Annotated in this window: 52 protein-coding genes; 33 read left to right on the forward strand and 19 right to left on the reverse strand. The window is 67.6% G+C overall.

The features are described 5' to 3' along the window. The 9 genes from QTI33_RS33910 to QTI33_RS33950 all read left to right on the forward strand — a co-directional run. Positions 1-637, forward strand: a 637-nt coding sequence (locus tag QTI33_RS33910) for an RHS repeat domain-containing protein (RefSeq protein ID WP_286510993.1), incomplete at its 5' end; no start/stop codon positions are given. A 3-nt stretch (positions 638-640) separates the two neighbouring features. After that, positions 641-1027 carry a hypothetical protein gene (locus tag QTI33_RS33915; RefSeq protein WP_286510994.1) on the forward strand — a complete coding sequence of 129 codons (387 nt, stop codon included), beginning with the start codon at positions 641-643 and terminating at the stop codon, positions 1025-1027. A 507-nt stretch (positions 1028-1534) separates the two neighbouring features. Then, positions 1535-1930 carry a hypothetical protein gene (locus QTI33_RS33920; protein WP_286510995.1) on the forward strand — a complete coding sequence of 132 codons (396 nt, stop codon included), beginning with the start codon at positions 1535-1537 and terminating at the stop codon, positions 1928-1930. A gap of 130 nt (positions 1931-2060) precedes the next feature. After that, on the forward strand, positions 2061-3263 hold the full coding sequence (locus QTI33_RS33925) for an RHS repeat domain-containing protein (RefSeq protein ID WP_286510996.1): 1203 nt from the start codon (positions 2061-2063) through the stop codon (positions 3261-3263). After that, positions 3260-3751 (forward strand): hypothetical protein, encoded by a 492-nt coding sequence (locus QTI33_RS33930; RefSeq protein WP_286510997.1) that lies wholly within the window; start codon positions 3260-3262, stop codon positions 3749-3751. Before QTI33_RS33925 ends, QTI33_RS33930 begins: the two co-directional genes overlap by 4 nt. Before the next feature lie 99 nt (positions 3752-3850). Beyond that, positions 3851-4444 (forward strand): hypothetical protein, encoded by a 594-nt coding sequence (locus QTI33_RS33935; RefSeq protein WP_286510998.1) that lies wholly within the window; start codon positions 3851-3853, stop codon positions 4442-4444. Positions 4445-4517: 73 nt separating this feature from the next. Beyond that, on the forward strand, positions 4518-5174 hold the full coding sequence (locus QTI33_RS33940) for a hypothetical protein (RefSeq protein ID WP_286510999.1): 657 nt from the start codon (positions 4518-4520) through the stop codon (positions 5172-5174). Positions 5175-5391: 217 nt separating this feature from the next. After that, positions 5392-6195 carry a peptidoglycan-binding protein gene (locus QTI33_RS33945; protein WP_286511000.1) on the forward strand — a complete coding sequence of 268 codons (804 nt, stop codon included), beginning with the start codon at positions 5392-5394 and terminating at the stop codon, positions 6193-6195. Between the two features lie 14 nt (positions 6196-6209). Further along, positions 6210-6932 (forward strand): hypothetical protein, encoded by a 723-nt coding sequence (locus QTI33_RS33950; protein WP_286511001.1) that lies wholly within the window; start codon positions 6210-6212, stop codon positions 6930-6932. A 24-nt stretch (positions 6933-6956) separates the two neighbouring features. On the opposite strand, the gene QTI33_RS33955 is transcribed toward QTI33_RS33950, so the two are convergent. Both QTI33_RS33955 and QTI33_RS33960 read right to left on the reverse strand, forming a co-directional pair. After that, entirely contained in the window at positions 6957-7568 is a 612-nt protein-coding gene (locus tag QTI33_RS33955; RefSeq protein WP_286511002.1) for a D-alanyl-D-alanine carboxypeptidase family protein, read from the reverse strand. A 120-nt stretch (positions 7569-7688) separates the two neighbouring features. Further along, the gene (locus tag QTI33_RS33960) at positions 7689-9026 is read right to left on the reverse strand and encodes an acyltransferase family protein (RefSeq protein ID WP_353506374.1); all 1338 of its coding nucleotides are present in this window, start codon (positions 9024-9026) and stop codon (positions 7689-7691) included. Positions 9027-9131: 105 nt separating this feature from the next. Here QTI33_RS33960 and QTI33_RS33965 point away from each other — a divergent pair, with 105 nt between their 5' ends. From QTI33_RS33965 to QTI33_RS33980, 4 genes are all read left to right on the forward strand, one after another. Then, positions 9132-9623 carry a hypothetical protein gene (locus tag QTI33_RS33965; protein ID WP_286511004.1) on the forward strand — a complete coding sequence of 164 codons (492 nt, stop codon included), beginning with the start codon at positions 9132-9134 and terminating at the stop codon, positions 9621-9623. Between the two features lie 16 nt (positions 9624-9639). Then, positions 9640-10086, forward strand: a complete 447-nt coding sequence (locus QTI33_RS33970; protein ID WP_286511005.1) for a phasin family protein — start codon at positions 9640-9642, stop codon at positions 10084-10086. A 34-nt stretch (positions 10087-10120) separates the two neighbouring features. Continuing rightward, positions 10121-10753, forward strand: a complete 633-nt coding sequence (locus tag QTI33_RS33975; RefSeq protein ID WP_286511006.1) for a TetR/AcrR family transcriptional regulator — start codon at positions 10121-10123, stop codon at positions 10751-10753. A 114-nt stretch (positions 10754-10867) separates the two neighbouring features. Then, positions 10868-12301 (forward strand): toll/interleukin-1 receptor domain-containing protein, encoded by a 1434-nt coding sequence (locus QTI33_RS33980; protein ID WP_286511007.1) that lies wholly within the window; start codon positions 10868-10870, stop codon positions 12299-12301. Here QTI33_RS33980 and QTI33_RS33985 read toward each other — a convergent pair. After that, the gene (locus QTI33_RS33985; RefSeq protein ID WP_286511008.1) at positions 12222-13055 is read right to left on the reverse strand and encodes an alpha/beta hydrolase; all 834 of its coding nucleotides are present in this window, start codon (positions 13053-13055) and stop codon (positions 12222-12224) included. The genes QTI33_RS33980 and QTI33_RS33985 overlap by 80 nt on opposite strands. A gap of 11 nt (positions 13056-13066) precedes the next feature. After that, positions 13067-13858 carry an SDR family NAD(P)-dependent oxidoreductase gene (locus tag QTI33_RS33990; RefSeq protein ID WP_286511010.1) on the reverse strand — a complete coding sequence of 264 codons (792 nt, stop codon included), beginning with the start codon at positions 13856-13858 and terminating at the stop codon, positions 13067-13069. A 101-nt stretch (positions 13859-13959) separates the two neighbouring features. On the opposite strand from QTI33_RS33990, the gene QTI33_RS33995 reads away from it, so the two are divergent. Then, positions 13960-14535 carry a flavin reductase family protein gene (locus QTI33_RS33995; RefSeq protein WP_286511012.1) on the forward strand — a complete coding sequence of 192 codons (576 nt, stop codon included), beginning with the start codon at positions 13960-13962 and terminating at the stop codon, positions 14533-14535. On the opposite strand, the gene ocd is transcribed toward QTI33_RS33995, so the two are convergent. Beyond that, a complete protein-coding gene (gene ocd, locus QTI33_RS34000) occupies positions 14475-15599 on the reverse strand; it encodes an ornithine cyclodeaminase (RefSeq protein ID WP_286511013.1) in 1125 nt (374 codons plus the stop codon). The two genes, QTI33_RS33995 and ocd, sit on opposite strands and share 61 nt — an antisense overlap. Positions 15600-15832: 233 nt before the next feature. On the opposite strand from ocd, the gene QTI33_RS34005 reads away from it, so the two are divergent. Further along, positions 15833-16924, forward strand: coding sequence for a lactonase family protein (locus tag QTI33_RS34005; protein ID WP_286511014.1), 1092 nt, complete (start codon positions 15833-15835; stop codon positions 16922-16924). A gap of 30 nt (positions 16925-16954) precedes the next feature. Here the strand turns inward: QTI33_RS34005 and QTI33_RS34010 are convergent, their stop codons facing one another. From QTI33_RS34010 to QTI33_RS34020, 3 genes are read right to left on the reverse strand one after another with little or no spacing between them, the layout of a single operon-like run. Next, complete coding sequence (locus tag QTI33_RS34010; RefSeq protein WP_286511015.1) at positions 16955-17563, reverse strand: DUF4337 domain-containing protein; 609 nt, start codon at positions 17561-17563, stop codon at positions 16955-16957. Positions 17564-17620: 57 nt separating this feature from the next. Next, positions 17621-19384: a SulP family inorganic anion transporter gene (locus tag QTI33_RS34015; RefSeq protein WP_286511016.1), complete on the reverse strand. Its 1764-nt coding sequence runs from the start codon at positions 19382-19384 to the stop codon at positions 17621-17623. Then, positions 19381-20358, reverse strand: coding sequence for a LysR family transcriptional regulator (locus QTI33_RS34020; RefSeq protein WP_286511017.1), 978 nt, complete (start codon positions 20356-20358; stop codon positions 19381-19383). The genes QTI33_RS34015 and QTI33_RS34020 overlap by 4 nt, the downstream gene beginning before the upstream one ends. Positions 20359-20455: 97 nt before the next feature. On the opposite strand from QTI33_RS34020, the gene QTI33_RS34025 reads away from it, so the two are divergent. After that, positions 20456-21712: an MFS transporter gene (locus tag QTI33_RS34025; RefSeq protein ID WP_286511018.1), complete on the forward strand. Its 1257-nt coding sequence runs from the start codon at positions 20456-20458 to the stop codon at positions 21710-21712. Here the strand turns inward: QTI33_RS34025 and QTI33_RS34030 are convergent. The 6 genes from QTI33_RS34030 to QTI33_RS34055 are packed head-to-tail and all read right to left on the reverse strand — an operon-like array spanning position 21666 to position 28625. Next, positions 21666-22958: a flavin-dependent oxidoreductase gene (locus tag QTI33_RS34030; RefSeq protein ID WP_286511019.1), complete on the reverse strand. Its 1293-nt coding sequence runs from the start codon at positions 22956-22958 to the stop codon at positions 21666-21668. The two genes, QTI33_RS34025 and QTI33_RS34030, sit on opposite strands and share 47 nt — an antisense overlap. Before the next feature lie 11 nt (positions 22959-22969). Further along, positions 22970-23827: an ABC transporter substrate-binding protein gene (locus QTI33_RS34035; RefSeq protein ID WP_286511020.1), complete on the reverse strand. Its 858-nt coding sequence runs from the start codon at positions 23825-23827 to the stop codon at positions 22970-22972. Then, positions 23811-25469 carry a carboxylesterase/lipase family protein gene (locus QTI33_RS34040; protein ID WP_286511021.1) on the reverse strand — a complete coding sequence of 553 codons (1659 nt, stop codon included), beginning with the start codon at positions 25467-25469 and terminating at the stop codon, positions 23811-23813. The genes QTI33_RS34035 and QTI33_RS34040 overlap by 17 nt, the downstream gene beginning before the upstream one ends. A gap of 38 nt (positions 25470-25507) precedes the next feature. Next, positions 25508-26878 carry an MmgE/PrpD family protein gene (locus tag QTI33_RS34045; RefSeq protein ID WP_286511023.1) on the reverse strand — a complete coding sequence of 457 codons (1371 nt, stop codon included), beginning with the start codon at positions 26876-26878 and terminating at the stop codon, positions 25508-25510. A gap of 49 nt (positions 26879-26927) precedes the next feature. Then, positions 26928-27899, reverse strand: coding sequence for a Bug family tripartite tricarboxylate transporter substrate binding protein (locus tag QTI33_RS34050; protein ID WP_286511024.1), 972 nt, complete (start codon positions 27897-27899; stop codon positions 26928-26930). A gap of 33 nt (positions 27900-27932) precedes the next feature. Then, the gene (locus tag QTI33_RS34055; RefSeq protein WP_286511025.1) at positions 27933-28625 is read right to left on the reverse strand and encodes a GntR family transcriptional regulator; all 693 of its coding nucleotides are present in this window, start codon (positions 28623-28625) and stop codon (positions 27933-27935) included. Positions 28626-28760: 135 nt separating this feature from the next. Between QTI33_RS34055 and QTI33_RS34060 the strand changes: the two genes are divergently transcribed. Genes QTI33_RS34060 through ydiK form a run of 10 tightly spaced genes read left to right on the forward strand, consistent with a single transcriptional unit; the run spans position 28761 to position 37825 of the window. After that, positions 28761-29951 carry a CaiB/BaiF CoA transferase family protein gene (locus QTI33_RS34060; RefSeq protein ID WP_286511026.1) on the forward strand — a complete coding sequence of 397 codons (1191 nt, stop codon included), beginning with the start codon at positions 28761-28763 and terminating at the stop codon, positions 29949-29951. Between the two features lies 1 nt (position 29952). After that, positions 29953-30762 carry an enoyl-CoA hydratase gene (locus QTI33_RS34065; protein WP_286511027.1) on the forward strand — a complete coding sequence of 270 codons (810 nt, stop codon included), beginning with the start codon at positions 29953-29955 and terminating at the stop codon, positions 30760-30762. 26 nt (positions 30763-30788) lie between these two features. Next, positions 30789-31775, forward strand: coding sequence for a quinone oxidoreductase family protein (locus QTI33_RS34070; protein ID WP_286511028.1), 987 nt, complete (start codon positions 30789-30791; stop codon positions 31773-31775). A gap of 29 nt (positions 31776-31804) precedes the next feature. Further along, complete coding sequence (locus QTI33_RS34075) at positions 31805-32776, forward strand: tripartite tricarboxylate transporter substrate binding protein (RefSeq protein ID WP_286511029.1); 972 nt, start codon at positions 31805-31807, stop codon at positions 32774-32776. A 30-nt stretch (positions 32777-32806) separates the two neighbouring features. After that, positions 32807-33484 (forward strand): GntR family transcriptional regulator, encoded by a 678-nt coding sequence (locus tag QTI33_RS34080; protein WP_286511030.1) that lies wholly within the window; start codon positions 32807-32809, stop codon positions 33482-33484. A 34-nt stretch (positions 33485-33518) separates the two neighbouring features. Then, on the forward strand, positions 33519-34499 hold the full coding sequence (locus QTI33_RS34085; RefSeq protein ID WP_286511031.1) for a Bug family tripartite tricarboxylate transporter substrate binding protein: 981 nt from the start codon (positions 33519-33521) through the stop codon (positions 34497-34499). 14 nt (positions 34500-34513) lie between these two features. Further along, positions 34514-35512 carry a Bug family tripartite tricarboxylate transporter substrate binding protein gene (locus QTI33_RS34090; RefSeq protein ID WP_286511032.1) on the forward strand — a complete coding sequence of 333 codons (999 nt, stop codon included), beginning with the start codon at positions 34514-34516 and terminating at the stop codon, positions 35510-35512. Positions 35513-35543: 31 nt separating this feature from the next. Beyond that, the gene (locus QTI33_RS34095) at positions 35544-36368 is read left to right on the forward strand and encodes a metal-dependent hydrolase (protein WP_444814926.1); all 825 of its coding nucleotides are present in this window, start codon (positions 35544-35546) and stop codon (positions 36366-36368) included. Positions 36369-36410: 42 nt separating this feature from the next. Further along, positions 36411-36638 (forward strand): hypothetical protein, encoded by a 228-nt coding sequence (locus QTI33_RS34100; protein WP_286511034.1) that lies wholly within the window; start codon positions 36411-36413, stop codon positions 36636-36638. A 59-nt stretch (positions 36639-36697) separates the two neighbouring features. Continuing rightward, complete coding sequence (ydiK, locus tag QTI33_RS34105) at positions 36698-37825, forward strand: AI-2E family transporter YdiK (RefSeq protein WP_286511035.1); 1128 nt, start codon at positions 36698-36700, stop codon at positions 37823-37825. Here ydiK and QTI33_RS34110 read toward each other — a convergent pair. Then, positions 37813-38817: a MipA/OmpV family protein gene (locus QTI33_RS34110; protein ID WP_286511036.1), complete on the reverse strand. Its 1005-nt coding sequence runs from the start codon at positions 38815-38817 to the stop codon at positions 37813-37815. The two genes, ydiK and QTI33_RS34110, sit on opposite strands and share 13 nt — an antisense overlap. Positions 38818-38951: 134 nt before the next feature. Continuing rightward, positions 38952-39185 (reverse strand): hypothetical protein, encoded by a 234-nt coding sequence (locus tag QTI33_RS34115; RefSeq protein WP_286511037.1) that lies wholly within the window; start codon positions 39183-39185, stop codon positions 38952-38954. Between the two features lie 56 nt (positions 39186-39241). Between QTI33_RS34115 and QTI33_RS34120 the strand changes: the two genes are divergently transcribed. Next, positions 39242-42013, forward strand: coding sequence for an MGH1-like glycoside hydrolase domain-containing protein (locus tag QTI33_RS34120; RefSeq protein WP_286511038.1), 2772 nt, complete (start codon positions 39242-39244; stop codon positions 42011-42013). 5 nt (positions 42014-42018) lie between these two features. After that, complete coding sequence (locus tag QTI33_RS34125; RefSeq protein ID WP_286511040.1) at positions 42019-43500, forward strand: alpha-amylase family glycosyl hydrolase; 1482 nt, start codon at positions 42019-42021, stop codon at positions 43498-43500. Between the two features lie 7 nt (positions 43501-43507). On the opposite strand, the gene QTI33_RS34130 is transcribed toward QTI33_RS34125, so the two are convergent. Both QTI33_RS34130 and QTI33_RS34135 read right to left on the reverse strand, forming a co-directional pair. Further along, the gene (locus QTI33_RS34130; protein WP_286511041.1) at positions 43508-43786 is read right to left on the reverse strand and encodes a hypothetical protein; all 279 of its coding nucleotides are present in this window, start codon (positions 43784-43786) and stop codon (positions 43508-43510) included. Next, positions 43783-44094 (reverse strand): hypothetical protein, encoded by a 312-nt coding sequence (locus tag QTI33_RS34135; protein WP_286511042.1) that lies wholly within the window; start codon positions 44092-44094, stop codon positions 43783-43785. The genes QTI33_RS34130 and QTI33_RS34135 overlap by 4 nt, the downstream gene beginning before the upstream one ends. A gap of 129 nt (positions 44095-44223) precedes the next feature. On the opposite strand from QTI33_RS34135, the gene QTI33_RS34145 reads away from it, so the two are divergent. The 4 genes from QTI33_RS34145 (at position 44224) to QTI33_RS34160 (ending at position 46300) form a co-directional block, all read left to right on the forward strand. Then, on the forward strand, positions 44224-44382 hold the full coding sequence (locus tag QTI33_RS34145; RefSeq protein ID WP_286511043.1) for an AMP-binding enzyme: 159 nt from the start codon (positions 44224-44226) through the stop codon (positions 44380-44382). Then, complete coding sequence (locus tag QTI33_RS34150; RefSeq protein WP_286511045.1) at positions 44370-44507, forward strand: hypothetical protein; 138 nt, start codon at positions 44370-44372, stop codon at positions 44505-44507. The genes QTI33_RS34145 and QTI33_RS34150 overlap by 13 nt, the downstream gene beginning before the upstream one ends. 79 nt (positions 44508-44586) lie before the next feature. Further along, positions 44587-44724, forward strand: coding sequence for a hypothetical protein (locus QTI33_RS34155; protein ID WP_286511046.1), 138 nt, complete (start codon positions 44587-44589; stop codon positions 44722-44724). A gap of 124 nt (positions 44725-44848) precedes the next feature. Next, a complete protein-coding gene (locus tag QTI33_RS34160) occupies positions 44849-46300 on the forward strand; it encodes a patatin-like phospholipase family protein (protein WP_286511047.1) in 1452 nt (483 codons plus the stop codon). Positions 46301-46367: 67 nt separating this feature from the next. Here QTI33_RS34160 and QTI33_RS34165 read toward each other — a convergent pair whose 3' ends face one another. Beyond that, positions 46368-47255, reverse strand: coding sequence for an SMP-30/gluconolactonase/LRE family protein (locus QTI33_RS34165; protein ID WP_286511048.1), 888 nt, complete (start codon positions 47253-47255; stop codon positions 46368-46370). Positions 47256-47488: 233 nt separating this feature from the next. On the opposite strand from QTI33_RS34165, the gene QTI33_RS34170 reads away from it, so the two are divergent. Further along, positions 47489-48355: MCP four helix bundle domain-containing protein (locus QTI33_RS34170; RefSeq protein WP_286511049.1), on the forward strand; the 867-nt coding region annotated here is incomplete at its 3' end.

Genomic DNA, 48355 nt, shown 5'->3' on the forward strand with positions numbered 1-48355 from the left:
CAAGGGAAAGATCGTCTGGGAGGGGGACTACAAGGCCTTCGGCAAAGCAAAAGCGACGAGCTTCGATGGCTTCACGAACAACATCCGGTTCCAGGGGCAGTACTTCGATGAGGAGACGGGGTTGCACTACAACCGGTATCGGTATTACGACCCGATCGCCGGGAGATATGTCTCGAAGGACCCGATTGGGCTGAAGGGAGGCCTCAATACCTTCGGCTACCTAAACAACCCGACTCAGGGCGTGGATCGATTGGGGTTGGCTGGCGCGATTCCAAAGAATTTTGGAAAAGGAAAGCCAATTAATCCACTGCCAAATCCTGTTGAATCGGCGAAGGCAAGTCAGAGCATGACTCAAGATCTTGTGGATGCAGTAAAGGGGCTTTTTGGGTTTAATACAAAAATATACTTGCCCGACGACACTTTTTCATGTGTCGTCGCAGATTGCTATCCCGGCAAGACATGCACAAAAGAACCAGGGGTGGCGACAAAATACACGGGGCCCAATAAGATCGACAAGCCAATTGGCGGCGAGCCTTTTGTCTGGCCACCGACTCCGTTGGATATGCCCGAAGGCTGTGTCTGCACCAAAGAGGAGATTAGAAAAGACATGTCAGGACTTAAGCCGCCAGGGCTGTAAACCATGAAAAATAAAAGATTCGTAGGAACTGTCGTCGCGGCAGCCATTCTCACCGTTTGTTCATACTTGGCGGGTGTCCAGGTATCTCGATCCACCGGAAATGAGGCGTATAAAATTGCCACCAATAGAGCGATCAACATTAACAATTCATATGGCTACAAGAAGTTGAAAAATGTTGCACTCCTATTGGCCTCGGGTGACTCAGAAAAGGCAATGTGCACGGTGACTCAGGAGGCCGAGCATATTTTTGATTCGCTGAAAGAGTGTGCAATCGATCCGAGGTGTGGTCCAGAACTTATCCGAGCCAATTCTTTTGGTAATGAAGGGGAAATTTCTACGGGCGAATTTCCCTCTGAGTTGTTGAAGATTAAGCGTTTGTGCGGATTTTAGACACTATTTTATTTATCTTCCTGCGTCAAAATGCTAGTCCGCAGCCACATCGGCGCATTGAATTGAACGACCTCCGATTGGTGATGGGGTACGCGCTATGCGCCCGCTTGCTCGCCCACATCGATCCCCTGGCGCGCAAGACCGAGTCCGCTACAACCAGGCGGGCATGATCGATCAGCGCATCCAGGGCGAGGTAACAAGAAGTTCGAAGCCTGGTGCCGATGGCCCCTATTCGGGAATGGTCACAGAATGCCCGCGAGGAAAGTTGGGTGATGCATACGGGACTGCAAAAATGAGAACTACCGATCCTCGCTAACGATGGATTCATGGCGGCGGAACTCGTCTACCTTACCCTTGCGCTGACAAGCAAGGATGGAAACCAACAGAAGGCTGTACTCGAGCTCAAAATGTGGACATCAATGCCTTGTGCGACAAAATTTCAGAATGGCGCAAAAAGAATCCAGGTCGAGAAATAATGTATCGGCGCGATCGATAGAGTTAGTACTCATGCACTCTGAAAGCAGAATTGTGCGACTGGTAATTGCCACGATTTTTTTGATCTCAGGCGGGGCAGCCGTCAGATGTCAGCTTCCTTCCCCAGACGATAGCAAGGGCGCCAGTTCTGCGAATTTGCATGGCTCAATCACTGAAGTGAATCTTCCGAGCATTTCTATTCGAATAAAATCAAATGGCAGAAAAATTCAGGTGGAATTGCCTCCAAATCTTCCAATTTTCACAGTTTTTGGAGGGGATGGGGTGCAAGATAAATTGCTTGTCGGTCAAGAAGTTTGGATTTGGTTTGAGAATTGCAAACGAGGTCGAGCAAAAACTCCAGTTGCGGCATATTTTCAGATTTATTCAGCGGATCCAGATGACCGATCGAGCTCAACGCAAAAGCAATGACTAGCTTTGTGAAGCCCCATGTAGGGCCTGGTGCTCGACGGAGAGAGATTGGTGAGCCCCAAGCTCGACAAGCTGCACCGAGAGACCGCCGCACCCTGCTGGGTCAGCACAACGCGTGGCCGAGGGCTTGGTGAAGGCCCAAGCCCAGGAGTGGGGCCTGCTGCGCACCGTGCCCACGCCGACCTCCTCGCTGCTGGACAACCTGCTGCGCCGCTTCGGTGATACCCGCTACGAGCATGACGAGCGTGGCAACCTGCACCAGGCGCACATCCCAGGCCAGCGCAGCCAGGTCTTCGAGTGGGATGGCTTTGGCCGCCTGCGGCGCTTCGAGACCCTGCACGACTCCGAGGTGCGCTACTTCTACGATCCGCTGGGCCGGCGCATCGGCAAGAAGAGCGGCGCGGTGGTGCTGCCGAACTCGTCGGCGGGCTCGGGCTGGCGCCCGGCAGAGATTGCGCGCATCAACTCCGAGCGCGGCTACGGCATGACCACCTTCGGCTGGGACGGCGATGCGCTGGCCTGGGAGCGCAGCGCAGGCAAGTTGATTCATTACCTGTACGAGCCCGGGGCGAGCTTCGTGCCGATGGTGCAGCTGCGGCGCGAGGCGCAGGGGAATCAATGGGGGCCGCAGCGCTTGGCCTGGTACCAGTGCGACCACCTGGGCACGCCCATGGAACTCACCGATGACAAGGGAAAGATCGTCTGGGAGGGGGACTACAAGGCCTTCGGCAAAGCAAAAGCGACGAGCTTCGATGGCTTCACGAACAACATCCGGTTCCAGGGGCAGTACTTCGATGAGGAGACGGGGCTGCATTACAACCGGTATCGGTATTACGACCCGATTGGGGGGAGGTATGTCTCGAAGGACCCAATTGGATTGGCAGGAGGCCTAGACAAGTACTTATTCGCAGATGGGAATCCAACGAAAAATATCGATCCGCGCGGACTGATGACATTCATGTGTACTCAACCACTTCATGCACTCGGAACAGTGGGTGAATGGGTCTACGCGCCCAAGTCCAACCCGTTGCATCACAAATTCATCGCCATCATCCAGCCCAACGGCTCTGTGGTAACTGGCGGTCAGGATCGTGTAGGAAAACCGTGGAGCGAAGGGAAGCCAAGCGAGGGCGATGGGACACACGGCAATCAGCAATGCGAAAAAGTCGAAGAAGACAATCAATGTTTGGAGCAGTGCTTGTTGCCAAAAATGTTTTCGACTACTCGCCCAAAATACGCTTTGATTCCAGGCACATTCAACGGGGGCGAGAATTGCCAATCTTGGGCTGATCAAACGGTAGAAGAATGTCGCAAAGTATGCAACACACGATGACCGCGCCAAGCCGACATCGGCGCTACGCTGTCGTGGTGACCTATGCTGCCACAGCCATTTTTGCAGTTGCCATTGATCAATTCACTGATCAATCAGGTGGCGCACTTTTTTTGGCGACGCTACTGATTGCCTTCGCAAGTGCTTTTTGCTTTTTCGTTGGCCAATTTACAAGATCGGGCAATTGGAAATGGCTTTACGTGAGTTGGCTTTTTGGCGCCATCTTGGTGTTATTGGGATTTATTATTTTTTCAACCAGAGGAACGGACGCACCGAAGACGGGAGAGGTGATTTTCACCTACGCAATGTTGATAATTGCACCGCCCGCATCATTTGCTCTCCCATTGATCCCTTCAAGCACTATCGGCCATGAATTTTTTGATGTAATCTTCAGATCAATACTGGCGTGGGCATTTTGCATGATCGCAGGAACGATTCAGTGGCTGATGGTGCGTGCACTGGTATTGCATATTCGAAATTCCCGTTCGTGATCGAGAGAATTTTAATTTCCCTATCACGCCCCGAGGCCGAGATCTTAAAAATTACACTCCATCCGACGGATAAAAAATTTCATTGATTTAGAAATTCAGTTGATTGAAAAATCTGAGAGCGAGTTATTCACCGAAATAAAAGTCGAGATCGTCATGACGAAGCCGTCAACCCCGCTAGACCGCGAAACACATGACTTGCTGATCCGAATACTGAAGCGCATGTCGAGTGAAGGCCAAACTCTCGTTCCCATCATCCGCCATGGCACGATCGAAGAAGGCAAACAACTGATCATCAGTTCGCACCACATCAAGCCCGGTGATCCCCCTGAGATCACGGTGACGCGCATCGGCATCATCGTGGCCGACCATCAGGGCGTGGCCATCCACCGCCTCGACGGCAGCATCACGACGGCCAGTGGCGGCGCTATCGAAATGACCCAGCCTGCCGTCAGCCGCATCGAAGTGCACGATCTCCGGTTGGTGACGGGCCATGCCATCACGACCGTCCATGAGACCGTTTCTCACCACCTCCAGTTTGCGGGCGGCGGCAGCTTCACCTTCATGATGGACGGCAACGACAAGGTCCTCGAAACCGTCAGTCGGGACGTGCTCATGCACAGTGACGGTGGAGGCGTGATCCGCCTTCTCGGGACCGCGCCTGACGAAGACGACAGGGCCCCCGGCCACGACTGACGCAGAGCACTCCCCAACCGTCCCGACGCCGCGCGGCAAACACAGCCTCCGTCTTCGTCGAAAGATCGCTTCCATGCCCACCCCCATCCTCCAACTCAAACCCGAATACAAACGCCTGCTCGAAGGCGGCGCCTCGGCCATGACCATTGCCAATGCAGACATGTCAGGCGCCAGCTTCACGGGCGTCTGGGAAAACCTCAGCTTCACGGGCTGCAACTTCGCCGGCGCCAAGAACATCCAACTCAGCGCGATGCGCAACTGCCGCTTCGTCGATTGCAGCTTCCTCGCGCCCGACCACGACTTCGGCAAGATGACGAACGTCAGCTTCACGCAGTGCAAGTCGGTGGGCCGCTCGATCTTCGGCGGCACCGATGGCAGCACGGCTGTGCTGTTCGAAGGGTGCAGTTTCTCCGGCGGCGCTGCTGCGCCTCGATCCTTCGAGGGCATCGGCTGCACGGGCGAAGTCACGTTCCGGGGATGCACCGGCCAAGGCGAAGTCCTGGTGTCGGGCACCCGGTTGACCGTGGAGAACTGCCAGTTCGGCAGCATGACCTTCGTCGTCGGACGGCCGCGCAAGCGGGGCGCGCCCCTGTCGGCGACGGTGCTGTTCGACAGTTGCCAGGGAACCGGCGTCTGGCGCATGGCCGATGGCCGCATGCAGGACAGCGAGATCCGCAACAGCCGCTTCGAGGAAATCGTCTACGACGGCATGGAAGGCGGCAACGAGTGAGGAGCCGAGGCGCGATGCTCGGCCGCTTTGTGCGTACCACCAGATCAACACGCTGGCCCGCGCGCTGATACGGTGGTGGGATGCATCGAGGGGGCGTCCAGGCGCACCTCCTCAACAATGGGGTTGCCACCCGGCCTTCCGACTCGTCGAGCCTTGACACCCGCCCCGGTTGCCACCGACACTTTTTCGCCGACAGCTGTCGCGAGGAGATGCAACCATGAGGCTCAAGCTCGTTTATGGCGACGAAGGCCCCGACGTCACCGCGCTTCAGCAGGCCCTGCTGGCTGCGGGCTTCAACCCAGGCGCCATCGATGGCGACTTCGGCACCGGCACCTTCAACGCGCTGTCCGCCTTCCAGCAAGGCCAGGGGCTGCTGGCCGACGGCATCGCGGGGCCTCGCACGCTCCATGCCCTGGGCCTGGCCGAATCCGCGGACCTGCCCGACGCCACCGGCGACATGAGCGTCCAGGTCGCGTCCCTGATGCTGCCCGGCGCGCCGCTCGCGAACATCAAGACCCATCTGCCGATCATCCTGGCATCGCTGCGCGCCTTCGAGATCCCGGACCGGACCATGGTGCTCATGGCCATCGCCACCATCCGTGCCGAGACGGCCGGCTGCGCGCCGATCAGCGAGGGCATCAGCGCCTTCAACACCTCGCCCGCCGGCCATCCCTTCGATCTCTACGACCACCGCGGCGACCTCGGCAACCAGGGGCCGCCTGACGGCGCGCTGTTCAAGGGGCGTGGCTTCGTGCAGCTCACGGGACGCGCCAACTACCGGCGCTATGGTCCGCGGCTGCCCACCCCCGCAGACCTGGTGAAGAACCCCGACCTAGCGAACACGGCCGCCGTCGCCGCCGATTTGCTGAGCCTGTTCCTGGCCGACCGGGAGCTGCAGATCAAGGACGCGATCCTGCACGGCAACTTCCAGGCCGCGCGGCGCCTGGTCAACGGCGGGCTGCACGGCTGGGAGCAGTTCGAGACCTCCTTCAAGAAGGGTGACCTGGCCATGCCCCGCTGAGCGAAGCGCCCGCGATGCGAACTTCCCACCTGGTGGCCGCCATCGCCATGGCGAGCTGTCTCTGCGCCCATGCGCAGCGGACCGAATACGCGTTTCGCTGGGACCCGGCGCAGGGCGGCCCGGCGACGGCACGGCAGGCGGCCAGGCAACTCGGCATCGAGGACGACCAGCCCAAGGAATTCGGGGTCCGCTACCTCGAGGTTCGTCGACCCGCGGGGCTGCCGGACGACAGCTACGGCGCCGTGGCGCGCGAGCGCACCGACGACGACGGGCCGGAGTCGACGTACAAGGTGCGCGCCCCCGCATCCAAGGCGGCCCGGAAGCTGCTGTCGACCTGGGCCTGCCCGCTCGTCGGCCCGAAGCGCGAGCGCAAGCTGGAGGTGGATGTGAACTGGGTGGGCGAAGAAGGGACGGATGCGGCGCCGACGCCGCGCAAGGCCATCTCCTTCAGCTGCTCCGTCGAGGCCGCCGCCGCTGCGGCCTTCCCGCCGGCCACCGGGATGGTGCCCAAGCCCTGTGTGAACCATGTCCGGCGCTTCAAATCACGGGACGACTGGAAAGTCGAGGAGTGGTTGCTTGCGACCGGCCAGCGGATCGTCGAGCTGTCGTTCAGCGTGGACCAGGGAAGCCGCGCCCACCGCAGCGCCTTCCAGCAGCGCGTGGACCTGCTGCGCGCGGCCGGTGCGCGGCCGCTGGCGGACTCGAAGACCCTGCTCGGCAGCAGCTGCCCGGCCTGACCGTCACGCGGAGCGGCCCCCGGCTCAGGTCGCGTAGGCATCCTTGCCCGCCGCCTTGCGGGCCCGCAGCTCGCGCAGCATCTCGCGCTCCGACATGCCCTCCGACCAATCGGGTCGCAGCTGGTAGTGCGGCATGTCGACGAAGCTTTCCCATTGGCCGCCCCATTCGAGGCCGATGTCCATGCCGATCGCGCCCACCGTGGCGTAGAGCGGGCTGTCGCCCAGGTACTCCTTGCCGCGGAACACGCCGACGTCGAAGGCGATGCCGAAGTTGTGGTTGGACTCGCCGCCCTTCGCGTTGGTCACGGGCCGCCGGTTCTTCTCCTTCGTGCGGCCGATCGCGAACAGGGCGTCCTGCTCGGCGTAGCTGCGCGTGCCGCTCAAGATCTTGATCTCGATGTTGGCGGCCGCCGCGCGTTCGACCAGCATCCGCGCGTAGGGCGCGACCTGCGGATGCAGCGTGACGATGGTCTTTTCGCTGCGCTCGTCCGCGCGGCCGGCGAAGGCGGCCGACTTCGGCACCGCCTTGCCGACGATCTTCTCGTGGATGGCCCGCCAGGTCTCGGGACCCGGATTGCCATCGACCGATACACCCAGCGCCGCCTGGACGCTTCGCACCACCGCATTGATGTTCATGCACGACCTCCTGGGGAGAGACGGCCGAGCTTAGGGAGGACGACGGGATGTGCAATAGCGCGTTCGACAGATGCGCTCGCCGGCCATGCGGAACTCTATGCGGGTCTTGGGCAGCCGGGTCTAGAGTGCCGCGGTGACAGAGACAGGTCCTTGGCTGCGATCGATAGGTGATTTGGGAACGGTGCTGATCTCGATTTTTTTCCTGAATCGATTTCGCACCAACTCCATTGGCGAGGCAACCAGCCGATTCAAGGCAATTGCGAAGAGGGCGGACAAGAAAACGCAAAGCCAGGCGAACGTATAGGGCTGATCCTGTTTGAGGCCGTCCGTCCATCGCGTCGAAATCGCTATCACGAGCTTGTGGCAAATGTACATCGGGAAGCTCAGCTCGCCGATCCAATTGTCGAGTGCGCTGCTTCTCTGGAAGATAAATGCGAATGGCATCAGCACGAGGAAAAATGCGAACAGGACAATATTGTGTGTCAACTTCGGCAAGGCGAAAAGGTGATAAGTCAGCGCGACCGTCACCAGCAAGCCTGTCGCCGTGAGGCAGGCCGCACGCGAGCGAAGGATGCGCGTTTTTCTGTAGAGCGGCAGCAGTATTTGATGCGAAAGCGCCCCCGCCAGAAACAGCGCCAGCTCGGTGGGAAAGAAGCGATAGGACCAGGGGTCGCTCTGACCGAAGCCTCGCGCAATGAAAATGGCCCTGAGCGTCAGCGAGGCTGCGAGCAGTACGTACACCAGTCTCCGCCTGGGAAGCACGAACGGGGCAATCAGATAGAAAGTCAGTTCGACACCCAGGGTCCACGCCTGCGGAACGAGCAGCCCTGGATAAAGCAATGGCGAGCTCTCCATGAAATTGCCGGTCGGGATCAGCCGGCCATCGACCACAGCGAAGAACATCACCCAGTCCTGGAGGAACAGGAATGTATTGGAGAAAATCAGCAGAATCGTCGCCGACCAGGGGGCTTCTCGGTAGACGCTGAAAAATTCATCGTAGACATGAATGCCCAGAAAATAGGCTCCCAGCGTCAGAACGGCGACGGCTGCATAGACCGGGTAGATCCTCAGAAACCGGTTGGCGTAGAAGTCTTTGACCTCGGGGTAGGCCTTGACCTCGGTCAATATGAACGAGATCAAGAAGCCCGATATCATGTAGAAGAGCTGCACGCCATTCAGCGCGCCAACGAACATGTAGACGCCTGCATGGGCGAACACGACCGCCATGGCAAATATCGTTCTCAGAGTTCCCACCGGCGCCCCTGACAATTTGAAGACCGCGATGCTAGCGTGGGCGTCGATAGGGTCGTAGCGGGATTGTCCCCAACAGAGGGGATGACGTGGCGCACGTCCTCGGCCTTCGCGTGGCGCCCGCCGGCGCGGGCTTCTCGAGATGGTCGAATTCGCACGCGTGCAACCCGCGCTGACGCAGAATGCGATGGCAGCAAATTGGGGCACTTGGACTAACTTTGCGATGAATCTAGTTTTCCTGGCCTAGGCCCTTGCGAAGAACATCAGGCTGTCGCATCCCGCGAATCGTCAGTCACCTCCAAGGAAAACCGCATGTCCACGCAAACTCTCTCTGCCGTCGCCGTCCACGTCGTGGGCCAGTACCACGAAGCCGGCAAGACCCTCGTCGGCGCCTGGCGCACCGGCGCCCGCCGCTTGCTCGATGGCGCCGCGTCGCGCTACGGCCAGATGCAGAAGGTCACCGAATTCCTCGCCAACCGCCTCGACATCGACACCGGCCGCGTGGTGTCGGTGCTCGACCGCATGGCCGAAGCCGGCACCCAGGGCATCGAGGCCGTAGCCGGCCGTGCGGCCCGGGCCGAGTCGCCGATCGCGACCTCGCTGGTGAGCACCTTCAGCGCCATCCACCTGCCCATCGCCAACGTGCATGCGCAGATCGCCGACAAGATCGCCGAGGGCGCCAGGAAGCTCGAGACGCGCGTCGCCGGTGCCAAAGAAGCCGCGGCCGAGCAAGCCCCCGAAGCGAAGGGCGCGGCGGTGGCCGTCGCCAAGACCGCCCGCCGCGCCCGCCGCACAGCCGCCTGATCCCAGGGACCGAAGCATGGCGACCCGCAGGGAATCGGCGCTGCCGAAGAAGCCGGCGCCGGCCAGGAAGTCCGCCGCGCCGCGCCGGAAGGCGAGCGCGGCGGCGGCACCCCCCACCGAAGCCGCCGGCAAGCCCGCCGGCGCCGAAGGCCTGCTGCGCGGGGGCCTGAAGGCGCTGGGCAACGTCGGCACCGATGTGGTCAAGCGCCACACCCATGTGATCGAGGGCCTGCTCGGCATCCAGAAGACCGATGCGGGTGGCGCCCGGCCCGCGGCCGGGTTCCCGGGCCTGGACAGCTTCGGCATCCGCAAGTTCGAGGACGTGTTCGACCAGCGCGTGGCGAGCGCGCTGCAACGCCTGGGCATGCCGAGCGTGGAAGAACTCCAGGCCTTGCGCGACGAGGTGGGGCAGCTGCGCGCGCAGCTCGCGGCGGCCAAGCCGGCCGCCCGGCGCAAGCGCTGAAGCCGCCGATCCCGAGCGCCGTCACTCATCGCCCGTGGCCAGTCCCAACACCCGCGACCGCATCCTGCTGACCAGCCTCGCGCTGTTCAACGCGGAAGGCCTGGCAGCCGTGTCGACGCACAAGATCGCGGCCGAGATGGGCATCAGCCCCGGCAACCTGCACTACCACTTCAAGGCCAAGCAGCTGATCGTCGAGCGGCTCTTCATGCGCTTCGAGCAGCGGCTCGGGCTGCTGAACGGGTCGACCGCCGCCGTCGCCGCGATCGACGACCTGTGGCTGGCGCTGCACCTGCGCTTCGAGGCCATCGACGAATACCGCTTCGTCTACCGCGACATGGCCTTCCTGGCTGCCGAATACCCGGCATTGGGGCAGCGGGCCCAGGAGCTGACGGCCCAGAACCTGCTGGCCGCGCAGTCCCTGTGCGAGGGGCTGGTGGCCTCCGGGGTGATCCAGACCAGCGCCGAACAGGCGCGCATCCTGGCCCTGCAGATCGTCTTCACCACCACCTGCTGGCTGTCCTTCGAGCGCCTGGTGCCGGGGCGCGAGGCGCAGGCCGAGGCCGATCCCGGACTGGCGGCCTTCTACACCCTGACGCTGATCTCGCCCTACGTGTCGAGCGACTCGCGGGCCTACCTCGACTACCTGCGGGGCAAGTACCTCGGCTAGCGCCGATGTGAGGGCCCGCTCTTCTGGCGTACGCCATACGGGGGACGCAAAAAATCTCCAGGCAGGCTATACCTGCCATCACGGCAAACGGCATTTGCTGGTGTGGGGGTGGTCATGGTCCAGCTGTTCGTCAGCCACATCTCCGAAGAAAAAGACGTCGCGATCCTCCTGAAGGACATGATGGAGGAGGACTTCCTCGGCCTGGTCGAGTTCTTCGCGTCCTCGGACGTGGGCACCATCGAGCTCGGCGTGCAATGGCTGGAGGCCGTCGAGCGCGCGATCGCGAAGGCCGACGCCGTGATCGTGCTGTGCAGCAAGGCCTCGGTCCAGCGGCCCTGGGTCCAGTTCGAAGTCGGCGCGGCCTGGATGAAGGGTTTGCCGATCATCCCGGTCTGCCATTCGGGCATGAAGCCCACCGACCTCGCGACGCCCCTGAAGGACTACGAGGGCGCGGACCTCGGCACTCCCGAAGGGCTGCTGGCGCTCTACCAGATGATCGGCCGCCGCTTGAAGCTGCAGCGCACGCCCGTCCCGGGGGCGGCCTGGCTGGCCCGGCTGGCCGAGCTCCTGAGCCTGCCGCCGGACGACTGCGTCCAGTTCGAGTACTACCTGGACGTCGTCGTGCCTGCGCCCGGGCGCCTTGGTGGGCCTTCCCTTCCGGGCGACGCCGTCGTCGACATGAGCGCCGACACGAAGAAGCTGTTCGGGCTCATATCCCGAGGCAGCCTGACGTGGAAGAGCGTCGTGGACGCCGTGGCGCCCTCGCTCGACAAGCGATGGCTGGCCGAACTGCAGAACAGCATCTATCTGGCCAGCAACGACCGTGAGTTCGTGCCGATCCAGGCCGTGTTCCATGCCGGCGGCACCAAGGGCTCGTTCCAGCCGCAGCTGGCCAAGCTCGAAGTGTTCAGGCGGGGTGCACGTCGCTTTCACGTTCATCTCGTACCCACCGTCGTCGCGCCCCTGTTCGACGTTCCGGGCGACCTGGGCCTGCTCGTGACCCTGCTGCGCCTGGGACTTCGCTTCCGCTACGAAGCGATCGAACACTACTGGAAGATGTCGCGGGGCTTCAAGCCGGAAAAAGGCAGGCTCGACGCGCTGCGCTGCGCGATCGAGGTCATCGAGACCGACGCCCGGTCGCGCGGTGCCCAGAACTTCGAGCCGGGAGAAGTGGTCGCGCTGTTCGAACCGGGTGACGACCAGAGCGAGATGAAGGCGATCCAGGTGACCTGGGAAACCGTCCGGGCCACCTTGTTCCAGGAGCCGCCTCCGACCGCCGGCGACATGGACGAGGCCATCGAGGCACTGGCGACGATGAATCTGCGCTTCATGCATCTTGGAACGAAGCGGTTCCATGAAATGGTGAATGTGCTGTGGTCGGGGCAGGTCCGGCCCGTCCCGCTCGCTGCCCTGGCCCGCAGCGGCGCCGCTTTCCCGGACGTGGCGCCGATTGAGCTCGCGCCGCGGATCAAGCCGCCTGCGGCGCAGGCAGCACGGCGGTCAACGCGAAGTCGACGAGATGGAGCCAGGTCGCCTCGAAGCCCATGATGTCGTGGTGGTTGGAGCCGGCGATGGTCTGCACGCTGACGGGCGTCGGCCAGGCCGCGATCAGCTTCTGCGAGCGCTCGTGCAGGACGACCTCGTCGGTCTCGGCCAGCAGGACCTGGGTCTTGGCCGCGACCTCCCTGGAATGGGCCAGGGAATTGAACTGGTGGCGCAGCAACAGGGACAGCGGCACCAGCGGATAGCGCCGCTTCGCCACTTCGAGCATCGAGTCGTAGGGCGTGACCAGTTGCAGGCTCGAGAACTCCTGCCGCGCCACCAGCTGGATCGCCACGCCCGTGCCCAGGCTGCGTCCGACCACGTGCAGGCGCGTCTGCGGAAAGGCCTGGCGCAAGTGACTGGCGAACTGGCGCGCGTCCTGGACGGAGGCCAGCTCGGAGGGGTCGCCCTGCGAATCGGCCACGCCCCGGTAGTTGAGCGCCGCGAAGCCGAAGCCCGTCGGCAGCCAGTGCAGCGCCTGCGCCGTGGCGCGCACGTCCTCGCCCCGGCCGGCGAAATAGATGAACAGGTCCTGCATCGCAGGCTCGCCCTCGGGGTGGTAGACGTAGCCGCGAACCATCCCGCCCGGCACCGCGTGGGCGTAGGCGGAGAAGTCTTCGGACAGGTGGACGACCGGGTGCTTGCGGGCATCGAACAGGATGTGTCCCTGGCGTGTCGCCAGCAGGGCCCAGTAGGCCGCGATGCTCCCCAGGGCGGCGGCCGAGGCCGACAGTGCGATGCGGGCGGCTCTGGATGCCAAGGTCGACCCGGCTAGAAGGCGCTCTTGGTGCAGCCGCCGTCGACGCGCAGCGCCGCGCCCGTGGTGCCGGACGACAGCGGGCTGGCGATGTAGGCCACCAGCGAGGCGATCTCCTGCGGCGTTTCGAAGCGCCGGATGAGGGAGGTGGGTCGCACCTTCTCGAAGAACTCCCGCTCGTAGGCCTCGAAGGACTTGCCGTCGGCCTTGGCGAGCGCCTCGACGAAATCGCCCACACCGCGCGACCGGGTCGGGCCCGGCAGGACGCTGTTGACGGTGATGCCGGTGCCCGCCACCGCCTCGGCCAGGCCGCGCGAGACCGCGAGCTGCGCCGTCTTCGTCATGCCGTAGTGGATCATCTCGGCCGGGATCTGGATCGCGCTCTCGCTGGAGATGAAGATGATGCGGCCCCAGTCAGCGCGCCGCATCGCGGGCAGCACCAGGCGCGCCAGGCGCACGCCGCTCAGCACGTTGACGTCGAAGAAGCGCGTCCAGTCCGCGTCCGGGATTTCCTCGAAGGGCTTGGGCTCGAAGATGCCGAGGTTGTTGACCAGGATCTCGATGTCCGGATGCCGGGCCACCAGCGCATCCGCGGCCGCGGCCGTGCTCAGGTCGCCGGCGAAGCCGATGACCTCGCCGCCGTCCGCCGCCTCGATTTGCGCCACCGCGGCATCCACCGCGGCCTGCGAACGCCCGTTGACGATCACCCGGGCGCCCTCGGCCGCCAGGGCCTGCGCGATGGCCTGCCCGATGCCGGCCGTGCTGCCGGAGACCAGGGCCAGCCGGCCCTTGAGTTGGAGATTCATGCGTGTGCCTTTCAGGAATCCGGCAGCCCGCCGGATGGCGCACAGCGTAGGCGAATCGGAGGCCGGCGTCGAGCGGCGGCGGTTGGCCGTAGGATGGCCGCATGAATCATTTCAAGCCGGTGGCGCTCGAGCACGCGAGCCGCCTCGTCAACCATGGTCCCACGGTGCTGGTAACCAGCGCCCACGGCGGTCGCCGCAACGTCATGGCGGCAGCCTGGTCGATGCCGGTGGAATTCACGCCGCCCCGCATTGCCTTGGTGATCGACAAGAAGACCTGGACGCGCGAGCTCGTCGCCGCCAGCGGTGCTTTCGGCATCTGCCTGCCCGGGGCCGCGCTGGTCGACCTGACCTATGCGGTCGGCAGCGCGAGCGGCCGCAGCGTCGACAAGTTCGCCCACCATGGCATCGTGGCGAAGCCGGGTCCCCGCCTCGGGATGCCCGTGCTGGAGACCGGCTGCGCGGCCTGGCTGGAATGCCGGCTGCTGCCGGAGCCGCATACCGAGGACGCCTACGACACCTGCTTCGGCGAAGTCGTGGCCGCGGCGGCCGACGCCCGCATCTTCGCCGGCGGCCATTGGCGCTTTGGCGACGACAACACCGAGCTGCAGACCATCCATCACATCGGCGCCGGCAACTTCGTTCGCGCCGGCGGCATCCTGCGGGCCGCGCCGGCCTGACGCGGCGCCGGGCCGGCGGGGCGCGGTCTCGAGGCCAGCAGGCCGAACAGATCCTTGGGATCGGCGGCATCCGGCATCAGTTCGATCACCTCGCCGAAACCGAGCGCTGCGGCGCGTTCGCCCATGAAGGCCAGGGCAGCGAAATCCTCGAGCGCGAAGCCGACCGAGTCGAACACGGTCACCTCCGAAGGGCTGCGCCGGCCGGGTCGGCGCCCTGCCAGCACCTGCCAGAACTCGGTCACGGCGAAGTCGGCCGGCATCTGCTGGATCTCGCCTTCGATCCGCGACTGCGGCTCGTACTCCACGAACACCGAACTCAACCCGAGCACGCCGCGGTGCAGCTCGGTCTTGCCCGGGCAGTCGCCGCCGACCGCGTTGAGGTGCATGCCGGGCTCGATCATGTCGGGCGTGAGGATGGCCGCGTGGCTCTTGTCCGCGGTGGCGGTGGTCACGATGTCGGCCCCGCGCACCGCCTCGGCCGTGCCCGCGCAGACCTCGAGCCGCAGGCCCTGGCCGGCCAGGTTGGCCACCAGCTTGGCCGTGGCGGCGGGGTCGGTGTCGTAGAGGCTCAGCACCTCGACACCGACCAGGTCGCGGAACGCCAGCGCCTGGAATTCGGCCTGTGCGCCGTTGCCGATCAGCGCCATCCGGCGGCTGCCGGGCCGCGCCAGGCTGCGCGCGGCGAGCGCGGACATCGCCGCGGTCCGGATCGCCGTGGTCAGCGTCAGTTCGGACAGCAGCCTGGGCATGCCGGTCTGGACGTCGGCCAGCATGCCGAAGGCCATCACCGTGGGCAGCCCGCGGCGGTGGTTGCCCGGGTGCCCGTTCACGTACTTGAAGGCGAACTGCGAGGCGTCGGCGATCGGCATCAGTTCGATGACGCCGAGTTCCGAATGGCAGGCCAGCCGGGCGCTCTTGTCGAATTCGTTCCAGCGCAGGAACTCGTGGCGGATGCGCTCGGCCACGCCGGCGATGCAGGCCGTCAGGCCCTGCCGCCGGACCAGCCGGATCATCTCGGGGGCGCTGAGGTAGAGGGTGGTGGGAAGGGATGTTGAACGGGTCATGGCGAGGTTCCCGGCGAATGAACACCAGTGTCCCCGGCCCGCATGGCAACCGACAGCCTCAAGGATGTCGCATTCGCCCCTGCTGGTTGCCGAAGCGGCACTGTGGATTGACGTTGTGCTGCGTGCTGGCGCCCCGTTCCGGCGGACTGACGGTTGTCCGATGACTTGGCGAAATATTGCCAAGTTGTACGACAACAGATAACCTCGAACCCAAACAACCGAAGGAGACACCCATGCCATCGCGCACCATGCGGCCCCGCGCCGTCCCCCTGCTGGCGGGCGCCGCCCTTCTCTGGCTGGCGGCCGCGGCCCAGGCCGCCAGCTTCGTCTACGTGGCGAACGCCGACAGCCAGGACATCTCGGTGCTCGAACTCGACCGGGCCCAGGGGCTGCTCAAGCCGGTGGACACCGTCGCTGTCGCCGGGACCGTGATGCCGATGGCGGTCAGTCCGGACAAGCGCTTCCTGTATGCGGCCCTGCGCTCGCAGCCGTTCCGGGTCGCCAGCTTCGCCATCGACGGCGCCAGCGGCCGGCTGCGCAAGCTGGGCGAGGCGCCCCTGGCCGACAGCATGGCCAACATCGACGTCGATGCCACCGGCCGCTGGCTGTTCGCCGCCTCCTACCCGGGGCACAAGATCACGGTCAATGCGATCGGCCAGGATGGCGCGGTCGGCGCCGTGCAGCAGCTGATCCCGACGGCGCCCAACGCCCATGCGATCCATGCCGATGCCACCAACCGCTTCGTGCTGGCGACCAGCCTGGGCGGCGACAATGTCTCCGTCTGGCGCCTCGATGCAGAGAAGGGTGTGCTCACACCAGGCGATCCGCCGCTGGTCGCGGCGGGGCCCAAGTCGGGACCGCGGCACTTCGTCTGGGACCAGGGACAGCGCTTCCTCTACCTGGTGAACGAAGTCGATGCCTCGCTGTACGTCTATGCATGGGACGGCGCGCGCGGGACGCTGCGCGAGTTGCAGCGGACCACGACCCTGCCCGCCGGCTTCACCGGCAAGCCCTGGGCGGCGGACCTGCACCTGACGCCCGACGGCAAGCTCCTCTATGCGTCCGAGCGCACCAGCAGCACGCTGTCGGCGTTCCGGGTCGACCCTGCCAGCGGCCTGCTGCAGCCGCTCGGCCAGACGCCGACCGAGAAGACGCCGCGCGGCTTCGCCATCGACTCGACCGGCCGTTGGCTGGTGGTCGCCGGGCAGGACTCCCACAGCGTGTCGGTGCACGCGATCGATGCGGCGAGCGGCGCGCTGGCCGCCCCGAAGCGCCTCGCGGTCGGCAAGAACCCGAACTGGATCCAGATCGTCGATCTGCCCTGAATCGCAGCGGCGGGCGCGCTGCGCCCGCCCTCAGACGTGAAGCGCGGCCAGGACGCCGACGACGACGCCGATGCCGGCGACCGCCAGCATGCCCCACTCCAGCCACTTCTTGCGCGTCAGCAGCGCCATCGCGGCGAGCGCGATCGAGACCTGGAGCGCGGTCGTGGCCTGGGCCCAGCGATGGTGCTGGTGCATCTGCTGCTCGGACTGCCGGTCCCAGTCGAGCGCGTCCTTCTCGAGCTGCTGGGCGACCAGCAGGATCTCCGCCTTCTCCTGCTCGTAGCGGCCGACCTTGGTCTGCAGCGCCGGCTTGCGCTCGTCCGGGGCCAGGTCGCGCGCGAACTCGGCCAGCGCCTGCTTGGTGCTCTTGGCCTGGTAGAAATTCCACTGGTTCGACGCCTCGGTCTTCTTGATGCCGGCGTTGTTCTTGTAGAGCCCGGCGTTGGCCTGGGTGTGGCCGCCCATGTAGGCGAAGATCGCGCCCACCGTGGCGATGACCGCGGTGCACACCGCGATCTGGCTGGTCATGCTCCTGCCGCCGCTGCCGTGCGCCGGCTCCGGGCCATGCCCGCCTTGCGCGCTCGCGTGTTCCAACTCGTGGTCGTGCGGGCCGTGCACGTGAAAGCCGTTGCCTGACATAGGGTCTCCAGATGGGGAAAGGAATTGGCGCGCCGCGAGTATGCCGAAGCGGCGGACTCAGTCGGGTCGCCCCGGTGGCTCGGCTTCGTCTTCCCAGTCTTCCCACGCCACCGGATGGCTGCGCAGGTAGGTTCGCACGGCTTCGCCGAGCGTCGGGTAGAAAGTCTCGGCGCCCAGGCGTGCGAAGAGGCCGAAGCGCTTGAGCTTGTCCTTGACCGGGTCCTTCATTTCCGCGAAGCAGAGCTCGATGTTCTCGGCCAGCAGGCTGTCGTCGAGTTCGGCCACGATGTCGGCGGCCGTCACGTCGACGCTGGTGACCGGCTCGGCGGCGACCACGACCCAGCGCACCGGGGTGGGCGAGCTCGCCACCGCCGCCAGCACCCGGTCGCGAAACAGCTCCGCGTTGGCGAAGAACAGCGGCGCGTCCCAGCGGAACAGCACCAGGCCCGGGATGCGGGCGGCCTGCGGATAGCGGGTGATGTCGTGGTAGCCCTTGACGCGGTCGACCCGCCCGAGCACCGCCGAATGAGGTCGCCAGCCATCCCAGAGGAATTCGACCACCGCGATGACCACCGCGATGCCGATGCCCGGAATGGCGCCGAACAGCGCGACACCGGCGAAGCAGACCATCGACAGCCAGAACTCCCACTGCTGGATGCGGTAGATGCGCCGCAGGTCGGCGACCTCGAACAGGCCGATGGCCGCGGCGATGACCACGGCGGCCAGCGCCGCGCTCGGCAGGTGGTGCAGCAGGTTGGGCGCCCACAGGAGCAGCGCCGCGATGGCGAGGGCGCCGACCACGCCGGTGAGCTGCGTGCGGGCCCCGGCGGCCTCGGCCACCGGGGTGCGCGAGGCGCTGCTGCTGATGGGCATGCCCTGGAAGAAGCCGGTCGCGAGGTTGGCGACGCCGAGCCCGATCATTTCCTGGTTCGGGGCCGGCGGCATGTGCATCCGGGCCGCATACACGCGCGAGAGCACGCTGGTGTCGGCGAAGGACACCAGCGCCACGGCCAGGCCGCCGAGCAGCACCGGGCCGACGTCGGCCATGCCGATCAGCGGCAGCGCCGGCTGGGGCAGGCCCTGGGGCAGGTCGCCGAGCACCGAGATGCCGGCCCGCGCCGCCAGGTCGAGCCCGGCCGCCGCCACGGTGGCCGCCACCACCGCCAGCAGCACGGCGGGCACGCGGGGCAGGCGCTGCAGCAGCAGGATGCCCGCCAGCGTGCCCGCGCCGATGGCCAGGGCGATGCCGTTCGACTGCCCGGACAGCAGGCCCTGCGCGAAGGCCCAGAGCTGGCGATGCGGTCCCTCGGCCTCGACCGAGAAGCCGAACAGCTTCGGCAGCTGGCTCACGACCACCGTGAGCGCGATCCCGTTCATGTAGCCATAGCGGATCGGCTTCGAGAGCAGCTCGGTCACGAAGCCGAGCTTCGCGAGGCCGGCACCGATGCAGACCAGGCCGGAGACGACCGCCATCGCGCTGGCCAGCGCGACCGCGCGCATCGGGTCGCCCGCGGCCAGCGGCGCCACCACCGCGAGGATCAGCGCCGCGAGGGCCGAATCCGGACCCAGCACCAGGATCCGGCTGGGCCCGAACAGGGCGTAGGCGAGCAGCGGGACGATGGTCGCGTAGAGCCCGTAGATGCCGCCGATGCCCGAGGCCTCGGCGTAGGCGATGCCGACCGGCACCAGCATGGTGGTGAGCACCAGGCCGGCCGTGAGGTCGTGGCGCAGCCAGGCGAGCTGGTAGCCGCGCAGCGTGCGCCAGCCTGGCAGCCAGCGCAGCGGCGCCGCGGCGTCGGTGGGCTTGGGAAGGGGCGTCACGACGGTTCTCCCGGTCGGGCGGCGACTCGATTGTCGGGCACGGCGCCATGGTTCCACTGGAAACGCATGGCCTCGATGAAGCGCTTGAGCTTCGGCGGCTGCAGCCGTGACTGGGGATAGACCAAGTGCACCGGCAGCGCGGCCGCCCGCCATTGCGGCACCAGCTGGACCAGGCGGCCCGCGGCCAGGTCCTCGGCCAGCAGCCAGGTCGAGCCCACGCACACGCCCAGGCCCATCACGGCGGCGCTGCGCAAGGCGTAGAGGCTGTCGGTGCTCAGGCGCGGGCGGATGGCGACGCGGCAGGCCTCGCCGCTGCCCAGGTGCGACAGCACGATCTCGGTGCGGTAGAAGGTGCGCAAGGCGATCCATGGCAGCGCGGCCAGCTGGTGCGCGTGGGTGGGCGCGGGCATGTCTTCGAGCACCGAGGGGGCGGCCACGACGATGCGCGGCACCTCGGTGAGCTTGATCGCGACGACGCCCAGGTCGCTCACTTCCCCGACCTGGATCGCGCAGTCGACGCCCTCGGCGATGAAGTCCGGCCGCCGGTCGTGCAGCAGCCATTCGACGCTGACGCGGGGATGCTGGCGAAGGTAGTCGGCCAGCGGCCCGACCAGCAGCTGCTGGCCGAAGGCGTGCGGTGCCACCACGCGCAGCATGCCCTCGGGCTCGTCGTCGTCGCCGCGCAGGTCCGACTCGAAGGCCTGCCAGCTGTCGATCAGCTCCCGGGCCCGCTCGACGCAGCGCTCGCCGTCCTCGGTCAGCTTCATCGCATGGGTCGAACGGCGCAGCAGGCGCACGCCCAGCAGGCGCTCCAGGGCCTGCAGCCGGCGGCTGACCGTGGGCTGCGTGGTCCGCAGCTGGGCCGCCGCGGCCGACAGGCTGCCCGCCTCGACGATCTGCACGAAGGTCTTCATCAGCTCGATGCGGTCGGAGGCCGCGGCCGCGGGCGATGGCTGAGGGGCGAAGGTTCGCATACGTGAATCGTATAACTATTGTGCGTGCGCCGCGGCTACCAAAGTGCTTTCGATGCCTCCAAACTCCGGTGCATTCAAGAAATCAAGGGTTTTCACCATGTCTTCCATTCAAACAGCGCATGCGACGGCTGCATCCAACCCGGTGACGGCCTCGGCCGGCCGGCTGCCCGCGTCGCTGGTGCTGCTGCTGGCCACCGGCGCCGGGCTCGCAGTGGCGTCGATCTACTACAGCCAGCCGATGCTGGGCGTGCTGGGCGCCGACATCGGGGCATCGAGCCGCGCCGTCGGCTTCATGCCGACCCTGACGCAGCTGGGCTATGCGCTCGGCATCCTGCTGCTGGCGCCGCTCGGCGACCGCTTCGATCGCCGCCGCATCATCCTCGCCAAGGCGGCCGTGCTGTGCGCGGCCCTGCTGCTGGCCGGTGCCGCGCCCGGCATCGGCTGGCTGCTGGTCGCCAGCCTCGCGATCGGCCTGTCGGCCTCGATGGCGCAGGACATCGTGCCGGCCGCGGCCACGCTGGCCCCCGAGGCGCACCGCGGCAAGGTGGTCGGCATGGTGATGACCGGGCTGCTGCTGGGCATCCTGCTGTCGCGGGTGGTGAGCGGCTTCGTGGCCGAGCATTTCGGCTGGCGCTCGATGTTCGTGGTGGCCGCGGCCAGCATCGCCCTGGTCGGCGTCGCCGCCTGGCGCGGGCTGCCGCGCTTCCGGCCCACGACCCAGCTGGCCTATGGCGCGCTGCTGGGCTCGCTGGCCGCGCTGTGGCACCGCCATGGCGCCCTGCGCCGCGCGACCGTCGCGCAGAGCCTGCTGGCGATCGGCTTCAGCGCCTTCTGGTCGACCCTGGCCGTGATGCTGCATGGCGCGCCCTTCCACCTCGGCAGCGCCGCGGCCGGCGCCTTCGGCCTGGCCGGTGCCGCCGGCGCGCTCGCGGCACCGCTGGCCGGACGGCTGGCCGACCGCCGCGGGCCCGAACTGGTGACGCGCCTTGGCGCCGCCCTGGTCGTGCTGTCGTTCGCGGCCATGGCGCTGATGCCGCTGCTGTCGGCACCGGCACGGCTCTGGCTGCTGGCAGCCAGCGCGGTCGGCTTCGACCTGGGCGTGCAGGCCGCGCTGATCGCGCACCAGACCATCGTCTACGGCATCGACCCGGCAGCCCGCAGCCGGCTCAATGCGGTGCTGTTCACCGGCATGTTCATCGGCATGGCGATCGGCTCGGCGCTGGCGGCGCTGGTGCTGCCGTCCTGGGGCTGGCTGGGCGTGACCGTGCTGGCGACCGTCTCCGCCCTGGCGGCCCTCGCCGTGCGGCTCAGCGCACCCGCGCGCCCGGCGCGATCGTCGGCGGCGCCGCGTTGAGGGTCTCGATCGCAAAGCCGGCGGCCGCCTTGTAGCGGGCCATGAAGGCCTCGCGCTCGGCCGCCGGGATGACCTGGTCGATGTCGTCGAAGACCCCGCCGCAGCGCTCGTCGACCAGGCCCAGGATCCCGAAGGGACCAGCGCCGCGGTTGCGCAGCACCAGGGCCGAGATGTCGCCGCACAGCTTGTCGTCGTAGGCCTGCAGGGCGGCGGGGTTCACGCCGTGGGCCAGCAGCGCCGCACCGAGCACCCGCGCATCGACGATCGCCTGGCTGGCGCCGTTGGAGCCCACCGGGTACATCACGTGGGCGGCATCGCCGAGCAGCGCCACGCCGCCGTCGACCCAGCTGGGCACCGGGTCGCGGTCGATCATCGGGTACTCGAAGACCTCCGAGGCGCCGCGCAGCATGGCCGGCACGTCGAGCCAGTCGTAGTTCCAGCCCTCGAAGTGATGGATGAACTCGTCGAGCGCGACCCGGCGGTTCCAGTCGCCCTGTGTCCAGCCCTTGGCGTTGTCGACCGTGATCTCGGCGATCCAGTTGATCGTGGCCAGGCCGGTGGCCGGGTCGGGCGGCGAGATCGGGTAGAGCACCACCCGGTGCCGCAGCGACCCGACGCCGACGAAGGACGCGCCGCTGCGGATCGGCACGCCTTGCGCCGTGCCGCGCCACATGATGGCGCCGCCCCACTGGATCGGCGGCTGCGCCGGGTGCATCTGGGCCCGGACCGCCGAATGCAGGCCGTCGGCCGCCACCAGCAGCGGGCCATCGACCTCCAGCCGCCGGCCGTCGCGGGTCTCGACCAGCGCGGTCACGCCCTCGGCGTGCCGGCGGTAGCCGGTGACCCGGTGGCCCAGCCGGATCGCGCCGGGGCCCAGCCGTTCGAGCGCCGCCCGGTACAGCAGCATCTGCAGCTGGCCGCGGTGCACCGAGTACTGCGGCCAGCGGTAGCCCGCCAGCAGGCCGCGCGGCTCGGTGTAGATCTCGTTGCCGTTGCGCCCGAGCAGGGCCCACTCGCGGGCCTGGATGCCGATGGTGTCGAGCATCCGGGCGTCGAAGCCCAGGTCGTACAGCTCGCGCACGGCGTTGGGCTGCAGGTTGATGCCGACGCCCAGCGGCTGCAGTTCGGGCACGGCTTCGAAGACGATGCAGGGCACGCCGATCTGGTGCAGCGTGAGGGCGAGCGCGATGCCGCCGATGCCGCCGCCGGCGATCAGCACGGGGCGGGGGTCCGGTGAATCAGTCATGGCGCGGATTGTCAGGGAGGCCGGGGTCCGGCCTGGCACGGGCTCGCGCAGGGCGCCACGCCGGCGCCCTCGATGCCGTGCCGGCGCAGCGCAGCCGCCACGAAGCCCGAGGCCTTCATCTCCTCGATGAAGTCGCCGAGCCAGGCCTGGGTCGCGACCCGGCCCTTGGGCACGCCCATGGCCTGCTCGATGACCATGAAGCGCCCCGGCAGCAGCCGCACCCCGCCCACGCGCTTTGCGTCGGCCTCGAGCTGCTGCCTGACGCCGGCAGCCACCTCGAGGTTCTGCGCCAGGAAAACGTCGGTGACTTCGGGCGAGGTCGGCGCGCGCACCAGCGATGCGGCCTTCAGCGCGCGGGTCAGAAACAGGTCGTAGGCACTGCCCCGGCCCACGGCGACGCGCGTGCCGGGGCGGTCCACCTCCTCGTTGCGCTGCAGCGGCGAGCCGTTGCGCACCAGGTAGGCGCCTTCGATGATCACGTAGGGCGCGGTGTAGTCCAGGTCTGCCGCGCGGACCGGGTCGATGGCGACGAAGGCCAGGTCGACCTGGCGCGCCTTGACGGCGTCCACCACGTTGCCCGCCGAGTCGAACGGTACGAGTTCGACCGCCACGCCGAGACGGCGGCCTGCCTCGCGGGCGAGGTCGACCGAGACGCCCGACGGCGCCCCGGCGCCATCCTTGCGGGCGAGGATCGGGTTGCCGAAGTTGATGGCGGCCCGCAGCTGGCCCGCGCTGGCCAGCTCGGCCTTCGCCGCTGCGCTCGTGTCTGGCCGCGGGCCCGCACAACCGGCCAGCAGCAGCCCCGCCGCGGCACACAGGGACCGGCGCGTGGCGTCGATCGACCCGGCTTGGCTAGCGGTCCACGCCATAGAACCTCACCTGGTAGTCGTGGAACAGCGCATTGCGGTTCTCCGCGCGGGTGCCGTGGTATGGCGAACCGCTGGTCGAGCCGGTCGATTTCTCGCCGATCCACAGGTAGGCGCCGTCGTTGGCGCGCTCGCTCTGGCGCCAGTCGGGAAGGCCCGCGCCGTTGGGATCGCCGGTCTTGACGAAGTTGGCCCAGAACGAGGACGCCTGGTCCGCCAGCTCGAAGTCGGCAGGGCTCCATGGGCGCTGGCCGGGCGCGTTGCGCATCGAATCGAGCACGTACCAGAGGTCCGATGAATGCCACGCCCCGTAGTACTCGCGGTCGCGCCCCGGCGTGGGATGGTCGAAGTAGAAGACATAGACCTTGCTGCCGGGGTTCTGTGCCTTCAGCACCGTGCCCGCGATCCGGTTCTGCTCCAGCGCCATGTCGGCCTGGGCCTTGAGGTGCTGGCGGTAGGCATCGCTCCGGGTGGCGGCGGGATACAACTGCTCGAAGCGGTACTTCGCGTAGAGCGGCTCGCCCAGCAGCTTCTTCCAGTAGGCATGGAAATCGGCGATCTCCATCTGCTTGTCCGGCGCGCCATCGAGCGCCGTGCGCTCGTCGGCGACGGTGCCGAGCATGACGTCCACGCCGTCGAGCGCCCCGGGGCGCAGCAGGTCGACCGAAGTCTTCGTCAGCACGGTGCCGTCGATGACCGCGTACCTGCCGCTGGTCGCCGCGAACAGCTGCTCGGCCCGGGCATCGTCCTGGTAGAAATCCTGCGCCGGGATCTTCCGCAATTCATCGAGGCTCTTGCCCGGATAGAGCTTCTCGAACACCGGCGCGGCCGCGGCCGTCTTCTCGTCCAGCGTGACGAAGTTCGCCTTGTCCGGCTGCGCCATCACGGTCGGGCTGCTGTGCATGATGGCCCGCTGGAACAGGCCCTTCGACAGCGGCGTCGACATCAGCGTCCGCACGTTGCGAGAACCGGCCGACTGGCCGGCGATGGTCACCTGGCCGGGATCGCCGCCGAAGGCGCGGATGTTCTGGCGGACCCACTTCAGCGACGCCACGCCGTCCAGGATGGCGAAGTTGCCGGCGCCGTATTCCTGCATGCCGGGCAGGGCGAGGAAGCCCATGAGATTCAGCCGGTAGGCCGGCGTCACGACGATGATGCCCTTGGCCGCCAGCCTGGCGGCGTTGAACTCGACCTCCGAGATGTTGCCGTGCCGGTTGCCGCCGCCGTGGAAGAACACCATCACCGGCAGCGTTCCGCCGGCGGGCTTTTGCGGCGCCCACACGTTCAGGTAGAGGCAGTCCTCGCTGTCCTTCGGATCCTTCGACGGGTCCCAGTAGAACTCGTTGAAGTAGAAGGTGCCGGGCAAGTTGGCGCTGGCGAGCTGAGAGCAGCGGTCGGGCCAGGCGCCGCCTTCGCGCACGCCCGTCCACGGCACGACCGGCTGCGGTGCCTTCCAGCGGTTGGGCCCCACGGGCGGCGCGGCGAAGGGCACGGCCTTGTACAGCGTGACGCCGGCCACGTCGGTGGCCGCGCCCCGGATCTTTCCGCCCTCCACCGACACGGTGGTGTCGGCCGTCTGCGCCGACAGGCTCGAGGCGGCGAACCCCACGAGAAGCAGGACAAGGAACATCGCTCTGGATTTCATCGACGCGTCTCCTCGATGACGTGTTGCCGCCGCGCCGCTCAGGGCCGCGCGAGGCGGGTCAGGGCGCGCACGTCCGCCGCCTGGCCGAGCGACCAGCACGCTGCCAGCAGCTCGGACGTCCGCCCGGCGCCGAGGATGCCGTCCGACAGGCCGTGGAACTTGCGCTCCAGGTCGGCGTCGCTCATCGGGCGCTGCAGCGAGCCGATGGCGTGTTCGACGAACACGTGCTCGCGGCGGCCGTCCGTCAGCACGGCGGTCACGTCGGCGCTGGCTTCGTCGATGCCGTCGTCCACCGTGGCCACGACCTTGCGGCGCAATGCGACCACGTCGGGCCGGTTCACGATGGCGTCGGCGAATTCCTCTTCGGCCGCGCGGCCGAACACCAGGCCGGCGGCACAGCCGTGGTAGACGCTGAACTTGCCCTGCAGGCCGTCGGCCGGCTCCTTCTTGCCGGTGAGTTCGAGCACCAGCGAGTGCACCTTGAGCTCGATGCGCTCGATCTGCTCGGGCTGGACGCCGCGCTCGCGCAGCTGCACGCAGGCGTCGATGCTCGGGTGGATCACGATGCCGCAGGCGAAGGGCTTGTAGCTGTTGAAGGAGATCTCGAAGCGCTCGCCGAGTTCGTCGGTCACTTCGTTCCATGCGTACTTGGTGGACACCACCTGGGCCCAGCCGCGCGGCGCCTCGATCGCCTTCGGGCTCGCGGTGTAGCCATGCCTGGCCATCAGCGCGGCCATCAGGCCGGCGCGTGCCGCGCCGCCGGGATGGAAGGGCTTGGTCATGGTGCCGAACTGCTCGCGCAGGCCGACCGGCTGCGAGGCGGCGATGCCCAGCGCCATCTGGGTGCGGTCGGCGTCCAGGCCGAGCAGGCGCGCGCAGGCCGCGGCCGCGCCCAGCATGCCGGTGGTGCCGGTGATGTGCCAGCCGCGGTCGTAGTGCTCCGGATAGACGGTGTTGCCCAGCCGGCAGGCCACGTCGATGCCGAGCACCAGCGCGTCGAGCACGGCGCGGCCGCTGGCGCCGCTGCGCTCGGCCAGCGCCAGCACCGCCGAAGCCACCGGGCCGGCCGGATGGATGATGGTCTTGAGGTGCGTGTCGTCGAAGTCGAAGGTGTGCGAGCTGATGCCGTTGAGCATGGCCGCGTTCGCGATGTCGACCTGCTCGGCGCGGCCGAGCACGCTGGCTTGCGGCGCGGGCTGCAGTTCCTGCACCGCGGCCAGCGCCGCCTCGACGGCCTCGTGGCGCGCGGCACCGACGGCGCAGCCCAGCCAGTTGAGGAAGGTGCGATGGGCTTCGTGGTCCACCGCATCGGTCCAGCCGCGCGAGGCGTGGCCGGCCACGTACTCGGCCAGGATGCGGGTGACGGGTGGGGCGTTGTGGTCGGCTGCGACCTGGGTATTGCGTGCCATGTGAAAGCTCTTGCTGGAAGGTTGGAGAAAAACGAAAAGATGCGGCGCGCTAGCTGTCGAGTTCGATGTTGCGGTCGCGGGCGAGCTTGGTCCAGCGCGCGATGTCGGCCCGGATGTAGTCGGCGAATTGCTGGGGGCTCATCGGCATCGGCTCGACCGCCTCGACCGACAGCTTCTCGCTCAGGTCCGGCGCCTTGAGCACCGTGTTGAGCGATTCGTTGAGCTGGCGCACCACCTCGGCCGGCATGCCGGCCGGGCCGACCACGCCGTACCACTGCATGGCATCGAAGCCCTTGAGGCCCAGTTCCTCGAGCGTCGGCACCTGCGGCACCGCAGGATGGCGCTTGGCGCCCGTGACGGCCAGTGCGCGCACCCGCCCCGACTTGAGGTGCGGCATCGCCGCGGCGAGGCCCGGGAACATGGCCTGGGTCTGGCCGCCCATGAGGTCGGTGAAGGCGGGCGCGATGCCCCGATAGGGCACATGCACCATGAACACCCCGACCTGCTGCTTCAGCAGTTCCATGGTCAGGTGTGTGAGCGAGCCCGCGCCGGCGGACCCGTAGCTGACCTTGCTTGGATTCGATTTCAGATAGGCGACGAACTGCTTGAAGTCCTTGGCCGGCAGGTCGGCGTTGACGACCAGCACGTTGGGCGTGCCGCCGATCATGCCGATGGCGGTGAAGTCCTTGACCGCGTCGTAGGGCAGGCGGCGCGTGGCGGGTGCCGTGCCGTGGGTGGCAACGTAGCCCTGCATCAGCGTGTAGCCGTCGGCGGGCGCGCGGGCGGTGTTCTGCGACGCGATCACGCCGCCGCCGCCGGCCTGGTTGTCCACCACGAAGGTCTGGTTCAGCACCTTGCCCCAGCGTTCGGTCACGGTGCGCCCGACCATGTCGCTGCCGCCGCCGGCGGACACCGGCACGATGTAGCGGATGGGCTTGTTCGGATAGCCCTGGGCGTGGGCCAGCCCATGCACCCCGATCAGGGTCGGGGGCAGCGCGAGGACGAAGGTGCGGCGTTTCATTTTGTCTTGTCTCCTGGTTTGTCTTGAAGAGGGTCAGCCCGTCAGGCCCGAAAGCCGGATGTAGGCGTCGCCGACGTGGCGTGCCATGCGCCTTTCGCAGCGGGCGACGTCGCCGTCGCGCAGCGCCCGGGCGATCGCCACGTGCTCGGCGATGGAGGCGCGCATGCCCATGTCCTGCGAAAGATTCTTGAGGCGCGAGAGGTGCAGCTTCTGCACCACGCCGCGGTAGGTGTCGGCCAGCGCCTGGTTGCCGCCGGCTTCGACGATGGCCCAGTGGAATTTCAGGTTCTCGCGGTAGTAGCGCTGCACGTCGTGGGCGGCGAAGGCGGCGTTCATGGCCGCGATCGAGGCATCGAGCGCATCGGCCAGCGCGAGGCGGGCCGCCTCGCCCAGCCGCGCGGCGCGGCGGCCGGCGAAGCTGTCGAGCAGCCCGCGCATCTCGTACAGGTCGCGCAGCTCGGCGGCGTCCGGTTCGCGCACGAACACGCCGGCGTGCTTGCGAGCCACCACCAGGCCGGTGCTTTCGAGCTCGCGCAGCGCCTCGCGCACCGGCACCCGGGAGACGCCCAGGCGGGCGGCGATGTCGGGCTCGTTGATGCGCTGGCCGCTCGGCAGCTCGCCGCGCAGGATCATGGCCAGCATGTCGTCGCGGACCAGCTTGGCGAGCGGGATGTCGCCCGCGGCCGGCAGCGGATCGGGGGGGAGGTCGGAGAGCCAGGGCAGCATGCGGAAGTCCGTTGGTGTCCGGTTATCGTATACGAATGGATTTGGAAATGTCCACTTGTTTCTAAAAAGTGTTGACACTTGATCGGGAGATATCAACAATCCAGCCCATTCAAAGGCCCTTCGAGTCCACTCCGCATGCCCCATCTGCCTGCCTCATCCGCCCTGCAACGCTTCCGCGTGATCGACTTGACCCAGGTCCGTGCCGGTCCCACCGCCTGCCGCCAGCTGGCCGACTGGGGGGCCGACGTCATCCAGGTCCAGATGCCCGAGCACATGCGCGGCGACGACACCCTGGGCGGGCAGGACGGCTCCGACTACCAGTACACGCACCGCAACAAGCGCTCCATCACGCTCGACCTCAAGCAAGCCGACGGCATCGCGACCCTGCAGCGCCTGATCGCGAAGGCCGACGTGGTGGTCGAGAACTTCCGCCCGGACGTGAAATTCCGCCTCGGCATCGACTACGAGACGCTGGCGGCGGACAACCCGCGCCTGGTCTACGCCAGCATCTCCGGCTTCGGCCAGTCGGGCCCGCTGGCGACGCGGCCCGGCTTCGACCAGATCGCGCAGGGCATGGGCGGCCTGATGTCGGTCACCGGCCTGCCGGGCGACGGCCCGGTGCGCGTGGGCATCCCGATCGCCGACCTGTGCGCCGGCATCTTCGCGGCGCAGGGCATCCTGGTCGCCCTGCTGGAGCGCGAGGCCTCCGGCAAGGGGCAGTGGCTGCACACCTCGCTGCTGGAGTCGATGGTCTACATGATGGATTTCCAGACCTCGCGCTACCTGATCGACGGCGAGGTCGGCCACCAGGCGGGCAACTTCCATCCGACCAGCATTCCGACCGGCGTCTACAAGGCCCGCGACGGCTACCTCAACATCGCCGTGTTCGGCTCCAAGATCTGGGAGCGCTTCTGCCAGATCCTCGGCGCGCCCGAGTGGATCACCGACGAGCGCTACCACGACAAGCCCTCGCGCTCGGTGAACCGCGACGCGCTGAACGCCGAGATCGACCGCCGCCTGGCGGCCCACGACCGCAGCCACTGGATCGCGCAGTTCAACGCCGGCGGCGTGGCCTGCGGCCTCATCAGCGACATGCGCGAGGTCTTCGCCGAGCCGCAGATCGAGCACCTGGGCATGGTCAAGGAAGTGGTGTCGGAGCGGCTCGGCCGGCAGCGGCTGGTCGGCCAGCCGATGCAGCTGGAGCGCACCCCCAGCACCATCGCCCGCGCGGCCCCGCGCCGCGGCGAACACACGGAGGAAGTCCTGCGCGAACTGGGCATCGGCGCGGACGACCTCGCCCGCATGCAAGCGAACGGAGTTTTCTGACATGACCCATCCCACCTACGCATCCACCACCGAGCGGGTCCAGACCTGGCTCGACGGCAGCACGCTGCACATCCGCTTCAACAACCCGGCACGGCACAACGCGCTGTCGGTCGACATGTGGGAGGCCGTGCCGCCGTTGCTGCGCCTGGCGCAGGACGACGACCGGGTGCGCCTGGTCGTCTTCTCCGGCGCGGGCGAGAAGGCCTTCGTCTCGGGTGCCGACATCTCGCAGTTCGAGGACATGCGCGCCGCCCGCGAGGCCGTGACCCGCTACGAGGCGATGGCCGAGGAAGCGCTGATGAGCATCCACGACTTCGCCAAGCCGACGCTGGCCTGCATCCGCGGCTGGTGCATCGGCGGTGGCGTGAACGTGGCGATCAGCTGCGACATCCGCATCGCGGCCGACGACGCGGTGTTCTCGATCCCGGCCGCGCGGCTGGGGCTGGGCTACCGCTATTCGGCAATGAAGAACCTGGTCGACCTGATCGGCCCCGGCGCGGCCAAGGACCTGTTCTTCACCGCGCGCCGGATCGACGCCGCGGAAGCGAAGGCGCTCGGCCTCGTGACCCGCGTTGCCACGGTGGCCGGGCTCGATGCGCTGCTGGCCGAGTACACGCGGGCGCTGGCCGACAACGCCCCGCTGACCGTGGCGGCCGGCAAGGCCATCACGCGCGAGATCCTGAAGCCCTCGCCGGAACTGGACCAGGCCCTGTGCACGGCCCTGATCCGCGGCTGCTTCGAGAGCGCCGACTACACCGAGGGCCGCACCGCCTTCATGCAGAAGCGCAAGCCGGTCTTTACGGGCCGCTAGACACCGATCAACGAGGAGATCCCACGATGCAGTCCTACTGGATGCAGATGACCGACGCGGCGACCGTGCTGGAGCTGCGCGAGACGGCCCCGCCGCAGCCCGGCCCGCAGCAGCTGGTGCTGCGGATGCACGCGGCGTCGCTCAATCGCGGCGAGTTCGTGGCCGGCCATGGCCTGCACGGCCAGCCCGGCAGCTGGAAGGCGATCGGCGGGGAGGGCGCCGGCGAGGTGGTCGCGGTCGGCGCCGGCGTCACGCGCTTCAAGCCGGGCGACGCCGTCATGGGCCGTTGTTCCGGCGCGTTCTCGGAGTACGCGCTGATGGAGGAGATCGAGGCGATGGCCAAGCCGGCCAGCCTGTCGTGGGAGGAGGCGGCCTGCGTCGCCCTGACCTTCCTGGTGTCGTACGACATGCTGGTGCTGCAAGGGCGGCTGCAGCCCGGCGAGTGGGTGCTGATCAACGGCGTGTCGTCCGGCGTCGGCGTCGCCTCGCTGCAGCTGGCCAAGCTGCTGGGCGCGCAGGTGATCGGCACCTCGGGCTCGGAGCACAAGCTGGCGCGGCTGAAGCCGCTGGGCCTGGATCTCGCCGTCTGCACGCGCGCCCCCGATTTCGGCGCCGCGGTCATGCAGGCGACCGGCCAGCACGGCGCCGACCTGGTCATCAACACGGTCGGCGGCACCGTCTTCGCGGAGAACATCCGGGCGATGGCCTTCGAGGGCCGGCTGGCCACGGTCGGCTATGTCGATGGCGTGGTGCAGGCCGAGCTCGACCTGGCGGCGCTGCACGCGAAGCGGCTCACCGTGTTCGGCGTCTCGAACAAGCTGCGCAGCAAGGCGCAGCGCGCGGCGGCGATCCCCGCCTTCGTGCGCGACGTGCTGCCGCACATCGCCGCCGGCCGCATCCGGCCGCAGATCGACCGGGTCTGCGACTTCGCGCAGCTGGAGGAAGCCAAGGCGACGATGGAGAGCGGCGGCCACGTCGGAAAAATCGTGCTGCGCATGCCGGCCGCCGCCTGAGCCCCAGAACAACAAAAAGGAGACAAGACATGGACATCAAGAAGATCGCCCTGGCGCTGGGTCTGTGCGTCGTGGGCAGCGCCGCCTGGTCGCAGCCCGGGGACTATCCGAGCAAGCCGATCCGCCTGGTCATCGGCTTCGCCCCCGGCGGCGCCGCCGACTACGTGGCCCGGGCCATGAGCGTGGCCTTCGGCAAGGCGCTCGGCCAGCCGGTGGTGGTCGACAACAAGCCGGGCAACGGCTCGAGCATCGCGGCCGAGCTGGTGGCCAAGTCGCCGGCCGACGGCTACACCTTGCTGATCGCCAGCCCGAGCAGCATCTCGGTCAATCCGGCGCTCAACCCCAAGCTGGCCTACACGGCGCGCGACCTCACGGCCGTGACCAAGATGACCACCTCGCCACTGGTGCTGGCGGTCAATCCCGCCACCGGCATCCGCTCGGTCAGCGACCTGATCGCGGCGGCGAAGAAGGCGCCGGGCCAGCTCAACTACTCGACCTCGGGCAATGGGTCGGCGCCGCACCTGGGCGCCGCGCTGTTCAGCCAGGTCACCGGCGTTGAGATGACGCACATCCCCTACCGCGGCGGCAGCCTGGCGATCCAGTCGGTGATGGCGGGCGACACCCAGCTCACCTTCGGCACCTCGCCCTCGGTGCTGCCGATGGCCAACGCCGGCCGGCTGCTGGCGCTGGCCGTCAGCACCCGCGAGCGCTCGCCGCTGGTGCCCGGGCTGCCGGGCATGAAGGAGGCGGGCCTGCCCGACTACAACCTCGAGTTCTGGTATGGCATGTTCGTGCCGGCCGGCACCCCGCCGGCGATCGTGCAGAAGATCTACAAGGCGACCATCGCCGCGATGGAAGACCCGTCGGTCAAGGCCTCGCTGGCGCGCGACGGCACCGAGGTGTCGCTGTCGGCGTCGCCAGAGCAGTTCAACCGCTTCCTGGCCGAGGACGGCAAGTTCTGGGTCAAGCTGGTGAAGACCGCCAACGTCAAGGTGGAATGATCCGTCCGCCGTAAAAGGTAGGATTTGCCCATGCCAACTCCTTCCTCCAGCCCCCGTGGCGCCGGCCTGTCGCATGCCATCGTGAGCGAGCTCAAGCAGCTCATCTACAGCGGCGAGTTCAAGCCCGGCGAGCGCCTCAACGAAGCGGCGCTGGCGCTGCGCATGGGCACCAGCCGCGGCCCGATCCGCGAGGCGATCAAGGTGCTGGCCGGGCTGGGCCTGGTCACCGCCGTCGCCAACCGCGGCGTGTTCGTGCGCCAGCTCTCGCTGCGCGAGATGCTCGAGATCTACGAACTGCGCGCACTGGTGTTCGGCTACGCAGCCGACCGGGCCTGCGAGCACTTCACCGACGAGCACCGGAAGCAGATGGAGGCGCTGCTCGACGCCATGGACGCCGCCTGCGAGGCGGAGGACGGCACGCTCTACTACGAACTCAACCTGCAGTTCCATTCGCTGATCCTCGAGATCTCGAACAACCGCCGCGCCCACCAGGCCTACGACGACTACGTGAAAGAATTGCACCTGGTGCGCCGCAAGTACTTCAACGCGCCCGGCAACATGCGGCGTTCGAATGCCGAGCACCGTGCGATCTTCGATGCCATCGTGGCATCGAACAAGGCCCGCGCCCGCGCCGCCGCCGAGCGCCACGTGCATGCCGGCAGGGCGCGGCTGTTGGCGAATTTCGAGGCGCCGCTGCAGGGCCGCTGAGCCGGCGCAAGCCCTCGACCACCTGGAACCGATCATGACAACCATCACCCGTCGACTCGTCCTGGCCCAGGCCGGGCTGCTCGCCCTCGGGGGCCTGAAGCCCGCCGGCGCCGCCGAGGCCTTTCCCTCGCGGCCCCTGAAGATCTACGTCGGCTACAGCGCCGGCGGCGCGGTCGATGCGATCGCGCGTTCGGTCGGCCAGCGGATGGCGGCCATCCTCGGCCAGCCGGTGGTGGTCGAGAACAAGCCGGGCGCCGGCACCAACATCGCGGTCAAGTCGCTGATCGGCAGTCCGCCCGACGGCTACACCCTGCTGCTGGCGGCGAATGCGCTGGCGGTCAACCCGTCGCTGTTCCAGCCGCCGCCCTACGACCTGGAGCGCGAGCTGACGCCGGTGGCCCTGGTGGGTCGGGTGCCGGTGGTGTTCGCGGTGCGCGAGGGCTCGGCGTTCAAGACCCTGCAGCAGATGGTGGCCGCCGCCAAGGCCAAGCCGGGCGCGGTCACCGTGGCGACGCCGGGCAACGGCTCGACGCCGCACCTGGCCATGGAGCTGTTCCAGCACACGGCCGGCCTGTCACTGCGCCATGTGCCGTACAAGGGCGGCGCCCAGGCGCTCACCGATGTGCTCGGCGGCCACGTGGACGTGGTGGCGGTCAACGCGCTCGAAGCGCTGCCGCTGGCCAGGGGCGGCAAGCTGCGGGTGCTGGCCGTGATGAGCGCCGAGCATTCCGCGGTGCTGCCGGGCGTGCCGACGGTCGCGGAGTCCGGCTTTCCGGGCTTCGAGGCCAGCGTCTGGTATGGCTTCGTCGCGCCGGCCGGGCTGCCGAAGCCGGTGCTGGCGCAGCTGCATGCCGCGGTGCAGAAGGCGATCGAGTCGCCCGAGGTGCGCGAGCAGCTGGCGGCCGCCGGCGGGCTGCCGCTGCCGGGGCCGACCGAGCGCTTCGAGCAGCTGCTCAAGAGCGATGCGGCCCGCTACGGCAAGCTGATCCGCGAAGCCGACATCAAGCCCGAATGAAGACAGGAGAACGCATGACACCAGGCATCACCCGCCGCCAGGCCTGCCTCGCCGCGGCCGGCGGCGCGCTGTGGAGCGCGAGCCGCGCGGCCATGGCGCAGCAGGGCTATCCGGGCCGGCCGCCGCACCTCATCGTGCCGTTCACGCCGGGCGGGTCCTCCGACGTGCTGGGCCGGGCGATCGGGCAGGAGCTCGGACGCGCGTGGAACCAGGCCGTCGTGATCGAGAACGTGCCCGGCGCCGGCGGATCGGTCGGCGCCGAGAAGGTCGCGCGCGCGCCCGCCGACGGCTACACGCTGCTCATGGGGCACATCGGCACGCTGGCCGTCAACCCCTCGCTCTACCCCAAGCTGGGCTACGACCCGCTGCGCAGCTTCGCGCCGGTGGCCTGGGTGGCGCGGGTGCCGAACGTGCTCGTGGTCCATGCCTCGGTGCCGGCGCGCACGCTGGCCGAGCTGATCGCGCTGGCCAAGGCGCGTCCCGGCCAGCTGGCGTACGGCTCCGGCGGCAACGGCAGCGCCGCGCACATGACGATGGAATACCTCAAGCTGCAGACCGGCGCCTCGTTCCTGCACATTCCCTACAAGGGCACCGCGCCGTCGGTCAACGACCTGCTGGCCGGCCAGGTGCAGCTGCTGTTCACGGGTGCGCCGGCGCTGCTGCCGCACATCAAGGCCGGCAAGATGCGCGCCCTGGCGGTGTCGAGCCCACGCCGCATCGCGCTGCTGCCGGAGGTGCCGACCGTGGCCGAGAGCGGCGTCGCCGGCACCCAGGGCTTCGAGGCCGACCAATGGTACGGCGTGGTCGCGCCGGCCGGCACGCCGGCGGAGATCGTCGCGCTGCTCAACCAGCAGATCAACCGCTCGCTGGGCTCGGCCGAGGTCGGCGCCCGGCTGGCCGCCGAGGGCGCCGAGGCCACGCCGGCCACGCCGCAGGTGTTCGGCCAGCTGATTGCCAGCGAGATCCAGCGCTGGGCGCGCGTGATCAAGGCCGCCCACATCACCGTCGACTGATCGACAGACCCCCCAACCCAGGAGAAAGAAGATGAGTTTGCTGTCCAGGTTCCTGCAGGTCGTGCTTCTCGCGGCGCTGTGCCCGTTCGCCATGGCCCAGCAGCCGGCCGCGGGCAAGACCGAGGTGCTGTGGCTGGGCCAGTCGGCCTTCCGCATCACCACGCCCGGCGGCAAGGTGATCGTCACCGACCCCTGGCTGCGCCAGAACCCGGTGACGCCGGCCGAATACAAGAACCTCGAGGCCCTCGGCAAGGTGGACCTGCTGCTGGTCACCCACGGCCACTTCGATCACTTCGCCGATGCTCCGGCGCTGGCGCTGATGCACCAGATCCCGATGTATGCGCCCGGCGACATGAACCAGACCGTGGGCCTGCTGGGCATCCTGCCGGCGAACCTGGTGCCGCGCTTCAACAAGAGCGGCACGATCAACCCGCTGCCCGGCATCAAGGTGACGATGGTGCGCGCCGAGCATTCGTCGGTGATCGTCTGGAAGAACCCGGCCAGCGGCAAGGACGAGGCGCATCCCGGCGGCGAGCCGGTGGGCTACATCATCGAGCTCGAGAACGGCTTCCGGATCTACCACATGGGCGACACCGGCTTGTTCGCCGACATGAAGTTCATCGCCGACTACTACAAGCCCGACCTGGTCCTGATGCCGATCGGCGGCCACTTCACCATGGGCCCGGCAGACGCCGCCTATGCCACGCGCGAATGGCTCCGGCCCAAGGCCGTGATCCCGATGCACTACGGCGCCAATCCGCTGGGCAAGGGAACCCCGGAAGAATACGTGCGCGCGCTCGGCGACGCGGCGCCGCGCGTGCTGGCGCTGAAGCCCGGGGAGAAGGCGCTGTTCTGAAGCCGGTGTAGAGTCGCCCTCCGATCCGACACGGGGGAACTCATGGCAAGAACAAGCGACTGGGCGGCCAAGGTGCTGACGCTGCTCAAGGGCGGCAATACCGACGCGGCGATTGCGCAGATCCGGGTCGCGCCGACCGTCAAGGACATCCAGGCGCTGCAGGCGGCGCTGGTCCTGGCCAGGCTGTCCGGGCGCTGGCGCGATGTCGACGAGACCATCCGCCAGAGCATCGACGCCTTGTCGGCGCCGCGACTGCACCGCTCGCCCTGAGCGCCGCGCCGAGCCGGGGCTCGGCTACGATGGCGCCTTCCGCACAGAGGTGACGCTCCATGACAGACACGCGACCGGACCTGGCCAAGATCACGTTCAGCGTGTTGACCATCGTCTTGCTGATCGGCTCCTCGCTCTGGATCCTGCGGCCCTTCCTCGGCGCCACCATCTGGGCCGTGATGGTGGTGGTGGCGACCTGGCCCGCGCTGCTCTGGTTCGAGGCCCGGCTGTGGGGGCGCCGCAGCCTGGCGGTGCTGGTGATGGTGCTGATCCTGCTGCTGCTCTTCGTGCTGCCGCTGACGATGGCGATCTCCACCATCGCGGCCAACGCCGACGAAGTCATCGCCTGGTTCAAGCTGCAGATCAGCAAGGGCCCGCCGCAGCTGCCCGACTGGGTCGCCAGCGTGCCCTTCGTCGGGCCCAAAGTGACGCTCGCCTGGGACGAACTGGTGGCCTCGGGCGTGGCGGGCATCGAGGCCAAGGTCACGCCCTATGCCTCGCGCGTCACCGGCTGGCTGTTCTCGCAGGCCGGGGTGGTGGGGGCGCTCACCTTGCAGTTCCTGCTGACCGTGGTCATCGCCGGCCTGATGTATGCCCAGGGCGAATCGGCGGCCGTCGAGGTCCGGCGCTTCGGCCGCCGGCTGGGCGGTTCGCGCGGCGAAGATGCGGTCGTGCTGGCCGGCCAGGCGATCCGGGGCGTGGCGCTCGGCGTGGGCGTGACGGCGATCGTCCAGGCCGTGGTGGGCGGCATCGGCCTGGCGATCGCCGGCGTGCCCTTCGCGGCCCTGCTCACCGCGGTGATGTTCATGCTGTGCATCGTGCAGCTCGGGCCGACGCTGGTGCTGGCGCCGGCGACGATCTGGGTCTTCTGGAGCGGCTCGACCGGCTGGGGTATCTTCCTGCTGGTGTGGACCGTGATCGTCGGCACCATGGACAACTTCCTGCGCCCGTGGCTCATCAAGCGCGGCGCCGACCTGCCGCTGCTGCTGATCTTCGCCGGCGTGATCGGCGGCCTGCTCGGCTTCGGGCTGGTCGGGATCTTCGTCGGTCCGGTGCTGCTGGCGGTTTCCTACACGCTGATCAACGCCTGGCTCGACAGCGCCGACCAGCCGGTCGTCGAGGCCGGGACGGATCCGCACCCACCCGCGCCTTCGCGCGACGCCAGCGTCCGCGGTCAGAACCTGTAGGAAGCGAAGATGCCGTAGGTGGTCTGCGTCTTGTCTTCCGTGATCGGACTGCGTTCGGCGTCGCCTTGCAGCCAGGCGACGGCGACGCTCGCGCCAAGACCCCACTGGGCATTCAATTGATACTGGGCCCCGACGGAGAAGCGCAGCGTATTGACGCCGCTTCCCGCCCGGTACGGGGCAACGCCGGCGATCAGGCTTTGTTGGGCGTTGATACCGTAGAAGGTCTGGGTGTACTTGCCGTTGGCCCAGGTGACGCCGGGCCCGGCGGTCAGGACCAGCCTTTCGTTGACCAGGTACCGCCCTTCGAGGTCGACGGCGATCCGGGTGCCTTGATCGTTGCCCCCGATGTCGGAGACCAGGAAGCCCCGGACCGTCAGCCACTCGTAGGTGTACGCGGCGAACACGCTGCCCAGTGCCGTCTCGGAAATATCGCCCCAGCCGCGGAGGATCGGTGCGTCGGATTCCTTGCGCGGCTTGGCCAGTTCCCCGCCCAAAGCCACTCCGAAGCGCCAGGCGTCGTTCTGGATGAGGTTGAAGCCCACGCCGAATGGAAAGCCGGCCCCCGGCGTGCCGCCGAGGAAATAGCGCCCATAGTTGGCGGTGACCAGCGGCACGGCCACGGTCTGGGCATCGCCGCTGCCGGGATACCGGGGGCGACTGAAGACGCCGAGCCCGGCCGAAAAGCGCCAGGCGTCATCGGCCACCGGGTCCAGCCGGGGCTGGGCCGGCGCGTCTTGCGTCGTGAACATGGCGGCGACCGTCGCCGCCAGAAGGATGAGGCGAGCGCCAATTTTGCGACTGAGGATCATCGGGCGTGTCGGGTAAGACGAGAAAATGGTGATCGGGCGGGGTGCAGCGTAGGGGGCGTTTCGGTTTTTGTCACGCCGCACATTCAACGATGCGTGGTTGATCACATTGGTTTTGTTGACAATGTTTCGCCGACCGGTGGACTCGGCATTCCGAATGTCGACAAGAACGATGGCTGCACTCAAGAACACAGGTCCCGAACAACCCGCCCGGCCCAGACAGCCCCTTCGTCAGCTGATGACGCTGCCGGAGCAGATCGCCGAGCGCATCTTCACGGCCATCGCCGACGGCGACTACGAAGGAACGCCGGCGCCGGCGGTCAGGCGCCGGTGGCGCCGGCGACCTGCCGCGCTTCGAGCTGCCTGATCGCCTCGCGCTTCGCGAACGCCTGAGGGAGTTCGGCCTCGACGCGGGCCAGTCGCGGACGTCGGAGGAGCTGGCGAAGTCGCTGCTCGCCGACTGCGAGCGCATCGGCACCGTGCTGAAGTCGATCGATTTCAAGCCCGAGCAGGCCCAGGATGCGGTGCGCCGCCCCTTGCGGAGCCTGGGCCAAGTGACGAAGATGCGTCGAATCCCCCCCATTGGCACGGGGCTCGAGGAGACCATCCCATGGGCATCGACGCAGCAGAGAAGCAACGCCTCGACGACGCGCAGGCGAACCGGGCGGATTGGAAGAAATGGGGCCCGTACCTCAGCGAGCGGCAATGGGGCACGGTCCGCGAGGACTACAGCGAGAACGGCGACGCCTGGAACTACTTCTCCCATGACCAGGCCCGCTCGCGCGCCTACCGCTGGGGCGAAGACGGGCTGGGCGGCATCAGCGACGACCACCAGGTGCTGTGCTTCGCGCTGGCGCTGTGGAACGGGCGCGACCCGATCCTGAAGGAGCGCGCCTTCGGCCTGGCCAACAGCGAGGGCAATCACGGCGAAGACGTGAAGGAGTACTACTTCTACCTCGACTCGACGCCCACGCACTCGTACATGAAGTACCTGTACAAGTATCCGCAGGCGGCCTATCCCTACGGCGACATCGTCGCCACCAACCGCAGCCGGGGCAAGCACGAAGCGGAGTACGAGTTGCTGGACACTGGCGTGTTCGACGACAACCGCTACTTCGACGTCTTCGTCGAATACGCGAAAGCCGCGCCGGACGACGTGCTGGTGCGGATCACGGTCTTCAACCGCGGCCCGGAGGCGGCGTCACTGCATCTGCTGCCGACGCTGTGGTTCCGCAACACCTGGTCGCAGCCGGGCGGCGGCTCCAAGCCGACCATCGAACGCCTGGGCGCCACGGGGGCGTCCGTGCGCGCCCGCCATACCGATGCGCTGTTCCTGGAATCGCTGGGCAGCTACGAGCTTCATTGCGACGCCGAGGTGCCGCTGCTCTTCACCGAGAACGAAACCAACAACGCCCGGCTGTTCGGCGGGACCAACGCCTCGGCCTTCGTCAAGGACGGCATCGGCAACTTCGTCGTGCACGGCGACAGAGAGGCCGTCAACCCGGCGCAGCGCGGCACCAAGGTGGCCGCGCACTACCAGCTCGACGTCGCCGCCGGGCAGTCGCGGGCGGTGCGGCTGCGCCTGAAGGCCAGCGAGGGCGGTGCCCCGGCCGGCCCCTTCGGGGACTTCGATGCCGTCTTCGCGGCCCGGCTCCAGGAGGCCGACGCGTTCTACGCCTCGCTGACGCCTCCCGCGATCCGCGATGACCCCGACCGCGCGAACGTCATGCGCCAGGCGCTGGCCGGCATGCTGTGGACCAAGCAGTACTTCTACTACGACCTCGACCTCTGGCTCGACGAGCATGGCGCGGGCACCCAGCTTCCGCTGTCGGAGCGCCGCCGGGTGCGCAACAGCGAGTGGGGCCACATGTTCAACGACGACATCATCTCGATGCCCGACAAATGGGAGTACCCGTGGTACGCCGCGTGGGACCTGGCCTTCCACATGATTCCGCTGGGCATGGTCGACCCCGACTTCGCCAAGCAGCAGCTCGACCTGATGCTCCGCAACGACTACCTGCATCCGAACGGCCAGCTGCCGGCCTACGAATGGAACTTCGGCGACGTGAATCCGCCCGTGCACGCCTGGGCGACGATGCAGCTCTACCTCATCGACAAGGAGCGCCGCGGCGGGCAGGGGGACGTCGAGTTCCTCAAGTACGCCTTCTCCAAGCTGCTGGTCAACTTCACCTGGTGGGTCAACCGCAAGGACCGCACCGGTGCCAATGTCTTCGAGGGCGGCTTCCTCGGCCTGGACAACATCGGCGTGTTCGACCGCTCGTCGCCGCTGCCCACGGGCGGCTACCTCGACCAGGCCGACGGCACGGCATGGATGGTGTTCTTCAGCCAGCAGATGCTGCGCATCGCCGTCGAGCTGGCGCTGGAGGAGCCGCTGTACGAGGAGTTCGTCGAGAAGTTCTTCCAGCACACGCTGTTCATCGCCGGGGCGATGGACCGTGTCGGCGACCGGCACGACGAGATGTGGGACGAAGAGGACGGATTCTTCTACGACGTGCTGCGCCTGCCGGACGGCAACGCCACCCGCCTGAAGGTGCGCTCCATCGTCGGCCTGTTGCCGCTGGCCGCGGTGGCCGTGTTCGAGGAAGACATCCTCCAGAAGCTGCCCAGGTTCGGCGACCGGGCCCGCCTGTTCCTGGCGCGCCACCCCGAACTCGCGGCCCGGATGCATCTGCCGCAGCAGCCCGGCGTCGCCAAACGCCGCATGCTGGCCATCGTCGACGAGCAGAAGCTGCGCCGCATCCTCGGTCGCATGCTCGACGAGAACGAGTTCTTCGGCCCGCATGGCATTCGCGCGCTGTCGCGCGTCCATCTGGCGCACCCCTACGTCTTCGAGCACGCGGGGCAGTCGTACCGGGTGGCTTACGTGCCCGGCGATTCCGACTCGGGCATGTTCGGCGGCAACTCCAACTGGCGCGGGCCGGTGTGGATGCCGATCAACTTCCTGCTCTACACCTCGCTGTTGCGCCTGTACGCCTACTTCGGCGAGGATTTCAAGGTCGAGTGCCCGACCGGCTCGGGGCAGATGAAGACCCTGCTCGAAGTGGCGAAGGAACTGGGCGAGCGGCTTGCGCGGATCTTCCTGCGCGACGGCGGCGGCGCCCGGCCGGCGTACGGCGCGGCGTCGAAATTCCGCGACGACCCGCACTGGCGCGACCTGTTGCAGTTCTTCGAGTATTTCCATGGCGACACCGGGGCTGGCATCGGCGCCAGTCACCAGACCGGCTGGACCGGCTGCGTGGCCCGCGTCATTCAGCTCAACGCCGTGCTGAGCCGGGACCTGCTGCTGATGCCGGGCGCGGAGGCCGCGGCGGCGCGGGCGTTGCACGGCAGGCAAGGGGCCGGACGCGACAGCCGGCGGTGATCGCCATGCCCGGGCCACGCTATCCGGTGCTCTACCAGATCAACACGCGGGTCTGGCTGACGGAATTGTCGCGTTCGCTCGGGCGTCGGGCGACGCTGGACGACGTCGCCGACGCCGAACTGGATCGACTGGCGGAGACGGGTTTCGACTGGATCTGGCTGCTGAGCGTCTGGCAGACCGGCGAGGCCGCGCAACGCATCTCGCGCAGCCATCCGTCGTGGCGGCGCGAGTTCGAGCACACGCTGCCCGACCTGCGCGAAGCGGACATCGAGGGCTCGGGCTTCGCGATCACCGGCTACCGCGTGCACGACGGCCTGGGCGGCGACGCGGCACTGGCGCGGCTGCGCGCGCGCATGCGCGAACGGGGGCTGCGGCTGATGCTCGACTTCGTGCCGAACCACATGGCGCCCGACCATCCGTGGACGCACGCGCACCCTGACCACTTCGTCCATGGCACGGAAGCCGACCTGGCGCGTTGGCCCCGGAACTTCACCCGGGTGGAAACCACAAGCGGACCGCTGCTGCTCGCCTACGGCCGGGATCCGTACTTCGACGGCTGGCCCGACACGCTGCAGCTCGACTACGGCAACCCGGCGCTGCAGGCGGCGATGATCGGCGCGCTCGAACGCATCGCCGGCCAGTGCGACGGCGTGCGCTGCGACATGGCGATGCTGGTGCTGCCCGAGGTGTTCGAGCGCACCTGGGGCATCCGGGCCGAACCCTTCTGGCCGAAGGCGATCGCCGCGGTGCGGCGCACGCATCCGGCGTTCCTGTTCATGGCCGAGGTCTACTGGGACATGGAATGGACCCTGCAGCAGCAAGGCTTCGACTACACCTACGACAAGCGCCTGTACGACCGCCTGCACGAGCAGCGCGCCAGCCCCGTGCGCGAACATCTGAAGGCGGACATGGCCTATCAGGACAGGCTGGCCCGTTTTCTGGAGAACCATGACGAGCCGCGCGCGGCATCGGCCTTCGCGCCGGAAATGCATGCCGCTGCCGCGGTGCTGACTTTTCTCTCGCCCGGCCTGCGCTTCTTCCACCAGGGGCAGCTCGAAGGACGGCGAATCCGGATCTCGCCGCACCTGGTCCGCGCACCGGATGAAGCCGCGGACGCGGCGCTCCAGCCGTTCTACGAGCGGCTGCTCGCCGTGCTGCGGCTGCCGGTCGTGCGCGACGGCGGCTGGTCCCTGCTGGACTGCGTTCCGGCATGGGGCGGCAACCCCACGGCCGACAACTTCATCGCTTTCCGTTGGGAAGACGCCGCGCAGCAGCAGATGCTCGTGGCCGTGAACTGTTCGCCGCAGCAATCCCAGTGCTTCGTGCACTTGCCCTTCTCGCAGATGGCAGGGCGCAGCCTGCGGCTGCGGGATCTGCTCGGTCCGGCCGTCTACGACCGGGCCGGTGACGACTTGCTGGCCCGCGGCCTGTTCCTGGACATGCCGGCATGGGGCCGACACGTCTTCGACCTGCAATGGCTGGCCTGATCGGGGCTCAGGCGCCGGCCATGTGCTCCATCGCCTCGAAATCCCGCGTTTCCAGCAGCACGGGGTGATGCGGCGCCGAGTGATGGTGCTCCAGCGCGCAGGCGTCGATGATGGCGGCATTCGCCTTGTAGGCCTCCACCAGGGTGTCGCCGCCGCCGCCAGCGCCGAACAGGTCGCGCAGAGGGTCTTCCGAGATCTCGGCGATGACTCGCTCGCCGGCCAGGCCTTCCGGGTAGATCGCGAACCGCACCGTCGCCGTGTCGAAACAGTAGATGGCTTCGCTCATTTCATTGCCTCCACGATCCGCGCGGGCATGCCAGGCGGATGCAGGACATGCCCTTGCACGCTCTCCAATGATCCGCGCCGCCGCGCCGGACGTCCAATGAAAAGTGTTTCCTCTTCGACAGTGCGGGCAATCTGCCTTTCAATTGGCGCCCAGCGAGAACCCGTGGCCTGGTCGTCCGTCGCCGTCGGCCCGAGGCCGTTGATCTTCTCGTCGCCGTACATGTAGCGCAGGAGCAGTTCGTCGTCGCCGATGTTCCGGTTGCGCTGGCGCAGGCCCGGCAGCACCGGTTCGATGGCGGGCGGCGTCATGGCCACGTCCTTCTCTGGCGCCGTCCCGATCTGGAGCGCGAATCCATACGGGGCGGCTGGTACTACAGCGGCGATCTCGGACGCTTCGATGAGGAAGGATTTCTCTACATCGTCGGCCGGAACAAGGAAATGATGATCAGCGGCGGCTTCGACGTCTACGCCCGCGAGGTCGAGGACGCGCGGCACAGCCATCCGGCCGTCGCCGAAGCGGCGGTGCTCGGCTTGCCGGATGCCGAGTGGGGCGAGGTGATCGCGGCCTTCGTGGTTCGCCGACCATGCTGCCGATGACGCAATTGCTCGGCGTGGTTCCCGAGCAGTCGGGCGTGCCGTGGCTCGCGATCGTGCTGCGGCGCTGCGTGGGGCTGGCGGGCGCGATGCTGAGCGATTCCCCTCGGCGTTGCCACCGCCTATAAGAAGGACATCGCAGCCGCCGAGGACCCGGTCGCGCACCGCCTCGATCTCGAGGCGCGCTACCACGCGATCTCGTCGCCGATGCGCACGGCCGAGCGCTTCGGCGTGCTGGACATCATCGAGCCCGCGACGACGCGGCCGCTGCTGTGCGCATGGGTCGAGGACGCCCAGCGGGCGATGAGCCGCCGTCTGGGTCCGGTGGGGCGCACGATGCGCTGATCCTGATCGCAGGAGCAGGCAGCCGAAGAAGAGGCGCGGCGCCGATGCCAAGGCGTCTACATTAGCCGCTAGGCTTCATCGGGCGGCGACGCCGATTGGGTGCCGGCAGATCAAGGAGAGAAGGATGAATCGAACGCAGCTTTCCTCATGGTGCCTCGCCGCGTGCATGGCGCTTCTCGCTGGTTGCGCAAACCGGCCGGTCAACCCGCCGATCGTTCAGGCGAACCCCGGCAGCGGCTACCGTTTCGAGACCCGCCAGGCGGAGGTCAAGGACAAGGACGCGCTGGTCATTCTGGCCTTCTCCGGGGGCGGCACCCGCGCCGCGGCGTTCTCGTACGGCGTGCTCGAATACCTGCGCCGCACCGAGATCGTCACGCCGAAGGGCAGGGGGCGGCTGATCGACCAGGTCGACATCATCACCGGCGTCTCGGGCGGCAGCTTCACCGCGCTGGCCTATGGCCTCTATGGCGACAAGCTGTTCGACGACTACGAGCAGCGCTTTCTCAAGCGCAACGTGCAGGGCGCGATCATCTCCCGCTCGTTCAATCCGGGCAACTGGGCCAGGCTGTCGTCGCTGGGCTGGGGCCGCTCCGAACTGGCTTCGGAACTCTATGACGAGATCCTCTTCAACAACGCCACCTTCGGCGACCTGAACCGCGGCAAGGGGCCGCTGATCCTCGCGTCGGCAACGGACATCTCGAGCGGCGCCCGCGTGGTCTTCCAGCAGAGCGTTTTCGACGTGCTGTGCTCGGACCTGAACGCCGTGCCCTTGTCGCGCGCGGCGGCGGCGTCGTCGGCGGTGCCGGTGGTCCTGTCGCCGATCACGATCAACAACTACGGCGGCACCTGCCACATGACGCCCCCGCCCTGGGTGAATCGATTCCTCGACACCGACAAGCCGCCGCGACCGGCCGCACGCGCGATCCGCTCGCTGAGGTCGCTCAGCGAGCTCGGCGACGGCGTCAAGCGACCCTATCTGCACCTGGTGGACGGCGGCGTGTCGGACAACGTGGGCATGCGCGGCGTGCTCGACGCGCTCGAGGTCCTGGAGGCGATGCAGGAAGCCGGCATGCCGACGCAGCTCGACAGCGCCAAGAGAATCGTCGTCTTCATCGTCAATTCGCTGTCCGTGCCGCCCACCCAGTGGGACGAATCGGAGTCGCCTCCGGGCAGCGTGCAGATCCTGCTGAAGTCGAGCGGCGTTCCGATCGACCGCTATTCGTTCGAGGCGGTCGAACTGCTGCGGGACATGGCCGCGCGATGGGACACGATGCGCCGGGTCCGCAACTCGCAGGCCATGGCGGACAACAAGGACCCGGCGCTCGCGGCTGCGATTCGCGGGCCCAATGCCGAGATCTACGCGATCGACGTTTCGTTCGCCGCGCTGAAGGACAAGGCGGAGCTGGACTACCTGAATCGGCAGCCGACGACGTTCGTGCTGCCCGACGAAGCCGTGGATCGCCTCCGGGCAGCCGCGGGAACGATCATCTCGGGCTCCCCGGAGTTCAAGCGCCTGCTGAAAGACGTGGACGGCAGCTTGGTGAGTGAACCCGCGCGGCCGGGCAATCAGCGCTGAGACCTTCCTGTCGGCGGGCTGCGCTGCGTCCGGCCCGCGAGCGTCGCCGTCCCATCGATGGCGGCACTCACGGCGCCGTCCCGTACATCTGTTCTGGCAGCCCGGGGACGTCGACCTCGACCGCCAGCAGCGCGCCGGCCAGCGGTTCGTTCTGCAGCGCCGCCGGGGTCAGCTGATTGGTGGAACTGGTGATGTACAAGGTGCGCAGGCCGGGGCCGCCCAGGCAGACGCAGGTCGGGTTGGTGACCGGCAGCTCGATCACGCGATCCACCTTTCCTGCGGGCGTGTAGCGAATGACGCAGCCGCCGGCGAAGGCCGCGTTCCAGAGGCAGCCCTCGCTGTCCACGCAGGCGCCGTCGGGGCGGCCGCGATGGTTGGCGTAGTCGGCGAAGACGCGCCGATTCGACAGGACGCCGTCCTCGACGTCGAAGTCGAAGGCCCAGATCGTGCAGCGGCGCGTGTCGGACATGTAGAGCGTGCGCTCATCCGGCGCGATGGCAATCGAGTTGGTGACGATGATGTCGTCGAACTGCCATTGCGCGCGGGCGTCGGGGCCGACCCGGTAGAAGCTGCCCAGCGGCTCCCTGAAGGCGACGTCGGCGGTGCCGATCCAGAGGCGCCCCCGACTGTCGCAGCGACCGTCGTTCAGCCGCGTTCCCTTGCTGGCCGGCTCGACGTCGACCAGATGTTCGAGGCGGCCGTCGCCGGGCTCGAAGCGGTAGAGGCTGTTGTCCAGCGCGATCACGAATCCCCCCTGGCGATGCAGTGCCTGCCCGCCGAGGAAGGTGTGGCCCTCGAACCGATGCACCTCGTGGCGGCCGCTGCGCTCGTCGAAAGATTGAAGCCGCGGCCGGTCGATGTCGATCCACCAGAGCTTTTCGGTGCGCGGACACCACAGCGGCGTCTCGCCGAGGCGGTCGCGGACGTTGATGACGCAGCGGACGTTGTCAGTCATTCGCTCGCGTGACTTGGTTGGCGGTTTGGATGCTTGGGGCATGCTTGGACTGAACAGTACAAGATTTGGACGAGCTGGTGCATCGGAGGCTGCCCAGGGTCAACCCCAGGCCAAGCGGATCGTCATCCGACGGCTTGCCCCGAAAAGGCGCCGCTGCGAAAGACCCTTCACTTTCGGGGCCCTGCTGCCGATAGACCTTGACGGCCGGGCGATCCGGCAACAAGGAGCTATTCGTGCAGCATTTGAAGATCGGCGTCCGCCTGGGCCTGGGATTTGGGATCGTCCTTGCGCTCATGGCGCTCATGACCGGGCTCGGCATCTGGCGGCTGCAGGCCGTGACCCAAGCGGCCGAAGATATCACCCACCAGCCGCTGGCCAAGGAACGGATCATCAGCGACTGGTACCGGCTCGTTGCCGTGGGCGTCCGTCGCACGATCGCGATCGCCAAGAGTGCGGATCCTGCCCTCGGCCCCTTCTTCGCCGAAGAGGCCGCCAACTCCACCAAGGAAGCCCAGGCCCTTCAGAAGCAACTTGAACCGTTGCTGGTCAGCGAGGAAGAAAAGGTGCTGTGGAAGGAATTCCAGGAAGTCAGGGCCCGGTACCTCGAGGGGCGCGACGCGGTGGTCAAGGCCAAGGCCGGGGGCACGGCGGAAGAGGCCAACCAGGCGTTGGAGCGCCAGTTCATGCCCACAGCCAAGATCTACCTGGACAACGTCCAGCGGCTGCTCGACATCCAGCGGCGATCGATCGACGATACGGTGGCCCATATCGGCGACAACTACCGTGCCAGTCGCAATTTGCTTCTGGCGCTCGGCGCGCTGGTGCTGGGCCTGGGCGCCATCTGCGCCTGGTGGCTCGCGATCGGTATCACCCGGCCCTTGGGCAGGGCCGTGCATGTGGCACGCACCGTGGCCGGCGGCGACCTGACCAGCCGGATCGAATCCGGGTCACGCGACGAGACCGGGCAGTTGTTGCGGGCGCTCAAGGAGATGAACGACAGCCTGGTGAAGATCGTCGGCGAAGTCCGCACCGGCACCGACACGATCGCGACGGCCTCGGGCCAGATCGCCACCGGCAACCAGGATCTCTCGTCGCGCACC

Source organism: Variovorax davisae, from assembly GCF_030316845.1.
Lineage (GTDB): Bacteria > Pseudomonadota > Gammaproteobacteria > Burkholderiales > Burkholderiaceae_C > Variovorax > Variovorax davisae.

Excerpts from the sequence above, each read along its gene's own strand:
- QTI33_RS33915 (WP_286510994.1), top strand. The coding sequence starts at position 641 with ATGAAAAATAAAAGATTCGTAGGAACTGTCGTCGCGGCAGCCATTCTC.
- QTI33_RS33920 (WP_286510995.1), top strand. The coding sequence starts at position 1,535 with ATGCACTCTGAAAGCAGAATTGTGCGACTGGTAATTGCCACGATTTTT.
- QTI33_RS33930 (WP_286510997.1), top strand. The coding sequence starts at position 3,260 with ATGACCGCGCCAAGCCGACATCGGCGCTACGCTGTCGTGGTGACCTAT.
- QTI33_RS33940 (WP_286510999.1), top strand. The coding sequence starts at position 4,518 with ATGCCCACCCCCATCCTCCAACTCAAACCCGAATACAAACGCCTGCTC.
- QTI33_RS33945 (WP_286511000.1), top strand. The coding sequence starts at position 5,392 with ATGAGGCTCAAGCTCGTTTATGGCGACGAAGGCCCCGACGTCACCGCG.
- QTI33_RS33950 (WP_286511001.1), top strand. The coding sequence starts at position 6,210 with ATGCGAACTTCCCACCTGGTGGCCGCCATCGCCATGGCGAGCTGTCTC.
- QTI33_RS33955 (WP_286511002.1), bottom strand. The coding sequence starts at position 7,568 with ATGAACATCAATGCGGTGGTGCGAAGCGTCCAGGCGGCGCTGGGTGTA.
- QTI33_RS33965 (WP_286511004.1), top strand. The coding sequence starts at position 9,132 with ATGTCCACGCAAACTCTCTCTGCCGTCGCCGTCCACGTCGTGGGCCAG.
- QTI33_RS33970 (WP_286511005.1), top strand. The coding sequence starts at position 9,640 with ATGGCGACCCGCAGGGAATCGGCGCTGCCGAAGAAGCCGGCGCCGGCC.
- QTI33_RS33980 (WP_286511007.1), top strand. The coding sequence starts at position 10,868 with ATGGTCCAGCTGTTCGTCAGCCACATCTCCGAAGAAAAAGACGTCGCG.
- QTI33_RS33990 (WP_286511010.1), bottom strand. The coding sequence starts at position 13,858 with ATGAATCTCCAACTCAAGGGCCGGCTGGCCCTGGTCTCCGGCAGCACG.
- QTI33_RS33995 (WP_286511012.1), top strand. The coding sequence starts at position 13,960 with ATGAATCATTTCAAGCCGGTGGCGCTCGAGCACGCGAGCCGCCTCGTC.
- ocd (WP_286511013.1), bottom strand. The coding sequence starts at position 15,599 with ATGACCCGTTCAACATCCCTTCCCACCACCCTCTACCTCAGCGCCCCC.
- QTI33_RS34005 (WP_286511014.1), top strand. The coding sequence starts at position 15,833 with ATGCCATCGCGCACCATGCGGCCCCGCGCCGTCCCCCTGCTGGCGGGC.
- QTI33_RS34010 (WP_286511015.1), bottom strand. The coding sequence starts at position 17,563 with ATGTCAGGCAACGGCTTTCACGTGCACGGCCCGCACGACCACGAGTTG.
- QTI33_RS34020 (WP_286511017.1), bottom strand. The coding sequence starts at position 20,358 with ATGCGAACCTTCGCCCCTCAGCCATCGCCCGCGGCCGCGGCCTCCGAC.
- QTI33_RS34025 (WP_286511018.1), top strand. The coding sequence starts at position 20,456 with ATGTCTTCCATTCAAACAGCGCATGCGACGGCTGCATCCAACCCGGTG.
- QTI33_RS34030 (WP_286511019.1), bottom strand. The coding sequence starts at position 22,958 with ATGACTGATTCACCGGACCCCCGCCCCGTGCTGATCGCCGGCGGCGGC.
- QTI33_RS34035 (WP_286511020.1), bottom strand. The coding sequence starts at position 23,827 with ATGGCGTGGACCGCTAGCCAAGCCGGGTCGATCGACGCCACGCGCCGG.
- QTI33_RS34040 (WP_286511021.1), bottom strand. The coding sequence starts at position 25,469 with ATGAAATCCAGAGCGATGTTCCTTGTCCTGCTTCTCGTGGGGTTCGCC.
- QTI33_RS34045 (WP_286511023.1), bottom strand. The coding sequence starts at position 26,878 with ATGGCACGCAATACCCAGGTCGCAGCCGACCACAACGCCCCACCCGTC.
- QTI33_RS34050 (WP_286511024.1), bottom strand. The coding sequence starts at position 27,899 with ATGAAACGCCGCACCTTCGTCCTCGCGCTGCCCCCGACCCTGATCGGG.
- QTI33_RS34055 (WP_286511025.1), bottom strand. The coding sequence starts at position 28,625 with ATGCTGCCCTGGCTCTCCGACCTCCCCCCCGATCCGCTGCCGGCCGCG.
- QTI33_RS34060 (WP_286511026.1), top strand. The coding sequence starts at position 28,761 with ATGCCCCATCTGCCTGCCTCATCCGCCCTGCAACGCTTCCGCGTGATC.
- QTI33_RS34065 (WP_286511027.1), top strand. The coding sequence starts at position 29,953 with ATGACCCATCCCACCTACGCATCCACCACCGAGCGGGTCCAGACCTGG.
- QTI33_RS34070 (WP_286511028.1), top strand. The coding sequence starts at position 30,789 with ATGCAGTCCTACTGGATGCAGATGACCGACGCGGCGACCGTGCTGGAG.
- QTI33_RS34075 (WP_286511029.1), top strand. The coding sequence starts at position 31,805 with ATGGACATCAAGAAGATCGCCCTGGCGCTGGGTCTGTGCGTCGTGGGC.
- QTI33_RS34080 (WP_286511030.1), top strand. The coding sequence starts at position 32,807 with ATGCCAACTCCTTCCTCCAGCCCCCGTGGCGCCGGCCTGTCGCATGCC.
- QTI33_RS34085 (WP_286511031.1), top strand. The coding sequence starts at position 33,519 with ATGACAACCATCACCCGTCGACTCGTCCTGGCCCAGGCCGGGCTGCTC.
- QTI33_RS34090 (WP_286511032.1), top strand. The coding sequence starts at position 34,514 with ATGACACCAGGCATCACCCGCCGCCAGGCCTGCCTCGCCGCGGCCGGC.
- QTI33_RS34095 (WP_444814926.1), top strand. The coding sequence starts at position 35,544 with ATGAGTTTGCTGTCCAGGTTCCTGCAGGTCGTGCTTCTCGCGGCGCTG.
- QTI33_RS34100 (WP_286511034.1), top strand. The coding sequence starts at position 36,411 with ATGGCAAGAACAAGCGACTGGGCGGCCAAGGTGCTGACGCTGCTCAAG.
- ydiK (WP_286511035.1), top strand. The coding sequence starts at position 36,698 with ATGACAGACACGCGACCGGACCTGGCCAAGATCACGTTCAGCGTGTTG.
- QTI33_RS34120 (WP_286511038.1), top strand. The coding sequence starts at position 39,242 with ATGGGCATCGACGCAGCAGAGAAGCAACGCCTCGACGACGCGCAGGCG.
- QTI33_RS34125 (WP_286511040.1), top strand. The coding sequence starts at position 42,019 with ATGCCCGGGCCACGCTATCCGGTGCTCTACCAGATCAACACGCGGGTC.
- QTI33_RS34130 (WP_286511041.1), bottom strand. The coding sequence starts at position 43,786 with ATGAGCGAAGCCATCTACTGTTTCGACACGGCGACGGTGCGGTTCGCG.
- QTI33_RS34135 (WP_286511042.1), bottom strand. The coding sequence starts at position 44,094 with ATGACGCCGCCCGCCATCGAACCGGTGCTGCCGGGCCTGCGCCAGCGC.
- QTI33_RS34145 (WP_286511043.1), top strand. The coding sequence starts at position 44,224 with ATGATGATCAGCGGCGGCTTCGACGTCTACGCCCGCGAGGTCGAGGAC.
- QTI33_RS34150 (WP_286511045.1), top strand. The coding sequence starts at position 44,370 with ATGCTGCCGATGACGCAATTGCTCGGCGTGGTTCCCGAGCAGTCGGGC.
- QTI33_RS34155 (WP_286511046.1), top strand. The coding sequence starts at position 44,587 with ATGCGCACGGCCGAGCGCTTCGGCGTGCTGGACATCATCGAGCCCGCG.
- QTI33_RS34160 (WP_286511047.1), top strand. The coding sequence starts at position 44,849 with ATGAATCGAACGCAGCTTTCCTCATGGTGCCTCGCCGCGTGCATGGCG.
- QTI33_RS34165 (WP_286511048.1), bottom strand. The coding sequence starts at position 47,255 with ATGACTGACAACGTCCGCTGCGTCATCAACGTCCGCGACCGCCTCGGC.